Genomic DNA, 57671 nt, shown 5'->3' on the forward strand with positions numbered 1-57671 from the left:
CTGTCCACCGGAGCTCGAGAAAAGGGTCTGTTTTTAGCAGCGATCCTGATACCGTGTTGCCCGGCTCTGTTCCATAATAAATCACATTGTTTAACCCTGCAGCAGTCATCATTTCCATCAGGAACGGGTTACTTCTGTTTACGAATGCGATGCCTTCATTTGCTTTGAGATAGGCATATAATTCTGCCTTTCCTTTTTTTACCCCTTCAAACCCTCCGAAACCATCTAAATGAGCCATACCAATGTTGGAGATCAATCCATGAGTAGGTTGTGCAATCCCGCAAAGGAGTTCGATTTCTTTCTGATGATTCGCCCCCATCTCAATGACTGCAATTTCAATATCGGGTTTGATGGAAAGCAGGGAGAGTGGAACGCCGATGTGGTTATTCAGGTTTCCTTTGGTGGCAAAAGTTTTATATTTCTCAGAAAGGACCGCATTGATCAGTTCTTTTGTTGTTGTTTTTCCGTTACTGCCTGTTAAACCGATTACAGGGATGTTCAATTTGGAGCGGTGGTGTCTGGCCAGATCTTGCAGGGCCGTCAATACGTCCGGTACAAGGATACAGTGGTCATCACTTAAATAATCAGGATTGTCAATGATCGCATAAGCAGCTCCACTGGCTAAAGCATTTGCTGCAAAGGAGTTTGCATCAAAATTCTCGCCCTTTAAGGCGAAGAAAAGACAGTCTTTAGTAATGCTCCTTGTATCGGTGCATATCGTCGGGTAATTTAAGAAATGTTGATACAGGGAATCGATGGTTGACATGTGTATAAATCTAAATGATATGGTAAAATTACACTATGAAAGAGAAACAAAAAATATTCTTTAGTATTTTGGAGTCTTAATTCCTGATTATGAAGTATTTTTTGCTCTCTTTTATCTGCTTGTTTCTTGTTGGAAAGTCTGCTGAAGCTCAAATTAAGTCGCCTGACGACTTCCTGGGGTATAGTTTGGGAAGTCGTTTTACGCCTCATTACAAAGTATTAGAATACTTTAAATATATCGGAGGGGCCAATAAAAACGTCAGAATTCAGAAATACGGCAAGACTTACGAGGGGCGGGAGCTTTTAGTGGCGATTATCTCTGCCAAGGAGAACCTGGATAATCTTGATGCGATCAGGAAGCACAGTGTGAGCATGAGTAATGCGGAAAAAGGGATTTCGAAATCAAAGCAGCCTGCAATACTCTGGTTGAGTTATAATGTGCATGGAAATGAAGCCAGTTCTACAGAGACGGCGTTAAAAATGCTGTTTACATTGACTGATAGTAAAGCCGCAAATATTCAGAACTGGTTAAAAAATACGGTAGTGATTATTGATCCCTGCTTAAATCCGGATGGGAGAGATCGTTATGTAAATTTCTTTAGTGCTGCAACGGGTTTTCAGCCCAATTCAAATCCTATGTCAAGGGAGCATATTGAACCCTGGCCAGGTGGCCGCTCAAATCACTATTATTTTGACCTGAACAGGGATTGGGCCTGGCAGTCTCAGGTTGAAACCCAACAGCGTTTGGTACTGTACCACGAATGGATGCCTCAGGTGCATGTTGATTTTCATGAACAAAGTTATAATGAGCCTTATTATTTTGCACCTGCAGCAGAACCGATTCATCAGGACATCACGCCCTGGCAACGTAGTTTTCAGGTCACTGTAGGCAAGAACAATGCAAAGTATTTTGATCAGAATGGCTGGCAGTATTTTACCAAAGAACAGTTTGATTTATTATATCCTTCCTATGGAGATACTTATCCACTGTATAATGGTGCAATAGGGATGACTTATGAGCAAGGGGGAATTGGCGCCGGCTTGTCGGTTGTTACCCTTGATAAAGATACGCTGACCCTAAAAGACCGGATAGACCATCATTTTACAAGTGGTATGGCAACACTGGAAGCAGTTTCACTGCATGCTGATCAGCTTGTTGATGAGTTTAAAAAATATTTTGAAAATGGAGTAGCGTCTCCTCCGGGGCCTTATAAAACCTATGTAATTAAGGCTCAGAATAAAAGCAGACTGAAGCGTCTGGTTAGTCTTTTGAAGAAGAACGACATAGAATATGCTTTTGGGCTTGATCGGTCTTTAAACGGATATAGTTTTGAGACGCAAAAGACCGAAAGTTTCAAAGTAGAGCGAAATGATCTGGTGGTTAACCTTCAGCAGGCGAAAGCTGTGCTTGCGAATGTTTTGCTGGAACCGCAGACCTCTGTGAGTGATTCAAATACTTATGATATCACAGCATGGGCATTGCCTTATGCTTATGGGCTACCAGCTTATGGAACCTCCGAATCTGTAAGGGGTAAATATCAGACTATGGAAGAGGTAAAGGATGTTTTTCCGATAGTTACGAAACCTTATGCCTGGATTTTTCCATGGAATGCTATTGAAGATGCACAGGTTTTGATTGCCCTGCAAAAAGAAAACATAAAGGTCAGGATTGCAGAGGAAGCGTTTACATTAGGGACACGTAACTTTTCTGTAGGCTCGTTGCTGGTTTACAGAACGGAGAATGAAAAAGGAATACCTGATTTACAAGCTAAAATTTCTGGAATAGAGCGGAGGTTAAAGATGGCCTTTTACCCGGCTTCAGGTGGTTTTGTAGATAAGGGGAAAGATTTTGGATCATCCTCTTACAGGGTTCTGAATACACCAAAGGTAGCGGTTGTTGCAGGGCCTGAAAGCTCTTCTCAGGGTGTAGGCGAGATCTGGCACTTTTTTGAACAGGAGCTAAATTATCCTGTTAGTTTAATTGGTGCTAAGAATATGAATAATCTTGATATCAATAAGATCAACGTTTTAATCTTACCAGATGGGTCTTATGGAGATGAAGTGGCTGGTAATCTGGAAGATTGGTTAAAGCTTGGAGGAAAGTTGATTCTTTTTGAAGATGCCATTCTAAATGTGAATGAGGCAAAACCCTTTGAAATCAAAAGGAAGGAATTTCCGAAAGAAGATCAGATGGGTAGCCATGCAGGAGCATATGCAAACAGGAAGTCCGGAGATTTATCTGAAGCGATTCCGGGAGCGATCTTTAAAGTTCATTTAGATCATTCCCATCCACTTTCTGCTGGGTTGGGGACTCATTATTATGCACTGAAAACTGATGATAAGATTTATGAAAATCTGACTAAAGGATGGAGTGTAGGTGTTTTAAAAACAGATAGTTACACTGCAGGAGTAGCGGGAAAAAAGGTGCTGAAAAAACTAAGTTCAGGAATGGTGTTCGGTGTGCAATCCATTGGGAAAGGTGCGGTGGTTTACCTGGGAAGTGATGTTCTTTTCCGCTCCTTTTGGGAAAATGGCAAACAATTGTTTTTGAATGCTGTTTTTCTTGTTGATTAATATAATTTCATCATTACTTCATAATATCGCTGTTTATTCTATAATTTTAGTAGTATTTATTTATTCAGAATTGTTACAAAAGTCAGGATTTTTATATAAAGTTCTGACTTTTGCTGTTACAACACTTTTATTCCGAACAATCGGACGGTCTGTTTTTTTTGTTCGAAATTATATTTTGCTGAGGAGATTTTTTCAGGATTTTGACGAAGAATTTTGTTGTCACGGTAGTGTCATCAGAAGTGCCATTGCTGCAAAAAGTTATGCTGGCATATCAAAAATGCTATATTTGGGCTTTAATTAACCTAAATTTTATAATTTTTTATGAAAAAACTTGTACAAAGTTTGTTCATTTTTATGCTTCTTGCTGTCTCAGCAGTCGCACAAGAGAGGACGATCAGTGGAACAGTTACGGACAAGGGTGATGGTCAGCCACTTCCCGGAGTAACTGTCAGGATTAAGGGTGCACAAGGGGGCACACAAACAAGCGCAGACGGAAAATTTTCCTTAAAATTAACTTCGGCTGCAACGGGATTGGAATTCTCTTATCTCGGTTATGTAACTCAAACAGTTCCAGCTACTTCTAGCGTAATCAATGTTTCGTTGGTTACAGATTCAAAACTACTTAGTGAAGTGGTTGTGACAGGAATGGGGGTCTCACGTGAGAAAAAAGGATTGGGATATAATGTTCAAACCTTAAAAAGCGATGATTTAACAAAAGCATCTAACCCAAGTTTGGCAGGATCTTTACAAGGCAAGTTGTCTGGTGTAGAGATTAAACCTTCAAGTGGTATGCCAGGTGCATCTTCTCAAATCACAATTCGTGGAGCAAGATCATTTACGGGAAATAACGCGCCATTATATGTAATCGACGGAATGCCTATTGCTTCGAATGCCGACTTCTCTACAGGAAACAGTGTTACCGGAGCTGATATTGCTAATCGTTCAGTGGATTTAGATCCAAATGAGATCGAAAGTATGACCGTATTAAAAGGTCAGGCAGCCTCTGCATTGTATGGTATCCGTGCTTCAAATGGTGTAATTTTAATTACTACTAAAAGTGGTAAAGGATTGGCTAAGGGTAAACCAGTCGTTTCCTTCAATACTAACTTTGCAATTGATAAAATCTCGCGTAAGGCAGATTTGCAGAATACATGGGCACAGGGAACCGAAGGTGTATTTGCACCAACAACCTCTATGTCATGGGGTCCTAGGGTAGAAGATCTTCCGAATGATCCTGCATATGGCGGAAATACCCAAAGCAAAGATAATATATATACTACAAAAGGGTTACACCCAGGGAAGTATTATGTGCCTCAATTGGAAAGTGCAGGTTTAGATCCATGGGCAACACCAACAAAATATGATAACCGTGGTGATTTCTTCGAGTTGGGAAAGACATTCAGTAACTCTGTTAACATTAGTCAGGCTACAGATAATGGAACTTTTTCTATTGGTTTAGGAAATTCACATCAGACAGGTATCATTTCTTCTACTGCTATGGATCGTTATAATGCAAAAGTTTCTGCAGAGACGAACCTAAATAAAGCATGGAAAATGGGCTTTACAGGAAACTACATTCAATCTGATATTGATAAAGCTTCTTCCGGAAACGATGCCTTGCTTGGTACAGTTTATTCTGCTCCGATCAACTATAATCTGAAAGGAATCCCTACGCATACACCTATTGATCCTTATAGCCAGATCAACTATAGGTCTTTAACCTTTAATAACCCTTATTGGGCGATGGAGAACAACCGCTTCAACGAACGTACAAACCGGTTCTTTGGAAATGGTTATACCACATTCACTCCGGAAGTAAATTGGGGAAGAGATTCAAAATTCTTTGTTAAATACCAATTAGGTGTTGACTCTTATTCTTCTAACTATCAGGATATTTTTGAATTTGGAAATACAGGAAAGGCAGGAAGTATCAAAAACTATGGTACAACCGTTGCTAACTATAACTCATTGTTGACCGCTAACTACGATGTTAAACTTTCTGATGATTTTAGTTTAACCGCATTAATTGGTAACGAGGTTAACCATGAGAATTTAAAAAAATATGATGAAACTGGTCTCAATTTCAATTATGGTGGTTGGAAACATATCGACAACACTAAAACAAAAATTGCAACAGAATCTAAATTTCAATATAGGACTGTCGGTTTCTTCTCTAGTATAAACCTGGCTTATAAAAGCTTATTGTACCTGAACGTAACCGGTAGAAATGACATTGTTTCCAGCATGCCTAGAGGTAACCGTTCTTTCTTTTACCCATCAGCATCTTTGGGCTTTGTGGTAACAGAATTGGAAGGGCTTAAACAAAATAATACCCTTAATTTCTTAAAATTAAGAGCTTCTTATGCCGAAGTTGGGCAGGCTGGTGTTTATTTGAACAATTATTTTAAAACACCAAATTATGATGGTGGATTCTGGCAAAACCCTCCTGTGATCTATCCGGTTGATGGAGCAACTGCTTATACGCCTTATGGAACATTGTATAACAAAGATCTTAAGCCACAGAATACCGTGTCCAAAGAAGTAGGGTTTGAAGCGAGAATGCTTAATAATTTGATCAGTATTGATTATACGTTCTCCAGACAGGATGTAAAAGATCAAATCTTCCCGGTTCCTTTGGCTGGTTCTTCCGGGTCAGTTGAGATCCTTATGAATGGTGGAAAAATCCATACAAATGCTCATGAGGTTGCATTGAATATCAATCCGATCAAGAAAGAAGACTGGAATTTAAACTTTGGGTTTAACTTCACCAAGATCGACAACTATGTGGACGAATTAGCACCTGGCGTAGGAAGTATTTTCCTTGGAGGTTTCACAACACCACAAGTCCGTGCAGGTATCAATGATAAGTTCCCTGTGATTTACGGTGGTACATTTAAAAGAGACGCAAATGGAAGGATCCTTGTTGATGAGAATAAGGAGACATCTCCAGGTGAGGCAAATGCAAATTACGGTATGCCATTAAGTGGTGAACCAGGTGTAATTGGAAGTGTTTCTCCTAAATTCCTTTTAGGTGGTAATATGGCATTGCGTTACAAACGTTTTTCTTTGAGTACAACTTTTGAATGGAAAAATGGCGGATCGATTTACTCTGGAAGTAATGGATTAATGAATACTTATGGAATGGGTAAAGTTACAGAAGACCGTACTACTCCATTTATCTATCCTGGTGTTAAAGCTGACGGTTCAGCAAACGATATTGTAAGAGGTGGAGCAAGTGATTCCTATGCTTACGAAAATCTATACGCGAATGTGCTAGGTAATATTGATGAGGCATTTATTTATGATGCGTCATTTGTGAAAATGAGAGAATTGGTGTTTAACTATAAGATACCTCAATTCCACAAAGTAAACTTAAGTGTTTCTGCTTTTGCCCGTAACATTTTAATTTGGTCTAAGCTACCAAATTTTGATCCGGAATCTTCTCAGGGAAATACCAATATGGGTGGTGCGTTTGAACGGTTTTCGGTTCCACAAACCTCTACATTTGGTATGGGCTTAAACCTTACATTTTAATTATAAATAATATGATCTTAGAAAATATAAAAAAAACAGGGTTGGCGTTACTTTTAACGACAGTTGTGTTTTCCTCTTGTTCAGAAGATGTAATGGACAGAATTAATGAGGATAGAAATAATCCTTTGACTTCACCTGCTCGTTTTATTATTACGGATGCAATTGCATCAAGTGCATTTAAAGTTGCAGGAAGTGATTATGCATTCTATGCGTCTGTGTATATGGAAAACCATGTTGGAATCTATGGGCAGATGTACAATGCTGAAATCAGGACGGCTGAGCCTTACTTGTCTACTACTTATGATAATGCCTGGTCGGCTGCTTATACCAATCTGCGAAATTTGAAAGTAGCAATTGATAAATGTTCTCCGGGTGGTATTGAGGATGGAAATTTCCAGGCATTAGGTATTGCTCAGGTATTATCTGCATATAACCTTGCCATTCAAACTGATTTAATGGGAGATATTCCATGGACAGAGGCTATTCAGCCAGCAATTATTCTTCAACCGAAAATTGATAAACAGGAAGCGATTTATGCTGACGTGATGAAATTTTTAGATGATGCGATTGTTAACTTAGGTAAAAATAGCGCGTATGCTTCTCTTGAAGGTCAGGACTTATTATATAAGGGTAACAATAAGGCGTGGGTTAAAATGGCTCATGGGTTAAAAGCACGTTATAAAATGCGCCTTTCTTTCAGAAGTGCAAAATATCAGGAAGTAATTAATGAAGTGGACTTATCTTTTGCTGAAGCAAGTGAGCAAGCTTCATTTAAATTTAATGGCGGCACCTCTAATAATCCTTTCTATAGTTTTGCTAACGACCGTGATTATTTTGGTGCAAGTACAAGCTTACATGAAAAGCTTGTGGCCAGAACCGATCCTCGTGATGCATTGTTCTTTACTTCTTATCCAGTTGCGCCAAATAAGCCGGCAAAGCCGCTTATTTTTGCACCCAACGGAGGTCCAAGACAACAACAAGAATATTATGGTATCTCAGGATTGTTGTCTGCAAGTGCGCCAACTCATCTTTTAAGTTATCATGAACTATTATTCCTTAAAGCGGAAGCTTATTCCAGATTAGGGGATAAATTTAATGCAGAAAAGGCGCTAAAAGCGGCTATAGCTGCAGCTTTTGTGAAAGTGGGTTTAACCGAGGAAGCAGCAGGCACTTATTATGCTGATAAAGTTGAGGGGCTCTTTAATGCAAATCCAACTAAAGAAATCATGGCTCAAAAGTATCTTGCTTTCTTTGAAGATGAGGCTGTAGAAAGCTATAATGATTACCGCAGGTTAAAAGCAATGGGTAATGGAGATTATATTCCCTTGTCTAATACGAAGAGTTTTCCTTTGCGCTTTACCTATGGTAGCAGTGATGTTACTACTAACGATTACGTTAAGGCAGCATACGGTGATGGTCAGTATGTGAAAACAGAAAACGTATGGTGGGCCGGTGGCACACGATAGTTTGTTCTTAAAATAACAAGTCCCTTTAATTCTGGGCTAAAAAGAGCAGCGAAACTAAGATTTCCTGCTCTTTTTTTGTGCTTTCAAGGTGGCGCCGATGCTAGATGTTCTCCTTCCGGATCAGATTCACTATTGGGATTTGTGGTCTTCAGGGGCGATCAAAGCTGCTCGGGAGGAAGTCAAATGGTGACTGGAGGTATTGTACCATTCAAAAATATTTTTGCTTTTATTTCCAGGAAATAAATGTTTATTTCAAGGCAGTCCATTGATAAAGATAGGGTTGTGGAATTGGTTTGGTGTTTAATTCCTCTTGTCGGTTTAATTGCACCTCTAGGGTTCGCCAAGGTATTCAGTGCCATTGAACCGAAATTTTGTACATCCAGGTTAAAGATCTGATTTATTGTCCTGGCTCAATTTCTTGTTTGTAACAATTGCGGGACAATCTGGTGTATGCCTCAATTAATTGAACTGATAATCAATACACTTAGTTCCAAATTAGAAAATCTTAAAAATGTTAAATTTCGCTCTTAGGTTCACTTTATTGTTTTTCTAAAACTCTTATTTAGTATAATTAGGGCCCTCTTTTTGTGTCATTTTATTGTCATTTTAGTGATAACATGTAACATGCCCATGTGTAAGCACAATTTTGTTTTTCTATCTTCAATTATTATTAACTAACCTAAATTTTATTTTTTATGAAAAAACTTTTACAAAGTTTGTTCATTTTACTGTGCATTGCAGGCTCTGCAATGGCTCAGGATCGAACAATTACTGGTACAGTTACAGATCAGGAAGATGGCAGACCTCTGCCAGGTGTAACGGTACGAATTAAAGGTGCCAAAGGAGGTACTCAGACAGGTGGGAATGGAAGCTATTCCTTAAAGGTGGCTTCTTCAGGAACCGCACTTGAATTCAGTTACCTGGGATATGTTTCTCAAACCAAAACCATTACCTCAGATGTTGTAAATGTTAGCCTTGCTGCGGATAGCAAATCTCTTACTGAAGTTGTAGTAACAGGACTTGGGGTAGCAACAGATAAAAGGAAAGCTGCGATTGCTATTGAATCTATATCTTCCAAAAATATGTTGGCTGTACCTTCCGCATCTATCGATAAAGCTTTGATTGGTAAAGTTGCAGGAGCGCAGATTTCTTCTACTTCTGGTCAGCCGGGTCAACAGGCTTCCATTTTATTAAGAGGTATCAACACTCTTGGGAGTACTCAACCAATGATTTTGGTAGATGGAATGGAAGTGAATGCTTCTGGTAGCACCAATGGGTCGGGTACTAACATGTCGTCAAGGCTGTCAGACTTAGATTTATCAAATGTGGACCGCGTCGAAGTAATTCAGGGTGCCGCCGCCGCTACTTTGTATGGTGCACAAGGTGCAAACGGTGTTATCCAGATTTTTACTAAAAGAGGTGTGAAAAATGGAGAAACTAGAATAACTGTTAATTCCAGGGTAAATATTGACAATGTATTGAAAGGTAAATTTGAATTGGCTAAAAATCATTATTTTGAAACCGATGCTGAGGGATACATTTTAAATGGAGATGGCAAGCGTATGTCTATGGATGCGAATGGTGGATGGGATAGTCCTCAAGGTCCGGCGGATCTTTCGAAGGCGTTGATTAATAAACCTTATAAGGAAAAAACCTATGATCACTTTGATCAGCTTTTTAAATCAAATGTGCCTACCTTTAACAATACGGTTAACGTATCTGGAGGAGCAGGTAAATTCGACTATGCCGTGAACCTTTCCAATTTAAAACAAAAAAGTATTATTAACGGGGACCTTACTCGGACCAATCTTGGACTGAATGTTGGAGCTGAATTATTTAAGAATTTTACAATGAGATCAACGACACAATTGATCTATTCTAATAATACTTCTGGTGGAATCACGGGCCAAAATAATGTTAATAGTGGACTTGGAAGTGCCTTAACTTCAAGAGCATGGTGGGACCTTAAATTTAAGGACCCGCTAGGAAATTCCGTTGCAAATCCAGAGGGTGAAAACTCCATAAATCCATTTTATTCCTTCCAGTTTAGGAACTATGGAACAAAAGTCACCCGTATCGTTCAAGGAATTGATTTGAACTACAAATTCCCAAAATTTGTTGAAGTAAATTATAAATACGGTATTGATACCTATAAAAATGAGTTCCAGAATAACATCCTTTATCAGCTGAACAATGCATTTCCTGAAAGTGGGCTAACTCCTTTCGACGGTCAAATTACTTTGGATCGCGATAGAGAAACACTTAAAAACTCGTTATTATCTGTTTATTTTAAGACAGATTTTCAACAGGATTTTAATTCTTCTTTACCAATACAGACCTCCACTCAGGTTTCTTATGATTACAGACATAGGTACAGAGAGAACGTTACAACAGAAGGAACCGGCTTTCCGGGCTTTCCTCCTTTCACTCCGGGATTGGCAAATACCAAAACCTATGAAACAAGTGTAAATGAATTTATCACATTTGGTTATTTAATTAATCAAAGAATCGATTATGGAAACCTATTTGGTGTTTCAGGGGGTGTTAGGGTTGATTATTCTTCTGCTTTTGGGGCAGGAAATAAAGCATTTGTTTTTCCTAGGGCAGATGCTTATGTGAGATTCGATGATATCATTAAAAGTGAAAAAATCTATGAACTTAAACTTAGGGGAGCTTATGGTGAAGCGGGAACCCAACCAGGTGAGTATGATAGGCAAGTTACACTAAATCAGGGTAATATTGGTTCAAACGGTTATCTTGGCACTAAAATAAGAAGCCGAAATCCAAACCTTAAGGTTGAACGTTCTCAAGAAACGGAGGTTGGGATTGATGCTGGTTTTATGCTTGGAAAAAACAAGTGGTTTGAACGCTTAAAGATTAATACTACCTATTGGAATAGAAAGAGTACTGACGTAATCCGGGCACTTGATATCGCCCCTTCTTCAGGTGCAAGTGAACTTTTAGACAACTTACTAAGCTTGAAGTCTTCTGGATTTCAAATCGCAATAGACGCTGACGTCTATACCAGTGATAATTTTAGCTGGCAGTTTGGAACAAGGTTTGGTGCGAGCAAGTCGCTGGTTGATAAAATTTCCAATGGAAAAGATGTCACCATAGGTGGCAGTGGCTCTGGCCAGTTCGTCCTGAGGGAGGGAGAGTCTATTGGTGCATTTTTTGGAAAGACACCTTTGTCAAGCGTTGATCAGCTAAATCCATCGGGGGGAAGGTATATTCCTGAAGCAAATGCTGGGAATTATGTTTTGGTGAATGGAATGGTTGTTGATAAAACAAGTAAAGCGGTGCAGTTTACCAGTAATCAGACAAATATTGGCGATCCAAATCCTGATTTTACAGTTTCTTTTACTAATAATTTTACAATTAAAAAGGATCTTTCAGTTTCGTTCCAATTGGACTGGACTCATGGAAATCAAATCTATAATCAAACAAAACAATGGTTGTTCCGTGATTTAATTGCTGGTGAGCAAGACAAAGCGGTTACTATTGGATCCGAAACAGGTGCTTTTGCGAATTATTACAACTCTCTTTATAATACGAATAATACGAACTCTTATTTCGTCGAGGACGGTTCTTTTGTTAGGTTAAGGGATGTAACCATAGCTTACAATTTTGGGTCGTTGATCAAAAATAAGTTTATCAGATCCGCTCAATTGTCAGTATCAGGTCGGAATTTATTCACAATTACTGATTATACAGGAACGGATCCGGAAGCTGCTGCAAATTTCAATAATCCTTTGAACAGAGGATTGGACTTGCATGCTTTTCCAAACTTCAGGACATTCCAGGTTGGGTTATCATTAGGGTTTTAACTAGTTTTAAAAGAAAGAATTATGAAAAGAATAAAATATATGTTGCCAGTATTTCTTTTGATGCTGTTAACGATTTCCTCTTGTAAAAAGGAAATTTTGGATTTGAAAAATCCAAATGAGCCGGGGCTTGTCTCTTTAGAGACAGAAGAAGGTATGAAGCGCGCCGCCTTAGGTGTGTACAGCAAATTTGGATTAGACTATTGGTGGTTGACACTTGGCTATCATGATATAATGGGAGATACTTATTTTATATCGGCCGGTAATTTTTCCTGGAGATGGGCAAATCAGACTGCTAAGATTACTTTATCTAACGGAACAGTGTTAACACCTCCACAGGGGGGGCTTCAAGGAGTTGAGTTGAAAGCCCGGAATGATCGTTCATTCGGCGACGATAATGCTTTCAGTAATGAGTGGGAGTCTTGTTATGCGGTAAATAACCAGGCAAATTTATTACTGGAAGCAGTCAAATCCCCTGCCCTAAAAATTACTAATGATGCAGAAATGAAGAAAAAAGTACTTTCTGCCTGGGCTTATTGGTGGAAAGGATTCGCTTATTCAAGATTGGGTTCTATGTATATCTCTGGTTTGATCACTGATGAATCAGGAAAAACAAATGGAAACTTTGTATTAAATACTGCAATAATTGCTGAAGCAAATAAAAATTTCGATTTGGCTATTGCTCAACTGCAGGGGCTTCCTTATAATCTAAGCTATGGAGCTTTCTTGCAGAAAATGATTCCCGACTTTGTAGATGAGTTTGGTACAAAAGAAACAGGATCAAAGTTAAGTCCTGAAGCATGGATTAGAAACATAAACACTTATAAGGCAAGGAATCTTCTCGTGAACAAATCTGTTGATGAAATGACCAGTGCAGATTGGACAACAATTAAAACTTTAGCGACAAATGGTATTCAGGCGAATGACGCTATTTTTACAAATAGATCAGCTGCAGCTAATGATCTTGTCTCTCAAAACGCGTGGGCTCCCGCAAGACTCATAATTGCTGGATGGATGTTTGTATCGGAGCGTTTAGTTCAGGATTTCAAAACGGGCGATGACAGAAGAGCTAGAAATGTGATCACTTATCCTTCGGGTACAGTTGTAAACAGGTCAGGACGAGGTTTTCAATACGGAACGCGATGGGCATTTAGGTCAATTGAAACAGGAGGTGACTATGCTTCCAATACAGCTGGGCTGGCTGTAATCCCAATAGCATGTTCTTATGAAGAAAATGAATTGATGCTTGCAGAGGCAAATATCAAACTCGGACAGGTCGATTTAGGCTTGGGGTCTGTTGATAAAGTTCGAGCATTTCAGCGAGCCGCTTTACCCGCAGTGGCAAATACTGGTTTGAACCCAACTCAGGCTTATGAAGAGTTGAGAAGAGAAAGAAGGATTGGCTTAATTAATAAAAACGTTTCTTTCTACGATGCACGTAGATGGGGCGTAATTAAAGCTGGCGGGGGCCGGACAGGGGCTGTAATCGTTGGACCGAATGGTGTAATAGATAATAATGCAAAAATAGAATATAATTATTTAAACTATTGGGATGTTCCTAAAAATGAGTTGGATTTTAATACACCAAGTAATCCATCTGTTCCGGTAGCGGCTAATTAGTTTATGACATAAATCAGCTGGTTTTTAAAAGAGGGAAATGCCCTTGAGTTAACTTAGTTGTTAAAGAAGTCCCAGGTACGTAATGTGCCTGGGATTTTTTTGTGCTCGGTCGTAAGCCGCTGTTAGTTAGCGCTATAATATCTTTGTAATCAAAAACAAATCGCTTTCAAATAAATTTTTATTGATTATTGTGTTTTAAGTATAAAATGACAATAAAATGATTTTTTGTGTAAATTCTATGAAATTGTTACATAACTTAGGATAACTATTAACTAACCTAAATTTATTATTTTATGAAAAAACTTCTACAAAGTTTGTTCATTCTGGTATTTATTGCAGGAGCTGCAATGGCACAAGAAAGAACAATTACTGGAAAAGTTACAGCGAAAGAAGATGGAAATCCTCTTCCTGGTGTGACCGTTAAAATCAAGAACCTTCGGTCCGGAACGCAGACCGCGTCTGATGGAAGGTTTTCCCTGCAGGTGCCTGCAGGAAGTACTACACTTGAATTTTCTTATCTGGGGTATGTTGCCAAAGCAGTAAACATTGGTGCTTCCTCCGTTTTAAACGTAGTCCTGGAAGCAGATAATGAAGTGCTTTCAGAAGTAGTCGTGACCGCATTAGGAATTAAAAGAGAAGCAAAAGCTTTGGGTTATTCTACAACGACAGTTAAAGCGGACGAATTGACCGCCGGCCGTTCAGGAAACATTGTGAATTCACTTGCCGGTAAGGTCGCCGGGGTGAAGATTTTGTCTTCAGGAGGTGCTGTGGGAGCTCCTGCTAACATCAACATCCGCCAGGCAACAACATTTACAGGGTCAAACCAGCCTATTTTTGTTGTAGATGGTATTCCTATTGATAACCAGAGTAACACTGGGGGTAGTATGTCTGTAAATACAGGTTCTACGATGTCCAACAGGGCAATTGATTTAAATCAGGATGATATAGAGTCTGTTACCATTTTGAAAGGACCTTCTGCTGCAATGCTATACGGTTCAAGAGCTGCTGCCGGAGCTGTTCTTGTGACCACCAAAAAAGGAGCAAAAGGACAGGCAGGAAGGGTGGAAGTCTCTTCTAATTACAACATTATCAATAACAACAGATATGCTGATTATCAAAATACTTATGCACAGGGTAATGCTGGTAATTATAATGCCTTCTCTAATAACTCATGGGGACCTAAAATTGTAGGACAGGAAGTCACGAATTACCTCGGAAACAAGGAAATCCTTACTGCTTATCCGGACAATGTTAAAGATCTTTTTAAGCAAGGGTATAGCTTACAGAATAACCTTACTTTTTCTGGAGGTACTGATAAAAACACCTACTATATTTCTTATGGTAACTTCGGAGAAAAAGGGTACCTGGATAACAACAGTTTGTATAAAAACAACTTCACGTTCAATGGATCATCAGAATTAAATAAAAAGCTGGTAGCTTCAGTTTCTGCGCAATATATTCATTCTAATTCAACGAATACTCAGGTAGCGAATCAAAGGGCGAACCCTTTATTCGATGCGATTGCCTGGCCTAGAAATTATAACCCGGCAAATTATCCGTTTGAAAGACCTGACGGATCGAATTTTACACCGCCTTCTCAGGTTCCTAATCCAAATTATACCTATTGGAATTCTGCTGGTACTGATAATCCACTTTGGAGCATTAAGAACAATCCCTTTAAACAGGAAATCAACAGGGTTATTGCAAACTTAGCATTTGATTACAAAATTCTGGATTGGTTATCTGCCAGCTATAAAATTGGCGTAGATAACTGGACCAATGTGTCAAAACTCATCAATGCTAAGGGGACCAATAATAACCAATCTGCAAACAGAGCAGGATCAATTATAGACAATACCACCAATAGGACGGAAATCAGTTCTTATTTGAACTTGACTGCGACCAGGAAATTGAGCGAGGATTTCGGTTTACGTGTATTATTAGGTAACGAGGTCAACTACCGAAACCTGAACCAAAACCAGGTTAGAGGTAATGGAATCCAGGATCCTAAAAACTTCAATATTGCGAATACTTTAACTTATATCCCGTTTAACAGCATCAGCGAGCAATCATTAATCGGGTTTTATGCAGATATTAGTTTAGATTATAAGCAATTTGCTTATTTAACATTTACTGGTAGAAATGACATTTCTTCCACCTTTGCTCAAGGAAAGAATTCATATTTCTACCCTTCTGTAAGTGGTAGTTTGGTATTGACAGAAGCGTTCCCTTCTCTTAGAGAGGGAGGAATTCTAAGTTATGCCAAAGTCAATGGTAATATAGCTAAAATCGGACGCGAAGCGTCACTATATAATACTGCAACTTATTTTGGAACAGCGGGTCCTTCTGATGGTTTTGGTCCGAATATGATTTTCCCTTTTAATAATGTAGCCGGCCAAACGTATAATGACGGAGCTGGTAATGCAGATATTGGTCCTGAGTTTACAACAAACAGAGAGTTGGGCTTACAGGCGAAATTTCTAAAAAACAGAATCAGTTTGGATTTCACATATTATAGTACTTTAAGTACAGATGTTATCTTTAGTGTGCCTAAAGCTCCATCAAGTGGATTCGGGTCTATACTTTCCAACGCTGGTAAATTAAAAACCAGTGGTGTGGAGTTCTTGTTATCGGGTATCCCAGTACAAACCAAAAACTTCTCATGGGATATTGCTGTGAACTGGACTAGAGGAAGAAGTAAGGTCATTCAATTGGCTCCGGGTGTACCATTTATTGGAAACGGAGGATTTACAAATCCTCAGGGCCGAATTGTTGAGGGGCTACAATTTGGAACTTTATTTGGACAGGTATTTAATAAGATCAATGGAAAAGACGTAGTGGATGCGAATGGACGATTAACGGGGTTCAATACGCAACTGCAAGTGATTGGTGATCCAAATCCACAATGGACAGCGGGTATTACAAATACGATAAACTATAAAGGTTTCTCATTGTCTGCCCTATTAGACATCAGATATGGTGGTGACGTATATTCACGGACAGTAACAGATTTAAGACGTTTTGGTGCAGTTGAGGAAACCGGAAATCGCGACAGGTTGTATGTACACAATGCTGTGAATGCCAATGGTACTCCAAATACCACATTAATTACTGCAGAACAGTATTATGCTGATTTGTTCTCTGCTTCAGCTCAGGAGTATGCTGTTTTTGATGCTTCATGGATCAGACTGAGAGAGGTAGCCCTTTCTTATAAAATTCCGGGCACAGTGTTCAGAGGAGCGCCATTTATTAAAGGAATTAATGTAGGGCTTAACGGTCGGAATATATTTATGTATGCACCTAATGTTCCACATATTGATCCGGAAAATAACTTGCTTGGAGTAAGTAATGGCCAGGGTATTGAATACAACGGACAGCCACAAACAAGAAGCTTCGGTGCTTCTCTTAGAGTTACATTTTAATACTGTTTTAACGAAAATAATATGAAAAAATATATAAGTAAAGCGGTGGTGCTGGCCCTGGTGGGTTGTGTTGCACTGAGCTCATGCAAGAAATTTACAGATATTAATACCGACCCAAATCAACTTCTTGATGCAGACCCTACTGTTGTTTTGCCAGCGGCAATGGGGCGTATCGGCTTTAATATGGGGTCAGATATACATAGATTTACTTCTTTGTATGTACAGCAATTTGCTGCTCAGGGAAACGCCAGTTCTCAGCCAAGGCAGTATGATTTATACAGTGTATTGGAGGGCGACATCAATAACACCTGGGCGGCCACATTTTCTGGCACGCTTCCCGATTTGCAAAAAGTAATCGCAAAAACTGATGGCCAAAGCCCGTTTTATGCGGGTATTGCTAAGATTCTTAAAGGATATGTATATGCAGTTCATGTTGATGCCTATGGCGATTTGCCTTATACGGAAGCAACAAATTATGAGAATAACTGGACTCCAAAGTTTGATGGTTCATCTTTGATTTATGATAAGGTTTTTGCGTTGCTGGATGAGGGAATTGCAAATGTTAAGGCAACCTCCTCTCTTCAGGTGCCAGCCGCTGATGACTTGATATATGGAGGTAATATGCAAAAATGGGAACGCTTTGCAAATGCGCTGAAATTGAGAATGTATATTCATTATTTTAGTACTAATGCTTCTGCAGCAGATATGGCAAAAGCGAAAGCTGGCATAGAAGCAATAATTTCGGGTAATAAATTGTTGAGTAATAATGGAGATAATTTTCAATTCCGTTTTCTTACCCTTGCGAACCAAACAAACCCTATTCATCAGTTTGAAGGCTCAAGAGCGAATCAGTTCTTCCCTAGTAAGACGCTTGTTGACTTAATGACGGGTAAAAAAGATGGTAGAAGAGCGGCTTACTTTACTGCAACATCTACGACAGCTACTGATACTGTTTATAAGGGGGCTACAAATGGTGATCCGGTGGAAAGTACTGCATTTTCAAGAATGCACACTTACATTCGTGGAAAGGTGGCTGCTCCAAATTATAATGGTGAAGCCCCGATTCGTATGCTGACATTTGCTGAACAGAATTTAATCTTAGCAGAATACTATGCCAGAGCACAAGGAGGAAATAATTTAGGTACTGCGCAGACTTATTTCACAGCTGCAATAAATGCTTCTTTTGACGCAGCAAAAGAGTTTTCTGATGTAACAACAGAGGGCTTCAGGGTTGCTTCTAATCTGGCTGCTTATAAAAGGGCAAATGGAGAATTAGTCGCTGCGACTGCTCTTCGGCAAATTATTGAAGAGAAATTTGTATCCAATTATGGTGTTGCTGTTGAGCCTTGGTCAGATTGGAGAAGGACTGGCTTTCCAGTGCTAATCCCAGTTTCTCCTGCCACACAATTGCCAAGGATATTACCGTACTCTTTCACAGAAAGAAGTTATAATCCAAATGTTCCGGCAAGAGCCTCGGTTTATGATAAAGCTGTTTTCTGGGATAAATAATTCACCAATTAAAAATTAAGAAATGAAAAAAATAACATATATCCTGCTCGCTTTAACAATGGTTATTGCATCTTGTAAGAAAGATCCAAGGCAGCCAGAGGTACTCACAGCGCCTGCAACATTAATATTTAATGACAATATAGATTTGGTCTCAGGAAGTTATCCGAGTAAAGCACCTCAGACTAACCCTCCAACGATACCAGCACCGGATAAAGGTACAGGGGCTGTCAAGATTAAAGTTACCAGTAGTGATAACGTAAAGCAGTTAAAGTTCACGACAAGATTATCCGGCATTGATTATCCTCAGGGAACAGTGACTGTTCCAGCCGGAGGTGTATATAGTTTCGAGAGACTGGTGAAAGATTTACGTGGCACTACTGATGCGCCACTTCCTGCGGGAACTTCCAGTAGTGTTGGGGTTACTTTGATTGTAGAAGGAATCCTCGCTGATGGTACATCCGTGAGAAGGTTTTTTACCATAACAGTGACGAATTAAAAGACTGTCTGTTAACTAAAAAAAAGGGTTGTGTCATTGAAAAATGAGGCAACCCTTTCTTTTTGAGTTTAATTTCTTAAAAATTTCTGCTCCCTTCCGGGAATTGAGCTGTTTTTTATGTATCAAAATTGATATAGCTAATGGAGGCTGAGTTTTGTCTGATCTCCAGGGTGATTATGTGTTCTTTTTTTTGTTGTTTGTGTCTTATTATGAGTGAGTTGTGCTGTTTTGCGACTAACGATTATTAATCAGAAATAAAGGGAAATCGGCTGCTTATTTCGATATCTCAACCGGAATATTTCATTTGTTTAACGATTAATGATGAAATATTTAATATTTTTTCAAAGTATTGGAAATGTTATATATCTTAGGTTAATTATTAGCTAACCTAAATTTTACGTTTTTATGAAAAAACTTGTACAAAGTTTGTTCATTCTATTGCTTATTGCGACAAGTGCAATTGCTCAGGAAAGAACAATTACCGGGACGGTTACCGATGGAAGTGATGGAAAACCGCTTCCGGGAGTAACAATTCGATTAAAGGGGGCCAAAGGTGGCGCCCAGTCAGGCTCAGATGGCCGGTTTACTTTAAAGGCACCTGCAGGAGTAAGTGCGTTGGAATTTTCTTATTTGGGATATGTTTCTCAGTATAAGAACATCGGTTCCTCAAATGTTGTAAATGTTGCCTTAGAATCAGACTCTAAAGCACTGACAGAAGTGGTGGTAACGGGTTACGGTACAACCAAGAAAAAGGACTTTACAGGATCGGCTGCATCGATCAAAGGAGATGATCTGAAAGACAGACCTGTTCAAAGTTTTGTTCAGGGGATGACAGGTCAGGCTGCTGGTGTGAGTATTATCCAGCCAAACGGTTTGCTAAATAACCCTCCGGTAATCCGGGTGAGGGGGGTAAGTTCGATCTCATTGAGCTCTTTCCCACTGGTGGTTGTAGACGGAATTCCTTTCCCGACTTCAGATGTATCAAATAACTCCACAACGAATAACCCTTTAGGGGATATTAATCCTAATGACATCGAATCTATTGACGTACTTAAGGATGCGGCATCGACGGCTTTATATGGTTCAAGAGCAGCAGCTGGGGTATTGGTGATTACCACTAAAAAAGGTAAAACCGGAGATGCACGTGTCAACTATGATGGATGGTTTGGTGTAAATAATGCGGTTCGTTTACCAGAGCTGTTGAATGCCCAGCAATTCATTGATGTTAAGAACGAGGCACTAAAGAATGCTTTGGCGCTAAATCCAAATGCGGTAGGTGCATCTCAAAGAGATGCACAGGGAAGAGGTTTCTTTCCTTCTTACAATCCTGATGGATCTATGGTAGATACAAAATGGTATGATGAAGTCTACAGAACGGCCTATTCCCAGAACCACGGGGTAACGGTTAGTGGCGGAACAGAGAAAACAACTTATTATCTGTCCGGTGGTCTGTCTGATCAGAACGGCTTTCTTAAGAACAATACTTTTAAAAGGTATTCAGGTCGTGTAAATCTTGGACACCAGGCTACAAAGTGGATGAAATTATCGCTAAATATGAGCTATAATAACACCCTGAATCAGTCGCCGAATAGTGGATCTTCTCCTGGAGCAGCATTTAACTCCTCAGGTTTAGGTCGTCTGGCAATTGCCGTAGCTCCGAATCTTTCGCCAAGAAATCCTGATGGCAGCTTCAATATCACAAAGAATACAGTGGGTAATAATGCGAATCTTGTTCCAAGTACTTTCGCTAATCCAGCCGTTTTAGCGCAATTGGATAAAAACAGATCTGAGACCAATCGTTTTCTGACCAATATGGGGGCAGATTTCAAACTTATGGAAGGGTTAAATTTCAGAACCAATTTTTCATGGGACAGAAGTAATTCAGAAAACGCACAATTCCTAAACCCGGTTCAAGGGGATGGTTATGGCCCTGGAGGGCGTGCGGTGAATCAAAATGTCAGGACAAATAACTGGAACTGGATCAACACCTTACAGTACAATAAATCATTTGACGGGGTGCATAACCTGAATCTGACTGTGGGCTCTGATGTTCAAAAAACACGGACTGAAGCCTGGGGTGCAATGCGCTCAGGCTTAGGTGATCCAACCTTCTTTACTCAGTTTCAGGGAACTTATGTATCGAATACACCTTCAGGAAATAGAATTGAGCAGATTTCGTACGAAGCTTATCTTGCCAGTGCAAGCTATAATTATGCAGGAAAATATTTTATCAGCGGTAACTTCCGTAGAGATGGAAATTCAGGATTAGCTGATGGAATGAAATGGGGTAATTTTGGTGGAGCATCTGTTGGATGGTCAATCTCTCAGGAAGATTTCTTCAAAAATTCAGGATTATCAAATACAGTGAGCAATCTGCGTCTGCGCGGAAGCTGGGGTAAGGTTGGAAATGGAAATGTTGGACCATATAATGAGTTTACCACTTATAGTCCTGGTATTTATGGCTCCACTCCTTTTGCCTGGTTTTATAATAAAGCTGGTAACAGAAATCTGAGCTGGGAAACGAGTACACAGACTGATATTGGTCTGAATTTGGGTTTATGGAATGACAGGCTGACTTTTGAGGCTGATTATTTTTATAAAAACATTGATAACCTGATCCTTGATGTTCCTCAGGCGCCTTCTAAAGGTATCCCTGAAGACCTGATTGCTGGTGGAAGTATTCTTGCCAACGTTGGCTCTATGTATAACAGAGGGTTTGAGTTTGGTATTGGAGGTCTTCCGATTAAGACGGATAAATTCAGCTGGAAAGTAAATCTGAATTTAACATTGATTAAAAACCGGGTAACTGAATTAGATCCTACGGTAAAACAACTGATTGGAACAACAGGAGGATTAGAGTCTGCTAGTATTACAAAAGTTGGTGAGTCAATCGGTAGCATTTATGCAGTTAGAACAAACGGAGTAAATCCTGCCAATGGCAGAAGAATATTTGTCAACTCTGCCGGACGTGAGGTTCAATACCAACATTTTGGTGGTAACATGGCCTGGACTTACCTCGATGGAACAGCAGCACCAAGCCCTGCAAGTGATGCTCAGGTGATTGGTGGTACCTTGCCAAAATGGTATGGAGGGTTTAACAATACGTTTACTTACGGAAATTTTGATCTGAACCTGATGTTTACTTTCTCCGGAGGTAACTATATCTATAATGGTTCCCGTGCAGGTCTTTTGGATCAGCGTTGGAACAATTCCACTGAAATTCTGAAAGCATGGAATACTAATGGCCAGAATACAGAAATCCCAAGAACGGTTTATGGTGATAACGTTTCGAATGGATCTTCTTTTGCCATCAGTGCGAATGCAGAAAAAGGCGATTTCTTAAGACTTCAAACGGCAACAATTGGGTATAAGCTTCCTGCGACACTTTTTAACAAAATTGGAATCAACAGCTTAAGGGTTTATGCTTCAGTAAATAATGCATTTTTGATTACCAATTATTCAGGTGTGGATCCAGAGATCTCCACGAATGGTAATTCAACCCTTTCAAGTGGTGTTGAGCGTAACAGCATTCCTCAAGGTAGAGCATTTACGTTTGGCCTTAGTTTAGGATTATAATATTTAACCGTATCATTCATGAAAATTTTTCATATAAACAACTATAAATTGAAGATAGCTACAGTGGCTATTCTTGCAATTCCTTTGATCGGAAGTATCTCTTCCTGCAAAAAGGATTTTTTAACTGCTGCACCAGAGCTTAGTCTTCCTGAGGCGGATGCTTTTGCAAATCCCACAAGGATTCTGGCGCAGGTAAACGGATTGTATTTGTCCATCAAACAAGGATCATTTCTTGGGGGCAGGTATCCGGTTTACAATGATATCAGAGCTGAAGAGTTCTTTAACCGTACAGGAAACGGAGTAACCGGAACTTCGGTTTACAATGGAACGAATGTTCCTTCAGACACCTATATTGCCAGATTCTGGTCACAAGGCTATCTGACCATAAACAGGGTAAATCTTTTTCTTGACGGATTAGCTGCTCATCCTGGAGTACTAACTGATGATGTGAGTGCTAATTATGCTGGAGAAGCAAAACTAATCAGGGCATTAAGTTATTTTTCTTTAGTGCAGATTTTTGCGAAGCCTTATGTTTTTGATAAAGGTCTCTCCAGAGGGATGCCATTACGCCTGAAGCCAGAAACATCTTTGGCTGGTAACAGCATGAAGAGCAGCTCTGTCGCTGCTATTTATGCTCAGATTCTAAAAGACCTCAATGAGGCTGAACTGGCTTTGCCAAATACAAATGGCGATAATGTTACCCGCGCACATAAGAATACGGCTATTGCGCTAAAAACAAGAGTTTACCTCGCCATGGCTAACTACGCAAAGGTAATTGAAGAAGCGAATAAAATTGTTTCTCCTGTTGCACCATTTAAGACTACAGATGCGGCAAGAACCACACATGAATTGCAGGCGGATGTTGCAGCTGTTTTCAGGGCTCCCGGTCTGACTACCGAATCAATTATGTCCTTTCCGATGGCCGAAACAAACGCTCCGGGGACTCAGAATGCGATTGGATTTTATTTCAATGCACCAGCTGGTCTTGAATATTATCTGAATCAATCTGGTGCAGGTATTTATGTGGATCCGACATGGCCTGCAAAAGATAACAGAAAAGCAAAACTAACGGCTGACCTTAAGCTTTCCGCAACAAATACCATACGTCTGATTACTAAATTTTCCGGTGCTGATCCGTCTCTTGACAATGTTCCGGTAATCAGATATGCAGAGGTTTTGCTAAACCTTGCTGAGGCTGAAGCTTTACAGGCTGGAGGAAACCTTGTGCGTTCCAGAGCATTACTAGACGCTGTGCGCCACCGCTCTGATGCAACATACGATTTCGGAGTTCTGGCAACTTCTGCTGATCTTGTTGCAACGATCCTCAAAGAAAGAAGAATAGAGTTTCTGGCCGAAGGCTTAAGATATAACGATCTGGCCAGAAAAGCAGCTCCAATTCCATCATTTGGTGCTGGCTCTTCTATTCCGGTAGATGATCAACGTTATACCTTCCCTATTCCACTTCAGGAAACAACCACAAATCCTGAAGTAAATACCATGTAGAGGTTAAATAATGATCAAAACGAAAAGGCCGGGTTTTATGAAACCCGGCCTTTTCGTTTTGATTTGTTTCCTGAGAAAGCATTTAGATACCGTTATAATAATTAACGATTTTTATCAATTGCTGATCTGATTTTGCTTTTAGGTCCTGATCGGTTATAAACTGATTGAGTTCCTTTTGCTTGTCGCCAAGTGCTTTGAGTAACGCATTTTTATCAGCCTTTAGTTTGATCATTTCCCCATTGTGAAAGAGGTAATATTGCTGACTGTCTGTGAGTACTTCCTGCTTTTTTGCTTCGCCATATTGAGTACTCTCCACAATACTTTTATTGTGTTTTTTTAGCAAGATCGTTTTTCCATCTGCCAGAACCTGATAATAGCTTTTATCGTTATGTGTTCCAACGGCCGGAAAGCCATTTCTAAAAATAGAAATAGCAGTTGGTGTTTTTGGACTGATCAGCTGGAACTCCTGAATGGGGAATCTAAATGCCAATGCTTTTTCCTGTTTTTTGAAAATAGGATAATCGTCCAGTACATCATATTTCAACTCCATATCGTTGTAATATTTCTTGTCTTTCTGTAGCACATGCCCTTTTGTCCAATTTTCATAAAGGTATCTGCTTCCTTTGATGTTGGAATTGCTTTTCGTTTCAATGGGAATCCCATTGATATCGGCAGTCACTGCAATCTGTGCCTGTGTCTGGAAAATAAATAAGGTAAGTATACCTGTAATGAAGAGCTTTTTTTTCATAAACTAAAATACTGATATGAATTTGAATTTCAAAAGCTTAATTATCAGGAATTTGATTTCTTTACTATAAAAATTTTAATGATACTTTTTTCTGGTCAACAGACAGCTTCGCTGCTTTCCCGACGATTAAAGATCGGTTATCGTCAATATGGCCCACAGGAAAGTTAAAGCAAACCGGATAGTTGTACTCTTTTACAATTTCCATGATGATTTCTTCAGGACTCCATCCAAAAGGAGTATCTTCTGGTGTAATCCCGTTAAAAGTACCTATAATCAGTCCTTTCAGGCGGGATAATTTACCACTACGTTTGAGCATCCGCATCAGCCTGTCAATGGCATATTCATGTTCACCGACGTCTTCCAGAAACAGAATTTTATCCGTGTAGTCTACTGCAGATTCTGACCCTTCTGTCATCACCATCAACGTTAGGTTTCCTCCGATCAGAATTCCTTCAGCATCACCCGTTCTGTTTTTAAATTCACTTTTATATTCGTAGGAAAGCGACTCTCCAAATAAGGCTTTTCTTAATGATTCCAGGGACTCAGGAGTGGCATCATCGAAAGTTTTAGGCATCTGTCCATGGATACTTTGGGTATCCAGCACCGCAAAAAGATGAGAAAGCAGGATCGTGATGTCGCTAAAACCGATGACCCATTTAGGATCTTCTTTAAAGCGGGTAAAATCAAGTTCGTCAATAATTCTAATGGTCCCGTATCCTCCGCGGGAGGCAAAAATAGCGCGAATGTCCGGATCATCTAAAAAGGTTTGAAGGTCTTTTGTCCGCTCTGCGTCTGTTCCTGCAAATTGATGGTGTTCCGCATAAAGGTTTTCTCCCCTGATTACTTCCAGCCCCCATTGCTCCAAAATGGAAATGGCACTATTGATATCACCTGGTAATTTCTTGGCTGGGGAAACGATTGCAATTTTGTCTCCTTTTTTTAAATGAGCTGGCTGTTTAATCATGGGTAAAACACTTATATTTGACAAAATAATAAAAATAGTTTTGGATAATAGTAAAATAAAGAGATATACGGTTACGGCCGCTTTGCCTTATACCAACGGACCGGTGCATATTGGACACTTAGCAGGTGTTTATTTGCCTGCGGATACCTACGTAAGGTACCTGCGTTCGAATAAAAGAGATGTGAAATTTATCTGTGGATCTGATGAAAATGGAGTTCCCATTACCCTTAAAGCTAAAAAGGAGGGGGTAACACCACAGGTTGTCGTTGATAAGTACCATAAAATCATCGGTGATTCTTTTAAAGAATTTGGTGTTTCCTTTGATATTTATCACCGGACCTCCTCTTTAATGCATCACCAGACTGCCTCCGACTTTTTTGAAAACCTCTATGATAAAGGGGTGTTTACGGAAGAGGTTACTGAGCAATATTATGATGAGAAAGCACAAACATTTCTTGCTGACAGGTACATTACCGGAACCTGTCCGAAATGTGGGAATGAAAATGCATATGGGGATCAATGTGAGAATTGTGGAAGTACTTTAAATGCAACAGATCTGATTAATCCTAAGTCTACACTTTCAGGTGAACAGCCTGTAAGGAAAGAAACCAAAAACTGGTTTTTACCTTTGGATAAGTATGAAGGGCAGCTTCGGGAATATATTGAAAGTCATAAGGAATGGAGACCGAACGTTTACGGACAATGTCAGTCCTGGTTGAATGCGGGATTACAGCCACGTGCGATGACAAGGGATCTGGATTGGGGGGTAAAAGTCCCTGTTAAAGATGCCGAGGGTAAAGTGCTATACGTTTGGTTCGATGCGCCTATCGGTTACATTTCTGCAACGAAAGAATTGTTTGAATATGCGCGTCTGGATGTCTGGAATCCTAAGGCTGAAGAATATTATATCAATAAAACAGGGTTAACAAAAGGAAACTGGGAAGACTACTGGAAAGATGAAGAGACAAAACTGGTACACTTCATTGGTAAAGACAACATCGTTTTTCATTGTGTGATCTTCCCTGCCATGTTAATGGCTCATGGCGGTTATACCTTAGCAGATAATGTGCCGGCCAATGAATTCCTGAACCTGGAAGGTCAGAAGATTTCTACGTCTAAAAACTGGGCGGTCTGGTTAAATGAATACCTGCTGGAGTTTAAGGATAAACAGGATGTATTACGTTATGTTTTAACAGCTACAGCCCCTGAAACTAAGGACAATGACTTTACCTGGAAAGATTTTCAGGCCAGAAATAATAATGAATTGGTTGCCATATTAGGGAACTTTATTAATCGGGTTACGGTTTTAACGCATAAATATTTTGGAGGCAAGGTTCCTATGCGTATGGAGGTTACTCCGGTTGATCAGGAGGTCCTGGATGAGCTTGCAGCCTTCCCGGCAAGAATTAGTGCATCGATAGAAAATTATCGTTTTAGAGAAGCGCTGTCGGAGGTGATGAACGTTGCGCGTCTGGGAAATAAATATCTGGCAGAAACGGAGCCCTGGAAGGTGATTAAAACAGATGAGGACAGGGTTCGGACGATCTTAAATATCAGCTTGCAGATTGCAGCGAATATTGAGGTGTTGATTGAGCCATTCCTGCCTTTTACTGCTGATAAATTGATGAAAATGCTCAATTATGGCGGTCATCAATGGGCAGATGCAGGACGGGCAGATCTGCTTCATCGTGGTCATCAGTTGAATGAGCCGCAACTATTATTCGAAAAGATTGAGGATGAAGAAGTACAGGCTCAGATTGACAAGCTGAACCAAAGCAAAGCAGACAATACCGCAAGTAATGCAGTTGTAGCCTCTGCTAAAGAAGATATTCAGTTCGAACAGTTTGGTGCAATTGATATTCGTGTGGCGACGATTATAGCTGCTGAAAAGGTGGAGAAAACAAAGAAGTTATTAAAATTAACGCTTGATACCGGAATAGATCAAAGAACTGTCGTATCTGGTATTGCTGAGTATTTTAAGCCGGAAGAGATTGTGGGTCAGCAGGTAAGCGTGGTTGTGAACCTTGCGCCAAGAGAAATTAAAGGAATTTTATCACAAGGAATGATATTAATGTCTGAAAATTCAGAAGGAAAACTTACTTTTGTGGCTCCTATACAAAACCATGGTAATGGCAGCGTCATTAAATAGGTACTGGTCCCGTAGTTCAACGGATAGAATAGAAGTTTCCTAAACTTTAGATATGAGTTCGATTCTCGTCGGGACCACAACAAAAAAGCCATTCGAAAGAGTGGCTTTTTTGCATTATACATGATCAACTGCCCTGCCTATTATGTGGACTTCATATTTAGGGTAGGATGTTTACGTGTAGGAATTTGCATCTCTTTTTGAGAAAAAAAACAGTTGATCTTGTTTATAGATTGGTTTAAATTTTGTAAATTTATTCTTATGAAAAACAAAAACACTCTGATATTCGGGATGTTCTTTCTCGTTATGTTTCTATTCTCATGTAAAAAAGATAAATCAAAAGGTCCGGAAGTTAAACTTAAGGATAGAGTTTATATAGGTAGTAGCGATGGTAATTTCTATGCATTGAATGCCACTAATGGAAATTTGATTTGGAAGTATCCAGCTAAAGATTTCTCTTATTCTAATCCGATTGTTGTAGGCGAAACGGTTTATGCAGGGTCAATAGATGGGAATATGTATGCATTTGATGCTATCAATGGAGGTGTCAAATGGAAATTCTTTACTTCTACAGTTGGTATTGAGTCCAGTCCAGCAGTTGCTGATGGCATAATCTATTTTGGAAGTAATGATGGCTTTTTTTATGCTTTAAATGCCACGACCGGAGAACTTAAATGGAAAATGAAAACATCAAAAAATGTCAGTTCCAGTCCAGTTGTTGCGAATAATGTGGTTTATTTTGGGAGTTCAAGTGGCATCATGTATGCAGTAGCTGCTCGGACGGGAAATTTAATTTGGAGCTACCAAACTGGGGATGTTATTGCTCAGTCCAGTCCAGCTTTAAGTAATGGTGTAATCTTTATCGGGAGTCGTGATAATCATTTATATGCTTTAAACGCGAACAATGGTAGTTTAAAGTGGAAATACTCTACAAATGGAATATCTATGGAGCAGGCTAGTCCTGTCGTAAATAATGGGATGGTATTTGTTGGAAGCTGGTATGGGGCAGGTGATTCTAGTATCGCTGGATCTTTGCTTGCTCTTGATGAGGTTACGGGTAAATTAAAGTGGGAGAACCTTAAGGGGATCGGAATTGGCGGTCGTCTTTTTGTTTTAAACGGATTATTGTATGTATCTGCTGATGACGGATATTTTCATGCATTCAATGCCCTAACAGGAGTGGAATTATGGTCTAAGAATATACTTCCAAATGGTTCTGGGGCGGCTGGTGCTGATGGATTGGTATTTGTAGGTGCTGGGGGGTATAAGAATATTTATGCTTTTGATGCAAGAACAGGAGACATTAAATGGAAGAATTCAGATATGTCTGGAATCTCTACCTCCACTCCATGTCTGATTGATTCTCGGGGTATTATTGTCCATCGTTAAATAGGAAAATCTTATTGAGTAGTAATGTCCTTGGTGGAAAATCTGATGAGGTTATAGGGGTAAATAAAAGGGAAACTTAATTTGATTAAACCTGACGAGCTGTGGCTTGTTTTGACGCCAATTGATCCCAGAAGACCAGTGTTTTTTCTATTGTCGGGACCACAACAAAAAAGCCAACTTTAAAGTTGGCTTTTTTGTTTAAAAAGGTTGAGTAAGCTGATGATTAAAAAGTAAAACCAACACCTACTGACAATACTCTGTTTTTTACTTTAACATCAGATTCCTGGCTAATGCTACTCAAGCCCAAACCATAACCTGCATGAATGTTAAAGCCATTACTTAATTGATAACCTCCTAAAAAGTTTACTCCGAAGTCTCCACGTTTGTGGCTGCCGTCTTTTCCAAATTCAACATCTTCGGATGTTGATACTTTTAGTTTTTGTCCATCTTGTGTTACAGTTCCTTCTGTTTTATTTTTACCTGAAATTGCATAACCATAATATGGTCCTGCACCTATGAAGACTTTGCCATCTCCAACAGGGAAGTTCGCCAGAACATTTACTGGAACCTCAATATACCAGACATTGGATTTTACAGTTCCTTCTATTTTTGCTCCACTTTCAGTCTGACTATCGCTTGTTTTAAAGCCTTTGCCTAAAAAAGTGATACCTGGTTGAATAGAGAATATCTCTCCAACTGGTATGTCTGCTGTACCACCTACATAGAAAGAGGTATTCATTTTAATATCAGTTTCTGTTTTTTCAGAAATCGATACTGTAGGGAAAGCTACTCCGGCTTTAACACCGAATCTAACCTGGTTGTCTTGTGCGGAAGCAGTCAGGGCTGCACTTGCAATTGTTAATGATAGTAATAGTTTTTTCATATACGCTAAATTTTTGCCCAAATATATGTAAAAATGTTTGTCGTATTATCTCTTGGTGTTATTTATTTTAAAATAAGGTATTGTTTGTTGCTTTGTTTATAGCTAAGCGTAATTTTTGTAGTGCTAATAGGATTTAATGATAAGATTTTTTGTGGGTTAGCTAAATAAAAACGGTCCTGAACAAGAAAAAATGTTTCTTTCTTCTAAGTAGAACAGAGATGCATCTGTTTTTTATATTAAAAGTATAAATTGCAAATAAATTAGCATCATGGAATATATCCTTGGAATAGACATCGGAACAGGAAGTACAAAAGCGGTTGCACTTAACCTGAATTATGAGCCTATAGATTCAGTTCAGGAATATTACTCCTCTGATTCACCAAAACCAGGTTATAGTGAACAAGATCCCGAAGTGATTTGGACTGCTTTTAAGGACTGTGTCAGGAAGATGACGAGCCGGATGGGCTGCGATCCCCAGGTTATTGGTCTGAGTAGCGCAATGCACAGTTTAATCAGTGTGGATGAAAATGGTGTTCCTCTGGCACCAATGATGACCTGGGCGGATTCCAGAAGTTCTTTAGTGGCCACAAGAATAAGATCCTCTGATGCAGGAATGAAAATTTATAGGACGACAGGAACACCGATTCATGCCATGTCCCCCCTTTGTAAGATGGTATGGCTGGCTGAGCATGAGCCGGAGTTGTTCGATCATACCTATAAGTTCATTTCGATTAAGGAGTATATCTGGTATCAATTGTTTAAAGAATTTAAAATAGACCACTCTATTGCTTCCTGTACAGGATTATTTGATGTAGAGCAATTGGTTTGGAGTACAGATGCCCTGCTCATGGCAAAAATCTCTGCCGGGCATCTGTCTGTACCTGTCAGTACCAGTTATAGCAGGAAGAATGCTGCCGGCGTGATGTATGTGATCGGTGCCAGTGACGGTTGTCTGGCAAATCTTGGCAGTGATGCCAATGAACCCGGAGTTGCAGCGCTCACTATTGGTACAAGTGGTGCCCTTCGGATTTCTGGAAAAAAACCAATCTTCAATGAGCAAACGATGAATTTCAGCTACTTGCTGGATGAGCGGACTTATATTTGCGGAGGTCCGGTAAACAATGGAGGAATAGCGCTTCAGTGGTTTCTTAAAAATTCTCTGGCTAAAGAAGAATTGTCTGCCGGGGATTATGTTTCATTCTTTGAAAAGGTAAAGGCTGCCACAGCGGGAAGTAAGGGCCTGATTTTTCTTCCTTACCTTACCGGAGAACGTGCACCGATATGGGACTCAGAAAGCTGTGGTACTTTTTTTGGCCTTCGGCTTTTTCATCGGCAGGAGCATTTTTCCCGTGCTGTTCTTGAAGGTATTTGTTATGCATTGAATGATGTCCTCCTTGCAGTAGCGCCTTATGCTGAAGAGATCAGACAAATCAATGTGAGTGGTGGATTTGTGCATTCCAGAATATGGATGGAAATCTTAGCAGATATTACCGGAAAAGAAATCGTGTTGCTTCAAACAGAGGATGCTTCAGCCATTGGCGCCGCTTATCTGGCAGTAAAAGCTGCGGGTCTGAGTGAAGGCTACCCCTCATCTACAAAAAAGAGGGAAACGATTCAACCAAATCCGGAGCATCATGAGACCTACAGAAAGATCTTTGAGATCTATCAGCAATTATACCCGAATCTCAGGGAGCATATGCATCAGCTCCGGCATCTGAATCTTTAATGATTAGAATTTCATTTTTTCTTACTGATTTTTCTCTTTACAGGTCTATCTTTTCAGACAACTGACTGTTCGGAATGACAGTGGAGAATGCTTATGATGGATGTTTTATTTAAAACAGTTCTAAATAGAAGTAGGGGAAAACCTGGAGTTATGATAATTCTATATAGTAAGGGCGCATCAGGCCGCTTGCAAGAGAAAGGAACGACAAAGATATGGCATAATTATACTCCCCCTAATACTATAATAAAGAACCTGGCAGTTCGTACCTGCCAGGTTTACCCTCAACTAAATGAGGATTTCTCCTAAATCGATTATTATCTAAAAGCAATGCAAATTAAAACATTTTTTGTTACAGGCATTCTCTGTGCCTTTATATTTTTCGCGCGGGCTCAGGCTCAGTCTCACCGCATTACCGGCCGGCTGGTAGATGAAAAGGAGAAACCTGTAGGATATGCAGGGATTTATCTACTTAAATCTCAGGACTCCCTGAAGGTGACCACAGCGATGACTGATTCTCTGGGATACTTCCAACTGAATGAAGTCCCTAAAGGGAGCTACAAAGTCAGGATCACCTATGTAGGTTATTTAAACTATACCAGTCATTTGTTAGATTTAGGAGGGCCACATCAGGTTCTTTCATTGGGAAACATTAAGTTGCTGGAAGACCGTCGCGTTCTTCGAACAGTAGAAATTGCAGCGTCCAGACCCTTAATTGAGCAAGGCCTCGACCGAATGGTGATGAACATAGAAAACAGCATTTTGAGTCAGGGGAGTACAGCCCTGGAATTATTGTCAAAAGCTCCGGGCGTGACTGTTGATGACAAAGGCGAAATCAGCCTGAAAGGCAGGCCCGGGACCACGGTAATGATCAATGGAAAGCCGACTTACTTGTCGGGAAGCCAATTGGCCAACCTGCTTCGTGGCACCTCTTCAAATACAGTATCACGAATTGAAATCATGGCAAACCCATCGTCACGCTATGATGCTGCCGGAAAAGGGGGCATCATCAACATTCTGTTAAAGAAAAATGTGAAAACAGGCTTAAATGGAAATATTTCTGCCAATGGGGGAGCAGGGAGAGGAGCGCGCCTTGGAGCTGGAGGCGATCTGAACTACCGGACAGAAAAACTAAACCTCTTTGGAAGTTATAATTACTTTTTTCAGAATTTAAAAGGGTATACGAGCGTAGAACGCACATTCTTTTCCGACCAGTCGGCTGCGCAAATCCCTTCCCGGATTTCCAGGCAGGAGACAGTAGAAACCGCGAAACTCCGTTCTCAGAATTTCCGCGCCGGACTGGACCTGTTCCTCAATGAAAAAAATACACTTGGATTTCTGATCAATGGTGGGGTAGGGAAATATCCTACACTGCAAACGACAGGAAATGGGCTGTACCACGGGAATGGTAAGGGGCTTTTATGGGATGCGCGAACGCTTACAGAAGGAAAAGAACGTTGGGAGGATATGCTTTATAATATAAACTACCTGCATCGTTTTGATGATAAAGGACATGAACTCACGCTGGACATGGATTATGTGAGTCATTTTTCTAAAATGGATCAACAACTGGACACAAGGTACATGGATCCTTCAGGAGCAGCGCTCCGGGCTCCAGGTTCCAGACGTGGTGATCTGCCCTCCAATAATGATATTTATGTAGCTAAACTGGATTATGCTTTACCTTTAGGAAGTACAGGTAAATTAGAAACCGGCTGGAAAGGGAGTTATGTACAAACGGAAAACAACCTTAAGTATGATACTTTAAAGAATGAAACTTATCTGCCGGATGCCGGAACCAGCAACCATTTCAAGTACAAAGAACAGATACAGGCAGGGTATGTTAACCTGAAGCAGGCTTTTGGGAAGTTTAGCTTTCAAATAGGCCTTCGTGGGGAATATACGCATACCAAAGGTCATCAGATTACGACCGATTCTTTGGTAACCAGATCATATTTTAAAGTATTTCCGAGCATCTTCCTGAATCAGGAGCTGACTGAAAATCATAAACTACAGATCGGTTACAGTAAAAGAATTGAACGTCCTAGTTATTGGGACCTGAATCCATTTAGGGTTTATGTAGATCCCTTTAGTTATGAAGAAGGAAATCCTTACCTACACCCTGCAATCGTGAATTCCTTTGAATTCGGATATAGCTTCAGGTCAAAATATCATGCCAATTTAAGCTATAGCCGCAGCGATAACGTGATCAGTAACATTGTCGGTGGTTCAGGGGAACAGAACATGACCTTTTTGAAACCTGAAAACCTGGCCACTTTTGTCAATTATGGTTTAAGTATCACTGGTTCAACGAATTTTACCTCCTGGTGGACCGGGACTCAGTTTGCCAACCTGTTTCGCAATGAATTTAAGGCAGATGACAATGGGAGACAGACGGTATTAAAAGAAACGAGTTTCAGGTTTGACACTCAAAACTCTTTTAAAGTAGCTGAGAGCTGGAAAATTGAACTCAATGGGCTATACCGCTCAAAAGAACTGTCTGGTGTATTTACCACCAGGGGCTATTATATGATTTCTGCCGGTGCGAAAAAGGAGCTGATGAAAGGCAAGGCAAGTGTAAACCTGATGGTGAACGACATTTTTAAAAGTGCCGAATATAAATATTCGGCCAATTATGGGGGAATTAAAACTTATAGTTATGAACGCCCCGATAGTCGTTCTGTGATTCTTTCCTTCTCTTATCGTTTTGGTTCAGGCCCTTCTGCCGAAAAGGTACGTAGTACAGGAAGTCAGGAACTTAAAGACAGGATAAAATAAGATGACAGGAGGGTTAATTGATGAAGGAGTAGGAATGCTTCTTCTCGCCCTCCAATCTTTGTTTTTCCAGCAGGCCACAACGGTGGAACCTGTTGAGACAGAGTTGAACTGTAGCTATACTGATTTTTACGCCTTCTCTTTTTAGCGTCATCCAAAGCTCTTCCGTATTGATCAGCACCTGTTCGGTATAAAGAAATTCCAGTAATAACCGGTCAAAAGGTGTCAAATATGATCCTTTGGCATTTTCTGCCCTTAAAAATACCTCTTGTAATTTATCGGAATTGCAGTGATTTTGCTCAATGACTATCCCTTCCCCCTGTAAATTTAGTCGTTCGTTCTTCATATTCATATCAGCTCTTATATACAATTATCATGAAGGCTTCTTTTCCCCTATGTTATTTAGAATAAATTTAAATAATTGAGCTGAATGAAAAATAATGCAAGTTGAATATTGTTCTGAATAATAAAAAAACAGAAACAGAGGGGCGGTGGGTCGTTTTAAGAAAGAGAAAGGTACGGTTGACTACAGCAAGTCAAAGTCATGTTTAAGATTCATGACCAAAGCCGGAGGCATATCCATAAGAGCCTGGTTTTCTATGACCAGCAGTTTGTCTTCTTTAAGTGGATAATAGGCAAGAAGGTATTTTTGTCCTTTTTTCAGAAGGATCTTCCGGCTGCTCTGATGTCCATCGGTTGCCGTGTATAATACCTCCGTATATTTATCCTGAGCAGAAGTATTGCTGATCAGGATATTACCTGACAGCTGGATATTGATGTCATTATCCACCAGACTTTGCATTTTAACTTTGCTGTTTGTGCCCAGCTTCATTAAAATCCCATCAAATTCTTTCTCCAGCAATGGGTAAGAATCATCGGATTGAAAAACCATTTGTTGATTGGGTGGGGCAGCTTCATTTCTGAAAAATATTAAGCAGCTGCAAATCAATAGCAAACTTGCCGCAACAGCGATCCATATCGTTTGCATTTTGTATTTACGAAAACGGTCTTGTCTTTGGTTTTGTTCCTGAATCTGCTGCCAGATCCGGGTATTTGAGCCTTCTTCAATACTAACCTCCGATAGGCAATCTTCTTCATTATCCACCCCCTCAAGCCACTGCTGATAGGTTGCCCACTCCTCTTTCGAAGCATCACCTGATAAGCATTTTTTTAGTGTTTCGGGGTTCATAATTATAAATTATCATAATAAGGGCTTGTCCCCTATTTGTTTACGTCATTTAACTGATTGGATATTGTTCCAGCCCTTTTCGTATGAATTTTAAGGCTTTAGTGAGTTGGTTTTCCACTGTCTTCTCAGAAATCAATAGGTTAGAAGCAATCTCCCGATTGTTCAAACCTTCATTACGACTGAGCTCATATACAGCTTTACAACGTTGGGGAAGAAGATTAACCAGTTTATCGATCTCTGCCCTCAGAAAAGTATATAATATTTGTTCTTCGGTATGAGAGTCCGTACTATTCTGCCTATTGAGTAATTCATCCATTTTCTTTGTCTTCCGGATTTCATCACTATAACTTCTTGCAATGCGGAAACGAACCGCACGAACAAGGTAGTTCTCTACGGTTTCTTCCTCCAGAAGAATTTTATCTTTTCGTTGCCAGATGGAGGTAAAAACATCCTGCACAAGTCCTTCTGCCCGATAAACATCCCCAAGATATTTATAGGCCAATTGATACAATTTCTTCCAATAGCTTTCATAGAGATGAAAGAATGAAGCTTCATCAATTTTGATCTGTCCTTTTGAATGAGATGTAGGTTGTTCTGACACGATTTACGTTGATTAAGGAGGCAAAGTTAACATAATTTAGAATGATTAAAGATTAGGAGGAAAAGAATAGCATGAAAATGTGATCTGATACCGGTCGTTTTGTCCGATATCGAACGTTTTTTATTTGACGAAAATATGTATGTGTTTGTTTTTCAGTTGATTGTGTGTGGCATATCCTTTGGATATCCCAATCAAAATATTACAATGGACAAAAATATCGAACAACAGGTTTTATCAGGAAAGAGAAAGAAAAGTATGCGCTATATTTTTTCAGGATTGGTTCTGTTGATCATGATCATTTTTGTCATACGGTATAGCCTGAGCTCCAGCCTCAGACAATCTGAAATTACAACGGGAGTTGTCAGTCGGGGAAATATTGAAAACACCATTAATGCTTCCGGAGAAGTATTGCCCGAATTCGAGGAGGTGATCAGTAGTCCTATTGCTGCTTCGGTCCAGAAGGTATTGTTGGATGCGGGGAGTAAGATTCAGGCTGGACAGTCGATTTTGATGTTGGATAAATCAGCTGCTCAAATGGAATATGAAAAACTGAAGTTTCAATTGGAAGCCAAGCAAAATGACATTCGTAAAATAAAGCTGGAGCTGGATAAAAGTTTTTATGATATAAAATCGAACAATAACATTAAGCAGTTGCGGATCAATAGCCTTAAGGCTTCAGTCGAAAATGCGAATAGGCTGTTAAAGGCCGGTGGAGGTACCCGGGAAGATGTCGAACAGGCCGAACTGAACCTTAAGGTTGCTCAACTGGAAAAACAACAACTGGAGAATGAGATCATCAGCAAACAGCAAAGTATGCGGCTTCAGATGAAAGAAGTAGATCTGGCAGCAAGTATCCAGCAAAATGATCTGGAAGTTCTTGACCGCAAACTTAAACAAGCGAACATCCAGGCCAGCCGGAATGGAGTGGTGACCTGGGTAAATAAAAATATTGGAGCTGCAGTTCAGCCAGGAGAAGTATTGGCCAGGATTGCAGATCTGTCTGGATTTAAGGTGAAAGGAACAATTTCAGATCATAATATTGACCTCCTCAGGGCAGGGATGGTTGCAATTATACGCATCGGAGAGACACAGGTTAGAGGAAAAGTGATCAACATTTATCCATCTGTTCAAAATGCAACAGTATCATTTGATATCAAGCCAGATGACAGTAACCATAAACTTTTCAGGCCTAACTTAAAAGCAGATGTTTTCCTGGTTACTGATCAGCATGAACAAGTGTTAAGGGTAGACAATGGGCCCGCTTTTCAGGGGACACCTTCCCAGTATATTTATGTGCTGAAGGATGGCCTTGCCAGCCGGAAGCTGGTACAGATTGGATTGAGCAATTTTGATTATGTTGAGCTGAAGGACCAGGTGAAGGAAGGTGATGTGATCATTACCTCAGATATGAAAGAGTTTAAGAACAGCAGCCAGATTACCATTAAAAAATAAGGCAAAGATGAGCAACTATTATACCTTCCTTGTGATGCTTTTCGCTTGTCTGTTTAACCAGGCCATTGCGCAGTCAGATACACTCAGGCTTAATTTAACTGAAGTGGTGGCCATGGCGAAAGAGAAGTCTATCGCCGCTAAACAGGCTGCTACCTTAAAAGAAACACGCTATTGGGAATGGATGACTTACAGATCTAATTATCAGCCTCAGCTTTCTTTAAAAGGAACCTTGCCAGGATATAGCAAATCGTCTATTGCGGTTCAGCAACCAGACGGAACGATTGATTTCCGCCAGGTCCGCAACAACAATTCTTCATTAGACCTTTCTTTCAGTCAGCAAATTACACAGACAGGAGGGACCATCTTTGGAACAACTTCCTTGCAACGCTTTGATGATTTTGACCGGAATACTACGATTTATAACGGGGTTCCTTATGGCATTGGATATGCACAGCCTCTATTTCAGTTTAATACCCTGAAATGGGACCGCAGAATTGCGCCATTAAAGTATAATGAGAGCCAGCAAGCCTATATTGAATCAATGGAGCAGATTTCTATTAATGCCAGCAATTATTTCTTTGAGTTGTTATTGGCACAAGTTGACCTGCAAATCGCTGAAACGAACCGCAGGAATACCGCTGCGATCCAGCAAATTGCGAATACCAAATTTGAGATGGGTAAAGTCTCGAAAAATGAGATCCTTCAGTTGCAGCTGGAAGCCTTAAAGGCAGAGAAAGCGGTAGGAATTGCAAAGCGGGATATGGAGGTCGCTACTTATAACCTTAAAAGTTATACGGGGCTGCAAAGCAGTGATCAGATCAGGCTTTCTTTACCAGCAGCCAGCATCGCCATGAAAGTTGTTGCTGAGAAAGCATTGGCTGAAGCTTTTCAAAACCGTTCGGATGCGATCGCTTTTGGCAGACGTTTGGAAGAAGCCAGACGGGATGTGGCAAAAGCCAAAGGGGATAATGGGCTGAATGCTTCTTTAAATGCCAAACTTGGCTTCTCAAAAAGCGGAAGGAACATCAGTAGTGTGTACCAGAGTCCAAAAGATCAGCAATTACTGGAGCTTACACTGGAAATTCCGATTCTGGATTGGGGCAGGCAGAAGTCAAGGAAGAAAACGGCATTGGCAAATCAGCAGTTTACCCAGTATTCCGTAGAGCAGGACAAACAAAACTTTACACAAAAGATCATTACAGAGGTCAATTTGTTCGAGATGATGAAAGATCAGATTGCCTTAAATGCTAAAGCAGAGCAGATCGCTTCGGAGAAATATCTGATTGCAAAAGAACGATACGTTCTTGGAAACCTCAGCATAACAGATCTGAGTATTGCCTTCCAGGAAAACGATCAGGCGAAACGGGATTATATCAATTCTTTACGTGATTTTTGGGCTGCATATTACCAGTTGCGCTACCTGTCGCTTTACGATTTTGAGAAAAATGAGAAGATAAAAATATAACATACATAGGATATGATACAATTAAAAAACATTGAGAAGGTTTACCGTACAGATACGGTAGAAACACAGGCATTAAATAACATTAGTCTCCAGGTAGAGAAGGGAGAGTTTTTATCCATCATGGGGCCTTCAGGATGTGGTAAAAGTACTTTGCTCAATTTAATGGGGCTTTTAGATGCTCCCTCTAAGGGAGAAGTACTGATCGCAAGTCAGCAGACCCTTCAGTTAAATGACCGGAAGCTGGCTCATTTCAGGAATAGTAAAATCGGGTTTATTTTCCAGAGCTACCATTTGATCAATGACCTTCAGGTGCTGGACAATGTGGAGCTCCCACTGCTGTACAGGAACTCAAGCGCCAAAGAGCGAAAAATATTAGCACTGGAAGCATTGGAAAAAGTTGGATTGAGCAATAGGGTGAAGCATTTTCCAACACAATTGTCGGGCGGACAAAAACAAAGGGTGGCTATTGCCAGAGCAATTGTAGGTAAGCCGGAAATCATTCTTGCAGATGAACCTACGGGAAATCTGGACAGTGCCATGGGAAATGAGATCATGAACATTTTGCTGGAATTGAACCGGGTGGATGGAACAACAATCGTTATGGTTACCCATGATCCGAATATGGCTCAGAAGACCCACCGTTTGCTGCGTTTATTTGATGGATCACAAGTTCAATAAAGGATATATATGTTAAAGAATTACTTTAAAATCGCTATTGCGGTACTGAAGAGAAGAAAATTCTTCACCTTCATCAGTTTATTCGGGATTAGCTTGACGCTAACTATTCTTATTGTGCTGAGTGCTTTTCTGGATGTGATGCTGAGTCCAGCCTATCCGGATGTGAAGCGCTCCAGGGAATTGTTTATTAGTCGGGTGGTGTTAAAATCTGATAAGGGAAATTATACTTCTCAAAGTCCCTCCAGCCTATACTTTATCAAAAACTTTGTGTCTACAATGAAGCGCCCTGAGAAAATAGCTGTTCATACCGGGAGGAATACGACTAATGCCTATCAGAATAATAAAAAAATGGAAGTTGAACTGATGTACACCAATGTTCCTTTCTGGGAAGTTTACGAATTTGATTTTATAGAGGGAAAACCATTTAACGGACAGGATTTAGAAAATGTGGCTCAGGTCGCTGTAATTTCTGAGGATACCCGAGCTAAGTATTTTGGGGAGAGCAGCTCTGCTTTGGGAAGATATGTAGAAGCGAATAATATAAAATATCGGGTAATTGGGGTGGTGAAAAATGTACCGGCAACCATGATATATGCCAATTCAGATGTTTATCTTCCTTATACACTGGATAAAGCAAATCTTGATGGAACCTCTATCATGGGGGATTACCTGGTCACCCTACTGGCAAAATCTACGGCGGATTTGCCTTTGATCAAAGAAGAGTATCAACAGCTGCTAAAGAAAGTCCCACATCCGGAGAAAAATCAGGAGCTCCTTTTGAGCAAGACAAATAGCTATCTGGAGAGCTTTACAGAGCAGGTCTTCGGTAATGTAGGGGACTCCGGAAAAACGCGTTTTTTCCTGATGATTGGTGTTTTCGTATTTCTCTTTATGTTGCTCCCAACCATTAACCTTGTCAACATCAATGTAAGTAGAATCATGGAGCGGTCTTCGGAAATTGGGGTCAGAAAAGCGTTTGGTGCTTCCAGCAGGACTTTAGTCGGACAGTTTATCGTGGAAAACATGATTCTGACGGTATTGGGTGGTGTCTTAGGAATCCTTTTGTCCTTTGTCATCATTTCCATATTGAATGCCAGTGGGCTGATTGCTCATATGAATTTAGTCATCAACCTAACCGTATTGGGTTATAGCCTGCTCGCCTGTTTGGTGTTCGGTTTGATGTCTGGGGTTTATCCCGCCTGGAGAATGTCTAAACTAAACGTTGTTACCGCGTTAAAAGCCAATAATTAAAATATAAAGATATGCTTAAGCATTTATTCAAATTGATCTGGAACAAAAAGAAGGAGAATTTCCTGTTAATTTCAGAGATCCTGATTTCCTTTATGGTCATCTTCGCTGTGTTTACCCTATTGGTGCATAATTATCGGAATTACAAGATTCCAAGAGGCTTTGACTATGAGCAGGTGTGGTCGGTAAGTCTGGGCGAACTGAGCGGGAGCAAAGACAAGGATTCTGTCATGTTGATGCATAAGAACTTAAGGAACACACTAAAAAGTCTTCCTTTGATAAAAGACCTGACGCTGAGTTCGTCTAACGTGCCATTTTCAAATAGCATGTACCGTACGACAGTCAGTTATAAGGGAAAAGAAGCTCACACGGATATTTTTCATGGAGAAATTTCCTATGAGGAGGTCCTGCGTGTGCAGCTTCTTTCGGGAAGGTGGTTTTCTGAAGATGATAATGCTGCTGCAAAAAGAAACATCGTTATCAATGAACTAACGCAGGAGCGGTTGTTTGGATCAGGCGCCGCTTTAGGAAAGATCATTTCGATGGGTGGAGAAGACTTAAAGGTGATTGGGGTAGCAAAGGACTTTAAAGATCAGGGCGATTTTAAAGCTCCCACTCCAGCTATTTTTCTCCGCATTGATACTTCTAATATACGAGATGCCAGTACGATACTGATCAGGGTAGGAGCAGGTGCAGATGCCACATTTGAAGGGAAAGTCTATAAACTGATCGCTTCTACTGTAAAAAGTTCCAATCTGGAAATCAAGCATTTGTCGGACCTCAGGAAGAATAAAAACAAAGAAACCACTATTCCCATGATGATCTTTTTTATTGTTGCCGGATTTCTGATTTTTAATGTGGCACTCGGAATATTTGGTGTGTTGTGGTATAACATTAATAAAAGACGGGGCGAAATTGGGTTAAGAAGGGCGATTGGGGCAACAGCATCTTCGGTTTCAGGGCAATTGGTGGGTGAAGCAATGGTTCTGGCTACTTTTTCTCTGATCATTGGTTCCTTTTTCGCCATTCAGTTTCCATTGCTTAACGTTTTTGATCTTCCTGCATCTGTTTACCTGACCGCACAATTTCTTGCCACCGTATTTATTTATTTGCTGGTGGTGGTGTGTGCTTTTTATCCAGGGAAACAAGCTGCGGCAATTTATCCTGCTGTTGTATTACATGAAGAATAAAGATACTTTTGAAATGCCCTTAATACCATAACAGATGATCCTGATAATTGATGATGACATAGCCGTCCGTACTTCCCTGATGCTTTTGCTGGAACAGAAAAAATATGATGTTTTTGCAGTGGCTACAGCGATGGAAGGCCTTGATTTTCTCAGAAAAGAAAATGTGACATTGATCATCCTTGATCTTAATTTTTCTATTGATACTTCCGGAAAAGAAGGAATGCAACTCTTGCAACAGATCAGAATGAAAGATCCTCAGGTTCCTGTGATTCTGATTACAGGTTGGGCGAGTATAGAGCTTGCAGTGCAGGGAATGAAGCTGGGTGCAAATGACTTTATCAATAAGCCCTGGAATAATGAACATTTGTTACAATCAGTAAAAACCCTGATTACGCTAAAAGATCAGAAGCCTGGTCAGTCCAGCCGGAAACAACTGGATAAGGAGTATGAATTTCAGTCGATCATTGCAGAGGATAAAGGCATGCTGGAATTGCTGGAGATTGCCGGCCGGGTATCAAAGACTGATGCTTCAGTATTGATTACCGGAGAAAGCGGAACGGGAAAGGAATTGATCGCAGAGGCTATTCATCAAAATAGCCTGCGTAGAAACCGGCCCTTCATCAAAGTTAATCTTGGCGGAATTTCCACTTCTTTGTTTGAAAGTGAGATGTTCGGTCATGTAAGGGGAGCCTTTACTGATGCCCGGACTGATCGTACCGGTCGTTTTGAGATGGCAAATAAAGGAACCATCTTTTTAGATGAGATCGGAGACCTGGATGCCGGGAGTCAGGTCAAACTATTAAGGGTATTACAAGACCGGAGTTATGAGGTTTTAGGGAGCAGCAGGACAAAAACTGTGGATGTACGGGTAATCTGTGCAACCAATAAGAATCTTGCTGAAATGGTGGCTAAGGGAACTTTCAGGGAGGACCTGCTTTATCGGATCAATTTGATTACGCTAAAACTGCCGGCATTAAGAGAGCGGGGTAAAGATATTCCTTTACTGGTCGATTTTATGATCAGCAACCTGAGAGGGCTCTATAACCGTCCTAAATTAGAAGTAACACCCGAAGCCATGAAATGGCTAAAGCATTTACCTCTGCCAGGTAACATCCGGCAGTTAAAAAATATGGTAGAGCGGTCAGTTCTGGTCAGCAGAACAGATATATTAGATATCAACGATTTTGCTACCCATGTAGAAAAACAACCTTTTAGTGATTCAAAATTGCCGGAGGTAGGTGCAATGACGCTGGAAGAAACAGAAATATTAATGATTAAGCGTGCACTCCAGTTCCATAATAACCGCATCTCTAAGGCTGCCTTAGCGTTGGGAATTACCAGGAGTGCCTTGTACCGACGCCTGGATAAGTATAACATTCCCTACGATGAAACTTCGGACTAAATACCTTTTATTCGTATGCATATTACATGCAACCGCACTATTCTTAAGCTTTCTTGTTTTTGAAAAGAACAAGGTCTTTTTCCTCCTGTCGGAAGCCTTCATTTTGGGCTCTATTCTGATCTCCTGGCAATTGTACAATCAGATGATCCGTCCTCTGAATTTGTTGGTGCAAGGTGCTGATGCGATCAGAGACAGGGATTTCACCATTAAATTTATAAAAAGCGGAACCTCCGAAATGGACGAACTGATTGAGGTGTATAACCAAATGATTGAGCAATTGAGAAAAGAGAGAACATTGCAACAGGAGCAACACTTTTTTCTTGACAAGTTAATTTTCAGTTCTCCGGTGGGAATCATTATTCTGGATCATGATCAGCGGATTCAGCAGGTCAACCCAGCTGCAAAAAAGATTTTGAAGGCTATTCCATTTGAGGGTTGGTTGTTGAAAGATATCGACCATCCGATTATTGATGAAGTGCGTACACTCATGAAGGGTAAATCGAAATCAGGCACTCTTAGCGGTGGAGCAGAGACCTATAAGATTCAGGTTTCTGAATTTTTAGACCGCGGCTTCCCCAGGCACTTTGTCATTATTCAGGAATTGACAACCGAACTATTGGAAGCCGAGAAACAAGCCTATGGTAAAGTGATCAGAATGATGGCTCATGAGGTCAACAATACGATAGGGCCTGTAAATTCGATTCTGGATTCAGCCCTGTCCATAGAGTCCGGTCGTGAGGAAAGCAGCCGGCTTGCAAATGCATTGCAGGTGGCTATAGACCGAAATAATAACCTCAATATCTTTATGCGGAATCTGGCAGATGTCGTCCGCTTGCCGGAGCCGAATAAACAATACATCAACCTTCATGACCTGATTTATGCAGTTACAACCCTGTTATCCGAGACGGCAAAAGCGAAAAACACGAAGTTTGAGTTCCTTCTGGATAAGAATCCTCTAGTGATCTTTGCCGATCAGCTACAGATGGAGCAGGTGTTGATCAATATCGTGAAAAACTCAATTGAAGCAATTGGCCCCAAAAAACCTGGGTTGATCAGCTTTCTAACAGAAAACACTCCAGGAAGACTGATGGTAAGGGATAACGGCCAGGGAATTTCAGCAGAAACAGAGCATCAGCTGTTTAGCCCGTTTTTTAGTACTAAGGTTGATGGTCAGGGGATCGGATTGACCCTGATTAAAGATGTGCTGATGAAACATGAATTTCAGTTTGCACTTTCAACAAGCCGGATTGGAATCACAGAATTCTCCATAATTGTTTAATCTCTACTGGCCCGAGATCAAAATGAGTTCCGGTTCTTAGTATCTGAACCGGTAGTTTTACCAACTTTTCCGTTCTATAGGAAACGCTAAACTCAGGCAGCCTTAAGCCCCTGAAAATATATTTTCAAATTCTTTGGTAAAAAAGCAATTCTTGCTGCACTTGTAGTCATTAACCAATATAATCGCTGGAATGAAATACGATGCCTATGCCATTGAAGACTTTTTAACTGAAGAAAGCTTTGTTAATTATTGCCTCGGAACGCCGCAGGAAGATGTTTTATTCTGGAAAAAAATCATAAAAGAGCAACCTGAGCTGAAAGAGCGGATTGATAAAGCAAGGACACTTTTCTTTTTGCTCGCGGTAAAAGTTGATCCTGTTGAAAAACAAAAAGAATTAAATAAGCTTAAACTGGTGATCGAGGGGATGCAAAATATAGCTGAACCCACAACAGAACTGCCTCAGAGAAATTTCATTGGTAGAACCTCCTGGATCTCTATTGCCGCAGCGATTCTCCTCTGCATTGGGGTGTATGCCTTATTCAATAAAAAAGAATATGGAAAGGAGATCCAGCCTTATGCTGCTGGTGCTAAAAGTATCCTCCTGAAAACCGCTTACAATGAAAGAAAGACCTTAACGCTGAGCGATGGGACTACAGTAACGGTTAACGGATCTACAGAACTTAAACTGGATGACCATTATAATCAGGAAAAGAGGGTGCTTTGGTTAAATGGAGAAGCTTATTTTGAAGTTGCCGGGAATAAAGATAAACCTTTCATCGTCGTTTCCGGTACCACTACCACCACTGCTCTGGGAACTTCATTTAAGATCAATAATTATAACAACAGAGCACACACCCTCGTGATGCTCAATTCCGGTAAAGTCAGCGTTGGGGAGCTGGTTGGTCAGAAAGTCGTAGACCACGTACAACTCAGCCCGGGAGAAAAGGTGGAAGTTACACCAGATAAATTTGCCAAATCTACCTTCAATCTGGAAGAGATTGACAACTGGAAAAACCGTAAACTGGTTTTTTCTACTGCCTCATTAAAAGAGATCAAATCGATACTAAAAGAAATCTATGGCATAGAGGTGCGCAGCAAAAACCAACCTAAAAAACCAATCTCATTTACTGGAACATTCGTCAACGAAGGACTCAGTGAAGTGCTTAATGCAATCGGCTTTTCCAACCATTTTACTTATACCATAAAAGATGATATAGTGACCCTCGATTTCGACAAGAAATAACAAACAGAATAACCAAACCAAACTAACCAAACCAATATGAAAAAACCCTTACCCTCCTATTATTTTTTTTATGGGCTTCTGTTAAAAACCTGTTTATCCTGTATCCTGATTCTTTCCTTATCAGGATATGCCCAGTCAAAGGATAAGCTATATTCCTTTAACTGGAAAAACACCACAGTCCTCAATGCTTTTAAGCAGATTGAAGGTGAAGCAGGAGTTCATTTTTCTTATAATCCTTTAGACTTAAATATCAATACACGTATTGACCTTAAGATCGAAAAACAAAAGATTGATGAGGTGCTGAATGCCATTGCTAAAAAAGTGAGCATAAAATATCAGATCAACGGGCAGACAATTATGATCCAGTCTTATCAGCCCAGTGTTCCGGTTTCCACTGTTTTTACGTTAACAGGAAAGGTAACCGATGAGAAAAAAACAGGTATCCCGGGTGTTGTTGTGGTCAATACCAGGAACAACAAGACTGTGGCAACCAATGCTGACGGATTGTTTTCTATTCCTGCAGATCAGGGAGATGTAATCCGTTTCAGAATGCTCGGCTTTCAGGAGACTGCAATTGTTGCCAGTGAGCAGCAGAAAAATATAACTATCGTTTTAAAGGAAGCTACCACAGAACTACAGGAAGCAGTGGTGACGGCCTTAGGTATTAAAAGAGAGCAAAAATCTTTGGGATATGCCGTGTCTGAAGTAGATGGAAAGGGGCTTAAAAAAGCCAGAGAGATCAACGTGATCAACTCTTTAGCCGGTAAAGTTCCCGGGCTGATCATTACCGGAACAGCAGGAGGCCCTGCGGGTTCCTCCCGTGTTATTATTCGTGGGAGCACAACTGTGACGGGTAATAACCAACCACTGTATGTGGTGGATGGGGTTCCTATCGATAATTCCAATTATGGGGGCACCGGCTCCGGACAATATGCCGGAGGGCAGGATTTAGGTGATGCCATATCTGCCATCAATCCGGACGATGTCGATAAAATCAGTGTCCTTAAAGGGGCTTCAGCTTCAGCACTATATGGGGCGAGAGCAGCTAACGGAGTAATCCTGATCACGACTAAGAAAGGAATCGGATCTAAAGACCTGGGAATAGAATTTAACAATACCTCTACTATTGAAAGTCAGCTGACCAGCTACGACGGATACCAGTCGCTATACGGTCAGGGAACCAAGCAGCAATTGAATACACTTGCGATACAGGATTACAATACCCTAACCAAAAACTTTGGTGCCCGGATTGATCCCGACTTAACGGTGATCACCGGAACGGGAGAGCGCAGACCCTATGCTTATGTGAAAAATAATATTGATGGTTTTTTCAGAACGGGTTCAACGTTCACCAATACGCTTTCATTTACCAATGCTTCTGAGGTTTCTTCTTTCCGTTTCTCTGCGTCTAACCTGACGAATAAGGACATTATTCCGGCAAGTGGAATGCACCGGAACTCCTTTACCTTCAACGGGAGTTCGAAGTTTGGTTCTAAGATCACTCTGGAAGCCAGGGCTTTTTATATGAATGAAAAAGTGAACAACAGGCCTTCACTGGCTGATGATCCTGCAAATATTGGAAATAGCTTCCTTTCTCTTGCAAATACAGTGGATCAGGCGCGGTTTAAAAACGAATACAAAAATGCTGATGGAAGTTATCTGGACTGGAACAATGGAAATCAGTACCGCCTGAATCCTTATTGGGTCATCAACGAAATGAAAAACAAAACGACAAAAGATCGTTTAATGGGTACATTGCAACTCAATTACAGTATTCTAAGCTGGTTAAACCTACAGGGAAGAGCCTCCGCCGATCAGACGGATCTTGACTTCGAAAAGTATAGTCCCAGAACCACGCCGGGAGCACTTACAGGAACACTGGATCAGACCAAAAGAAAACTGAAAACCATAGAGGCCGACCTCTTGCTTTCTGCCGAAAGACAGGTTACACCTTCTTTAAACTTGTCCGCGCGTCTGGGAAGCAGTATTACCAGGAGCAGGGCTGATGGGAATATCCTGCAGTTTACAAATCAAACGGTGTTGGACGTAGTGAGTCCAACGAGTTATACCTCACAGTCTGTACAGCCTACAGCGTATAGAAAGTCTTTTAATTCCGTGTATGGTATCCTGGCCGCAGGTTATAAAGGTTATCTATATGTGGATGCAACACTCCGGCAAGATGCGTATTCTACTCTTGCCATAGGAAAAAACAGTAAGCTCTATCCTTCATTGAGTGGAAGTTTTGTCTTTACTGAAGCGCTCAAGATGGATAAAAAGATTTTATCATTTGGTAAGATCAGGGCATCCATTGCACAGGTGGCATCAGATACCGATCCTTACCTGACGGATGCTTATTTTGCAACCAGCCCATTGCCGTTTAAAGGGCAAACAATCGGAGGAATTTCAACGAGTATTAAACCGAATGAAGACCTGAAGCCAACAACTACCCGGTCTTATGAATTCGGAACAGAACTCAAGTTTTTTGGACAGAGATTAGGACTTGACCTCACTTATTACAATTCAAAATCAAAAGATCAATTGAATATTGTGCCTGTCCCGCCTTCTTCAGGGTATAAAAATGAGATTAGAAATGCTGGTGTGATCACCAATGAAGGAATAGAAATTGCCCTGAGCGGCACGCCAATCAGTAGCAAAGACTTTACCTGGGACCTGAATTTCAGCTTTGCAAGGAATGTGAACAAAGTAGAATCTCTGGCTCCGGGAACCCCTTTTCTAAGTCTTTCTGATGCACGTTGGATGGGGGTATCCGTAGTTGCACAGCCTGGAGCTTCTTATGGTGCTATTCTGGCCTTTGATTATCAAAAAGATCCTCAGGGAAATATTATCCTTAACCCGATAGACCTTCAACCGATGTTGAGTCCTACCAGACAAATTGTTGGAAAAGGCGTCTTTGACTGGACAGGAGGATTGAGCAGCACATTCAGGTACAAAAACTTTAGTTTAGGAACCATCTTCGACCTGAAGTTTGGTGCCGACCTGTTGTCGCTGACCAACTATTCTGCTGCAGGTGCAGGAAGCCTGAAATCAACATTGGGGGGAAGAGCGGAATGGATCAAATCAGAAGAGGATCGTCAGGCAGCGGGAAAAACCATTCAGGAATGGACCGCATCAGGTATGGTCAGAGGGCTTGTTCCGGTAGGAGTTGTCCAAACCGGAACCAATGCAGATGGAAGTCCGGTATATACCCAAAATACCAAAGCTGTAGATCCTTCGCTCTACTGGGGAAGAATACTTGATGTTTCGAACTCTGTAGCCAGACCTTTTATCTATGATGCTTCTTATGTCAAAATCAGGGAAATCACATTGAATTACCGCCTGCCTTCAACTTTGACTTCCAGATGGGGAGTGAAAGATGTGCAGGTAGGTCTGGTGAGCAGAAATCCATTCATCCTTTACAAAAATGTACCCAATGTGGATCCCGATTCCAATTACAATAATGGAAACGGACAGGGGATAGAATATGGCTCTCTTCCTGGCAGACGAAGCTTTGGTCTTAATTTAAATTTTAGATTTTAACAGGTAAGTATTTAGATAAGATGATAATGAAAAAGATGTTAAAGACATACCTCCTCAACTTATTAACGATTGCTTTGGTATTCAGCTCTTGCAAAAAGTTTGGGGATACAAATATTGACCCAACCAGGTCATCTAACCTGGACCCCTCAGTGCAACTCTCTTTAATCCAGCTGCGGTTTTCCGGAGATCTGAACGTCAATGAGAGAACAACCTTTATGATGACGATGCCATTGGTTCAACACATCTCAGGACCCTACAGCAACCGCTGGGGAGGAATTTATTTCAGGGATCCCAATATCATGGGGGTGCTTTGGGAGGATTCTTACGGAAGTGACCTGGTGAATGCAGTAGACGCAGTAAAAAGAACCACCAACATCCCTGATAAAACAAACCTGAATGCCATTTGCCGCATTATGAAGGTGTATAATTTTGCAAGAATGACAGACTTATATGGTGATCTTCCTTATAGCGAGGCAGGCCTTGGAATTAAAGCAAAATTTGATACTCAGGAAGAAATATACAATAGCTTTTTTCAGGATTTAAAAGCAGCCAGAGCCCAGCTTGATGGATCGAAAGATGTAGTGAAAGGGGATCTGTTTTATGGAGGAGATATCAATGCCTGGAAGAAATTTGCCAGCTCTCTGCATTTACGCCTGGCAATGCGCCTGGTGAAACGTGACCCGGCAAAAGCACAGGCAGAAGCTCAGCAAGCATTTAATGAGGGGGTATTTACCAGCAATGGTGACGTTTGTAAGCTGGATCATGAAGATATCCAGAATCCTTATGAGGATGGAAAAGGAAATATCCGTGGAAATGGGGTCTCTGCTTCTTTCTTTAATGGGGGAGGTATTCCCGGACGTTTCACGACTCCTTTTCTTGATCAGTTGCGGGTAACGAACGATCCGAGAATGAAATACATGGTGAAGTATTACGTGGATATTCCTGGTGGGAATCCGTTAAGCCGAATCGACCTGACGGAACCTCTGGTAGAAAAAGTAGGATATGTGGGGGTGAACCCAGGAAGCTATATCTGGGATGGATATTTATCAAATGTTACTGTAGAAATCCCTGGAAAGGGACCTTATACCGCACTTAACAATGACCAGAAGGCACAACCGGCAAACTTCCTGCTTCGTTTTAATGCGCCTTTCTTACACCTGACCTATTCAGAAGTAGAGCTTTTACTGGCAGAAGCAACTGTTCGCTTTGGCCCCTCATTTGGTGGAACGGCTGCCAGCCATTATGAAAAAGGAGTGACTGCAGCTTTTCAGCAACTGAGCTTTTTCCCCGGGGGGCCAACAGTCCCTGCAAATGAGATCAGCACTTTTATCCAGGGAAATCAGCTGATTGCAGGAAGAGAAATAGAAACCATCAACAAACAAATGTGGATCACATTGTTCCTGAACGGACCTGAGGCCTATGCCAATTGGAGAAGGTCTGGTTTTCCTAACCTGATCCCTGCAGTAGGGGTTTCTGAAACAGGAGAGAGCCTGACCATTCCAAGAAGATTTGAATATCCCTTTACCGAAGAAGAACAGAATAAGGAAAACTTTCAAAAAGTGCTGCCGGCATTAGGTGGCGTAGATAGCTGGACTAAAAGAGTTTGGTGGGATAAGGAATAATGTATAAAAAGAAAATTATGAAGAATATAAAGTTGTTTTTTCAATTGATTTGTTTTTCTCTGATGCTTACCGGCTGTAGCAAAACACCTGTAAAGGCAGCAACCCCTGAGATAAAAAAAGAAGAACCTCAAAAAGAGGATCCCAATCGCTTTAAAGTAATTGGGTACCTGTTTGCAGGTGGTGATTTGCTTGCAGCGTCTGCCAAAATTGATTTGAGTAAAATTACCCACTTAAACATCGCTTTTATTAATCCGGATGCTTCCGGTGTTTTTGCTCCTGTAGCCGGATTGGCAGAACTGGTAAAGAAAGCACACCAGCATCAGGTAAAGGTAATCGCTGCCATTGCCGGTGGTAATCCTCCCCAATACCTGAAGGAAATGTTAAAATCAGACAGAAGGAAAATATTAATTGATGGATTAATGCAGTTGACCAGGACCTATAACCTGGATGGAATAGATGTAGATCTGGAGGGGGATTTTGTAAACGAAAATTATGAAGCCTTTGTGGTCGACTTATCTGCGGCGCTTAAAAAAGAAAGTAAACTGATGACTGCTGCGGTGGCCACATGGAACTCTGCTGCCTATTCTGACAAAGCGATTGTGCTATTCGACCTGATCAATATCATGTCTTATGATCAGACCGGCCCATGGAGGAAAGATAAACCAGGACCACATTCTACTTACGAGGCGGCAGAAATCGATTTTAACCACTGGAACGTATCAAGAGCCATTCCTGCAGAACGACTCATTCTGGGCCTCCCTTTTTATGCTTATGGTTTCGGTACAGATATTCCGGAAAGCCTCACTTATGGAGAAATCGTACTCCGATACCCGGGTGCGGAAAAGCTGGATATCTGGGAATTGCCGGGTAAAGGAACATTTTACTACAATGGCTGGCCTACGATAAAGAAAAAGCTTTCCTATGCTTTACAAAAAAAAGCCGGAGGAGTCATGATCTGGCAACTTTTAGGAGATGCGCAGGGTGACCTTTCTCTGCTGAACTCCATTCACAGAGCGCTAAATAATTAATCAGGATTTAAACACAAATGATGAATTCATCATTAAAGACATAACCATATGGGAAATATAAAATACTTAGTGCTTTCCCTCTTTTTGCTGGCCTGCTTAGCAGGGTGTAAAAAAGGAAAAGAAGCCGATTACGATGATAATTTTCATCCCAGAATTATAGACAACAACGGGGTGTTTACCAGTCCGAACAGGATCATTTTTCAAGGACAATCAGCGATATATTCAGGGCTGGCTTTCTCTCCTAAACCAATCGAGAAAACAAAGATCTCCTGGAAAGTGGATAATAAAGAAGTATCCACTGATACCGCTTTTACTTTTGTTCCTCAGGCTGGAGGAGAGTATGAAATTAAAGTTGAAGCGACCTATAATGGGCAGACCTCTACCCGCATCTCAAAAGTGCTGGTGAGCCCCTCCAGTTATACCCCCAAAACTTTTACGAATGTGGCAGTAGCCTACCTGACAGAAAATGGGACTGCTGCCAGCGTAGATTATGCATCGGTAACACATGTCGTTTATACCGGAGCAAGGGTAACACCTACAGGAGCAGTTGATTTTTCTAAAGGGAATCAGGCTCAGAACCTCGATGAACAAGTAGCCAGAGCCCATATCAATAAAGTACCATTGTTATTAGGGATTACAGGAACACTGTCGGGAGTAGATGGCTGGTCACTTTACAATAGCGTTGATTTTGGTTCGGTCATTAGTGATCCGGCAAAAAGAGCTACGTTGGCAACAACTGTTTCCCAATATGTGATTGACCATAAAATAGATGGAATAGATATCCTCATGACGGATCTTGGAAATGACGATGGGGCAGTAACGACAAAAAACATGCAGGCAATAGGTCCATTCTTAAGCTTGCTTCGCGCAGCTTTGCCTACACAACTGCTAACCGTTTCCGTGACAACGAACTATTTGCATTGGGATTATCCGGTAGCAGATTTCTCTAAAGCAGACTGGCTCAATGTCCATGCTTATGAAGATGGAGTTCATGTCGGTCCTGATGCGCCAAGAGGACAGCCATCCGGTTTTGATTTTATGGTGGCAGGTGCCGATATCTGGAAGAATAAAGTCCCTAAATCTAAAATAGTAATTGGAATTCCTGCATTTGGATTACGCTTCAATGAGATCAACGCAGCCGGGAATAACCTGGGATGGGGCTCCTACGATTATATGCCTTTTAAAGATATTATGGCCGCAGATCCAAATGCCTTTAACAAAGAGATGGCGGAGATCAAATTTGGTGTATATTACAATGGCATTCCATTAGTGGATAAAAAAACTGCTTACATCAAAGCGAACGGCTTTAAAGGTGCTTACCTCTATGCCGGCGACTATGATGTAAAGGGGGCAAACTCTTTAATGGCTGCCATTTATAAAACACTAAATTAAGGATGAGCACTATCCCATTAAACACTACCCCGTTAAAAGATTCAACACCGCGGCTGGTTGCCATTGATGCGTTAAGAGCAGTAGTGATGGTGCTCATGATTTTTGTGAACGACCTTTGGACCCTGACAGGGGTGCCATCCTGGCTGGAACATGCACCGGGAGATGCAAACTATATGGGACTTGCCGATGTGGTGTTCCCTGCGTTTCTATTCATCGTAGGGCTGTCTGTACCTTATGCCATCCAAAGCAGAAGGAAAAAGGGAGATACAGATCTGCAACTCTTTTTTCATATTTCCTCCAGGACAATTGCCCTTCTGGTGATGGGTTTCTTTCATGTGAACATGGAAAGTTACAGTGAAACGGCAAGCCTGAGCAAGCCGGTATGGCAGATTCTGGTGACCATAGGTTTTTTCCTGATCTGGTTGGATTATACCTCCTATAAACCTGCTTTAAGTAAAGCTTTGAAAGCAATAGGCGTACTTTTACTGGTAGGAATGGCCATTTTGTTCGAGAGCGATGAAGCTAACGGAATCCTGGCAATGAAGGTGCAGTGGTGGGGAATCTTAGGGCTCATCGGATGGGCGTATTTTATTTCCAGCTGTGTTTTTCTGTTTTCCTCCGGGAAGCTGACTTTACAGATCGGAGCCTTTGTGTTTTTCCTGTTGTTTAGTGTGGCCAATAACCTGGGATGGCTGGACTTTCTTAATGGCATACGCCCGTATATCTGGATCGCCGGTGATGGATCGATGCCCGCATTACCACTCGCAGGAATCATTACCGCATTACTTTACCGACAGTATGGAAGCAAAAACTCCAGGTTCTGGATCAGTATCCTTGTCTTCAGCGCAGTGTTATTGCTTTTTGGTTTACTGAGCAGTCCGGTTTGGGGAATCTCAAAAATCCGGGCCACACCATCCTGGACGAGCATCTGTGCCGGAATCACGGCCCTTACTTTTGCGCTGATGGTGTACCTGACGGAGATCCTGAATCAACGGAAATGGTATCTGCCCATAAAGGCTGCGGGAACAAGTACACTGACGTGTTACCTTTTACCTTATATTCACTATGCATTACTGACTTTACTGAGTATTCCTCAATTGCCGGCCTTCTTCAGGACAGGAGAGGTCGGGCTGCTGAAGTCTTTGATTTATGCCCTGATTATCGTGATGATTACCGGGCTATTGGAAAAAAGAAAGATCAGGTTAAAAATTTAATTAAAAGAAAGGCCAGATAAAAAGAAGATTTTCACGCAAAGCGCTGATGGCATTATGGAGGGTATTGTATACCGTTCTTTCCGTCAGCAGCGTTTTGTGTGCAATGTCTTTAAAAGACAGGCATTCAAAATAACGCATCAGAATAATCTCCTTCTGCCTTGGGCTTAACTTTTCGAGGGCATATTTAAGCCTCTTTTTAAGGTATTCATCTTCCTGACTGGCAATTAAGATGGATTCATAAGATTTTACGGTAAGTATCTCTTCGCTCAGCTCTTCCAATGGCAATTTATGATCCGGATCATTGTTAAATGATTTTTGATGCGTCTTATAGATGATCCGCTTATAAATGGTAAAAACATACTGCTGAATATTGCCAACATCGGTCAGTTTCTCCCGGATCGTCCAGAGTTCTATAAACAGGTTCTGGATGCTCTCTTTAATCAGTTCAGGGTCCCGGTATAAGGAGAGTCCAAAACGGTATAAATCATCATAAAAAAGGTTGAAACAGGTGTACAGGCCTTGTTTTTCCCCCTCCACTAATAGCTTCCAGTTCTTTATGATACTGCGGCGATGATCATCCATACATGAGTAATGCTTTATCTGGAAAGGGCGGTTTGAATTAGACGAAAATAAGAAAAAAAATAAGATATATTTGCCTTATGTCATCACATCATATCATTAGAGAAAAACAGGAGCCAGCGTTATATATTCATCATTTAGGTGCTTTTAATGAAGAATATCTGGGACAACTACTGGAGTGGAGCCCGACTTTAATTGTCAACGCAGCGCTTTATGAAAAATTGATCAGCCTTGGTCTGAAAGTCGATGTTGTGGTCAATGCCACAGGACAGGATTTTTTTCAGGAGAATACCAAAGTAATTCAGGCCTCAACAAATGAACTGGATGCAGTTCTTGATTACCTGATCGCGGAGAAATACCCTGCAGTCAATGTCATTGATGAAAAAAGCAACCTGAGAGAACTGGGAAGTTATATTTCCGAAATTAATATTGTGGTATTCACAGAAACGGAAAAAGCATATGCCATTAAGTCCGGGTTTAGCATTTGGAAACCTAAAGGCAGCATCTTTCACATCGAGGTGGTCTCTTATTTTGAAACAAGTAACCTGAAGCAAGATGAAAATGGTGATTTTAGTGTAATTAATGATGGCTTTGTAACGTTTAATTTTACAACACCTTATTTGTTTATCAGCGAAAAGCTATGATCCTGCTTAGAAAAGGAAAAGAAAAAGACCTCCCTGTGATTCAGGAAATTGCCAGAATTACCTGGGGCCCTGCTTATGGTGCAATTATCGGCCAGGAGCAGATCGATTATATGTTGGAAAAGATGTATAATAAAGGGGTTTTACTGGACCAGCTTCTGGAAGGTTATGTATTCCTGATCGCAGAAATCAGTGCTAAAGATGTAGGTTTCGCATCTTACTCTGTTACAGATCCTATCAATAAAATCTATAAGTTGCATAAACTTTATGTGCTGCCCGAATGCCATGGAAAGGGAGTAGGAAAATTCCTGATCAACGAGGTTCTTGATAAAATCAAGGCTGCGGGTGGATTAAGGCTGGAATTAAACGTTAACCGGGAAAATAAGGCTAAAGATTTTTATGAAAGCGCGGGCTTTACCATAAAAGAAACCGTTAACCTTGATATCGGCAACGGTTTCTTTATGAATGATTATGTGATGCAAAAGATCATCTGAGGATTAATGCCCTCTGATCGGATCTTTAGGTCTTGCAACATTTGGATATTTATAAGTCTTCATTTCTTCCTGAAGCTGTTGAACAGTGCGCTCTAGCTGAGGATCTCTTCCTTCCAACAGGTCTTTTGGTGTTTGTTCTACAAAGATGTCAGGAGCAACACCTTCATTTTCAATGATCCATTTTCCATTGGTATCATAAACTCCAAAGTTTGGAGAAGTAATACTTCCTCCGTCGATCAGACTTGGATAGCCACTGATCCCCACCAGGATGCCCATTGTAGTGCGGCCCACAAGTTTACCGAGTCCTTTATTTTTGAACATATAAGGCATCATGTCACCTCCTGAACCCGCATTCTCATTGATCAGCATGGCTTTCGGACCAAAAATTCCGTTTCCGGGCGTCGTAAAGCTCTTTCCATCTCTGATGGCCCAATAGCTGATCAGTTCGCGGCTCAACAGGTCGATTACATAATCTGCAACCCAACCGCCACCGTTGTTCC

The 57671-nt window shown here is 40.8% G+C and carries 38 protein-coding genes and 1 tRNA gene (2 of these 39 only partly in view); 30 read left to right on the forward strand and 9 right to left on the reverse strand.

The window, feature by feature from the left end:
* On the reverse strand, positions 1-766 hold the 5' portion of the coding sequence (locus tag BUC20_RS30220; RefSeq protein WP_073237452.1) for a UDP-N-acetylmuramoyl-tripeptide--D-alanyl-D-alanine ligase. It extends 536 nt beyond the left edge of the window; 766 of the gene's 1302 nt are visible here — the first part of the coding sequence; it begins with the start codon at positions 764-766; its stop codon lies off the left edge, out of view.
* An 89-nt stretch (positions 767-855) separates the two neighbouring features.
* On the opposite strand from BUC20_RS30220, the gene BUC20_RS30225 reads away from it, so the two are divergent.
* The 10 genes from BUC20_RS30225 to BUC20_RS30280 all read left to right on the forward strand — a co-directional run bounded on the left by BUC20_RS30225 (position 856) and on the right by BUC20_RS30280 (position 24289).
* Complete coding sequence (locus BUC20_RS30225; RefSeq protein ID WP_073237455.1) at positions 856-3339, forward strand: M14 metallopeptidase family protein; 2484 nt, start codon at positions 856-858, stop codon at positions 3337-3339.
* 321 nt (positions 3340-3660) lie between these two features.
* Entirely contained in the window at positions 3661-6873 is a 3213-nt protein-coding gene (locus BUC20_RS30235; RefSeq protein ID WP_073237461.1) for a SusC/RagA family TonB-linked outer membrane protein, read from the forward strand.
* An 11-nt stretch (positions 6874-6884) separates the two neighbouring features.
* Positions 6885-8339: a SusD/RagB family nutrient-binding outer membrane lipoprotein gene (locus BUC20_RS30240; protein WP_073237464.1), complete on the forward strand. Its 1455-nt coding sequence runs from the start codon at positions 6885-6887 to the stop codon at positions 8337-8339.
* 695 nt (positions 8340-9034) lie between these two features.
* Positions 9035-12166: a SusC/RagA family TonB-linked outer membrane protein gene (locus BUC20_RS30250; RefSeq protein ID WP_073237468.1), complete on the forward strand. Its 3132-nt coding sequence runs from the start codon at positions 9035-9037 to the stop codon at positions 12164-12166.
* Positions 12167-12187: 21 nt separating this feature from the next.
* Positions 12188-13783, forward strand: a complete 1596-nt coding sequence (locus BUC20_RS30255; RefSeq protein WP_073237470.1) for a RagB/SusD family nutrient uptake outer membrane protein — start codon at positions 12188-12190, stop codon at positions 13781-13783.
* A 293-nt stretch (positions 13784-14076) separates the two neighbouring features.
* Positions 14077-17205, forward strand: coding sequence for a SusC/RagA family TonB-linked outer membrane protein (locus tag BUC20_RS30260; RefSeq protein WP_073237472.1), 3129 nt, complete (start codon positions 14077-14079; stop codon positions 17203-17205).
* 21 nt (positions 17206-17226) lie between these two features.
* Positions 17227-18714, forward strand: a complete 1488-nt coding sequence (locus BUC20_RS30265) for a SusD/RagB family nutrient-binding outer membrane lipoprotein (protein WP_073237474.1) — start codon at positions 17227-17229, stop codon at positions 18712-18714.
* 22 nt (positions 18715-18736) lie between these two features.
* The gene (locus BUC20_RS30270; protein ID WP_073237476.1) at positions 18737-19210 is read left to right on the forward strand and encodes a hypothetical protein; all 474 of its coding nucleotides are present in this window, start codon (positions 18737-18739) and stop codon (positions 19208-19210) included.
* Positions 19211-19615: 405 nt separating this feature from the next.
* Entirely contained in the window at positions 19616-22786 is a 3171-nt protein-coding gene (locus BUC20_RS30275; RefSeq protein WP_073237478.1) for a SusC/RagA family TonB-linked outer membrane protein, read from the forward strand.
* Between the two features lie 18 nt (positions 22787-22804).
* Complete coding sequence (locus tag BUC20_RS30280; protein WP_073237480.1) at positions 22805-24289, forward strand: RagB/SusD family nutrient uptake outer membrane protein; 1485 nt, start codon at positions 22805-22807, stop codon at positions 24287-24289.
* Between the two features lie 82 nt (positions 24290-24371).
* Here BUC20_RS30280 and BUC20_RS30285 read toward each other — a convergent pair whose 3' ends face one another.
* The gene (locus tag BUC20_RS30285; protein ID WP_073237483.1) at positions 24372-25037 is read right to left on the reverse strand and encodes a hypothetical protein; all 666 of its coding nucleotides are present in this window, start codon (positions 25035-25037) and stop codon (positions 24372-24374) included.
* A gap of 64 nt (positions 25038-25101) precedes the next feature.
* Entirely contained in the window at positions 25102-26001 is a 900-nt protein-coding gene (locus BUC20_RS30290; protein WP_073237485.1) for a S66 peptidase family protein, read from the reverse strand.
* On the opposite strand from BUC20_RS30290, the gene metG reads away from it, so the two are divergent.
* The 3 genes from metG to BUC20_RS30305 all read left to right on the forward strand — a co-directional run bounded on the left by metG (position 26000) and on the right by BUC20_RS30305 (position 29536).
* Complete coding sequence (gene metG, locus BUC20_RS30295; RefSeq protein ID WP_073237487.1) at positions 26000-28150, forward strand: methionine--tRNA ligase; 2151 nt, start codon at positions 26000-26002, stop codon at positions 28148-28150. The two genes, BUC20_RS30290 and metG, sit on opposite strands and share 2 nt — an antisense overlap.
* 5 nt (positions 28151-28155) lie before the next feature.
* Positions 28156-28227 (forward strand) — tRNA-Arg (locus BUC20_RS30300).
* A 181-nt stretch (positions 28228-28408) separates the two neighbouring features.
* Positions 28409-29536 (forward strand): outer membrane protein assembly factor BamB, encoded by a 1128-nt coding sequence (locus BUC20_RS30305; protein WP_073237489.1) that lies wholly within the window; start codon positions 28409-28411, stop codon positions 29534-29536.
* 223 nt (positions 29537-29759) lie between these two features.
* Here BUC20_RS30305 and BUC20_RS30310 read toward each other — a convergent pair whose 3' ends face one another.
* A complete protein-coding gene (locus BUC20_RS30310) occupies positions 29760-30419 on the reverse strand; it encodes a porin family protein (protein WP_073237504.1) in 660 nt (219 codons plus the stop codon).
* 268 nt (positions 30420-30687) lie between these two features.
* Between BUC20_RS30310 and BUC20_RS30315 the strand changes: the two genes are divergently transcribed.
* Both BUC20_RS30315 and BUC20_RS30325 read left to right on the forward strand, forming a co-directional pair.
* Complete coding sequence (locus BUC20_RS30315; protein ID WP_073237507.1) at positions 30688-32145, forward strand: gluconokinase; 1458 nt, start codon at positions 30688-30690, stop codon at positions 32143-32145.
* A 327-nt stretch (positions 32146-32472) separates the two neighbouring features.
* Positions 32473-34920, forward strand: a complete 2448-nt coding sequence (locus BUC20_RS30325; protein ID WP_073237512.1) for a TonB-dependent receptor — start codon at positions 32473-32475, stop codon at positions 34918-34920.
* Positions 34921-34933: 13 nt separating this feature from the next.
* On the opposite strand, the gene BUC20_RS30330 is transcribed toward BUC20_RS30325, so the two are convergent.
* From BUC20_RS30330 to BUC20_RS30340, 3 genes are all read right to left on the reverse strand, one after another.
* Positions 34934-35269 (reverse strand): transcriptional repressor, encoded by a 336-nt coding sequence (locus BUC20_RS30330; protein WP_143166975.1) that lies wholly within the window; start codon positions 35267-35269, stop codon positions 34934-34936.
* A gap of 174 nt (positions 35270-35443) precedes the next feature.
* A complete protein-coding gene (locus BUC20_RS30335) occupies positions 35444-36106 on the reverse strand; it encodes a hypothetical protein (protein WP_073237514.1) in 663 nt (220 codons plus the stop codon).
* A gap of 49 nt (positions 36107-36155) precedes the next feature.
* A complete protein-coding gene (locus tag BUC20_RS30340) occupies positions 36156-36707 on the reverse strand; it encodes an RNA polymerase sigma-70 factor (protein WP_159441181.1) in 552 nt (183 codons plus the stop codon).
* 204 nt (positions 36708-36911) lie between these two features.
* Here BUC20_RS30340 and BUC20_RS30345 point away from each other — a divergent pair, with 204 nt between their 5' ends.
* The 13 genes from BUC20_RS30345 (at position 36912) to BUC20_RS30405 (ending at position 55457) form a co-directional block, all read left to right on the forward strand.
* A complete protein-coding gene (locus BUC20_RS30345) occupies positions 36912-38159 on the forward strand; it encodes an efflux RND transporter periplasmic adaptor subunit (RefSeq protein ID WP_073237672.1) in 1248 nt (415 codons plus the stop codon).
* Between the two features lie 7 nt (positions 38160-38166).
* Positions 38167-39624 (forward strand): TolC family protein, encoded by a 1458-nt coding sequence (locus BUC20_RS30350; RefSeq protein ID WP_073237515.1) that lies wholly within the window; start codon positions 38167-38169, stop codon positions 39622-39624.
* Between the two features lie 12 nt (positions 39625-39636).
* Complete coding sequence (locus BUC20_RS30355) at positions 39637-40302, forward strand: ABC transporter ATP-binding protein (RefSeq protein WP_073237517.1); 666 nt, start codon at positions 39637-39639, stop codon at positions 40300-40302.
* A gap of 9 nt (positions 40303-40311) precedes the next feature.
* Entirely contained in the window at positions 40312-41553 is a 1242-nt protein-coding gene (locus BUC20_RS30360; RefSeq protein WP_073237520.1) for an ABC transporter permease, read from the forward strand.
* An 11-nt stretch (positions 41554-41564) separates the two neighbouring features.
* Positions 41565-42740, forward strand: a complete 1176-nt coding sequence (locus tag BUC20_RS30365; RefSeq protein WP_073237523.1) for an ABC transporter permease — start codon at positions 41565-41567, stop codon at positions 42738-42740.
* Positions 42741-42774: 34 nt separating this feature from the next.
* Positions 42775-44142, forward strand: a complete 1368-nt coding sequence (locus tag BUC20_RS30370; RefSeq protein ID WP_073237527.1) for a sigma-54-dependent transcriptional regulator — start codon at positions 42775-42777, stop codon at positions 44140-44142.
* Positions 44126-45421 carry a sensor histidine kinase gene (locus BUC20_RS30375; RefSeq protein WP_073237530.1) on the forward strand — a complete coding sequence of 432 codons (1296 nt, stop codon included), beginning with the start codon at positions 44126-44128 and terminating at the stop codon, positions 45419-45421. Before BUC20_RS30370 ends, BUC20_RS30375 begins: the two co-directional genes overlap by 17 nt.
* 190 nt (positions 45422-45611) lie before the next feature.
* Positions 45612-46664, forward strand: a complete 1053-nt coding sequence (locus tag BUC20_RS30380; protein ID WP_073237533.1) for a FecR family protein — start codon at positions 45612-45614, stop codon at positions 46662-46664.
* Between the two features lie 36 nt (positions 46665-46700).
* Positions 46701-50201 carry a SusC/RagA family TonB-linked outer membrane protein gene (locus tag BUC20_RS30385; RefSeq protein ID WP_073237535.1) on the forward strand — a complete coding sequence of 1167 codons (3501 nt, stop codon included), beginning with the start codon at positions 46701-46703 and terminating at the stop codon, positions 50199-50201.
* A 26-nt stretch (positions 50202-50227) separates the two neighbouring features.
* Positions 50228-51823, forward strand: a complete 1596-nt coding sequence (locus BUC20_RS30390) for a SusD/RagB family nutrient-binding outer membrane lipoprotein (protein WP_073237538.1) — start codon at positions 50228-50230, stop codon at positions 51821-51823.
* Between the two features lie 17 nt (positions 51824-51840).
* Positions 51841-52851 (forward strand): glycosyl hydrolase family 18 protein, encoded by a 1011-nt coding sequence (locus BUC20_RS30395; RefSeq protein WP_159441182.1) that lies wholly within the window; start codon positions 51841-51843, stop codon positions 52849-52851.
* Positions 52852-52899: 48 nt separating this feature from the next.
* The gene (locus BUC20_RS30400) at positions 52900-54243 is read left to right on the forward strand and encodes a glycosyl hydrolase family 18 protein (protein ID WP_073237543.1); all 1344 of its coding nucleotides are present in this window, start codon (positions 52900-52902) and stop codon (positions 54241-54243) included.
* Between the two features lie 2 nt (positions 54244-54245).
* Positions 54246-55457 carry a DUF5009 domain-containing protein gene (locus BUC20_RS30405; RefSeq protein WP_073237546.1) on the forward strand — a complete coding sequence of 404 codons (1212 nt, stop codon included), beginning with the start codon at positions 54246-54248 and terminating at the stop codon, positions 55455-55457.
* Here BUC20_RS30405 and BUC20_RS30410 read toward each other — a convergent pair whose 3' ends face one another.
* Entirely contained in the window at positions 55458-56039 is a 582-nt protein-coding gene (locus tag BUC20_RS30410) for an RNA polymerase sigma factor (protein WP_073237549.1), read from the reverse strand.
* Positions 56040-56116: 77 nt separating this feature from the next.
* Here BUC20_RS30410 and BUC20_RS30415 point away from each other — a divergent pair, with 77 nt between their 5' ends.
* The gene (locus tag BUC20_RS30415) at positions 56117-56680 is read left to right on the forward strand and encodes a thiamine pyrophosphokinase (RefSeq protein WP_073237552.1); all 564 of its coding nucleotides are present in this window, start codon (positions 56117-56119) and stop codon (positions 56678-56680) included.
* Positions 56677-57171, forward strand: a complete 495-nt coding sequence (locus BUC20_RS30420) for a GNAT family N-acetyltransferase (RefSeq protein ID WP_073237553.1) — start codon at positions 56677-56679, stop codon at positions 57169-57171. Before BUC20_RS30415 ends, BUC20_RS30420 begins: the two co-directional genes overlap by 4 nt.
* 3 nt (positions 57172-57174) lie before the next feature.
* On the opposite strand, the gene BUC20_RS30425 is transcribed toward BUC20_RS30420, so the two are convergent.
* Positions 57175-57671, reverse strand: partial view of a S41 family peptidase gene (locus tag BUC20_RS30425; RefSeq protein WP_073237556.1) — the 3' end only. The gene runs 2812 nt beyond the window's last position; only the last 497 of its 3309 coding nucleotides appear in the window; its start codon lies beyond the right edge, outside the window — the gene reads right to left on this strand; it ends in the stop codon at positions 57175-57177.

It is taken from the genome of Pedobacter caeni (assembly GCF_900129215.1).
Classification (GTDB): Bacteria; Bacteroidota; Bacteroidia; order Sphingobacteriales; family Sphingobacteriaceae; genus Pedobacter; species Pedobacter caeni.

Excerpts from the sequence above, each read along its gene's own strand:
- BUC20_RS30345 (WP_073237672.1), top strand. The coding sequence starts at position 36,912 with ATGGACAAAAATATCGAACAACAGGTTTTATCAGGAAAGAGAAAGAAA.
- BUC20_RS30225 (WP_073237455.1), top strand. The coding sequence starts at position 856 with ATGAAGTATTTTTTGCTCTCTTTTATCTGCTTGTTTCTTGTTGGAAAG.
- BUC20_RS30405 (WP_073237546.1), top strand. The coding sequence starts at position 54,246 with ATGAGCACTATCCCATTAAACACTACCCCGTTAAAAGATTCAACACCG.
- BUC20_RS30350 (WP_073237515.1), top strand. The coding sequence starts at position 38,167 with ATGAGCAACTATTATACCTTCCTTGTGATGCTTTTCGCTTGTCTGTTT.
- BUC20_RS30355 (WP_073237517.1), top strand. The coding sequence starts at position 39,637 with ATGATACAATTAAAAAACATTGAGAAGGTTTACCGTACAGATACGGTA.
- metG (WP_073237487.1), top strand. The coding sequence starts at position 26,000 with ATGGGTAAAACACTTATATTTGACAAAATAATAAAAATAGTTTTGGAT.
- BUC20_RS30290 (WP_073237485.1), bottom strand. The coding sequence starts at position 26,001 with ATGATTAAACAGCCAGCTCATTTAAAAAAAGGAGACAAAATTGCAATC.
- BUC20_RS30385 (WP_073237535.1), top strand. The coding sequence starts at position 46,701 with ATGAAAAAACCCTTACCCTCCTATTATTTTTTTTATGGGCTTCTGTTA.
- BUC20_RS30395 (WP_159441182.1), top strand. The coding sequence starts at position 51,841 with ATGAAGAATATAAAGTTGTTTTTTCAATTGATTTGTTTTTCTCTGATG.
- BUC20_RS30390 (WP_073237538.1), top strand. The coding sequence starts at position 50,228 with ATGAAAAAGATGTTAAAGACATACCTCCTCAACTTATTAACGATTGCT.
- BUC20_RS30315 (WP_073237507.1), top strand. The coding sequence starts at position 30,688 with ATGGAATATATCCTTGGAATAGACATCGGAACAGGAAGTACAAAAGCG.
- BUC20_RS30240 (WP_073237464.1), top strand. The coding sequence starts at position 6,885 with ATGATCTTAGAAAATATAAAAAAAACAGGGTTGGCGTTACTTTTAACG.
- BUC20_RS30365 (WP_073237523.1), top strand. The coding sequence starts at position 41,565 with ATGCTTAAGCATTTATTCAAATTGATCTGGAACAAAAAGAAGGAGAAT.
- BUC20_RS30305 (WP_073237489.1), top strand. The coding sequence starts at position 28,409 with ATGAAAAACAAAAACACTCTGATATTCGGGATGTTCTTTCTCGTTATG.
- BUC20_RS30255 (WP_073237470.1), top strand. The coding sequence starts at position 12,188 with ATGAAAAGAATAAAATATATGTTGCCAGTATTTCTTTTGATGCTGTTA.
- BUC20_RS30275 (WP_073237478.1), top strand. The coding sequence starts at position 19,616 with ATGAAAAAACTTGTACAAAGTTTGTTCATTCTATTGCTTATTGCGACA.
- BUC20_RS30410 (WP_073237549.1), bottom strand. The coding sequence starts at position 56,039 with ATGGATGATCATCGCCGCAGTATCATAAAGAACTGGAAGCTATTAGTG.
- BUC20_RS30400 (WP_073237543.1), top strand. The coding sequence starts at position 52,900 with ATGGGAAATATAAAATACTTAGTGCTTTCCCTCTTTTTGCTGGCCTGC.
- BUC20_RS30375 (WP_073237530.1), top strand. The coding sequence starts at position 44,126 with ATGAAACTTCGGACTAAATACCTTTTATTCGTATGCATATTACATGCA.
- BUC20_RS30415 (WP_073237552.1), top strand. The coding sequence starts at position 56,117 with ATGTCATCACATCATATCATTAGAGAAAAACAGGAGCCAGCGTTATAT.
- BUC20_RS30285 (WP_073237483.1), bottom strand. The coding sequence starts at position 25,037 with ATGAAAAAAAAGCTCTTCATTACAGGTATACTTACCTTATTTATTTTC.
- BUC20_RS30250 (WP_073237468.1), top strand. The coding sequence starts at position 9,035 with ATGAAAAAACTTTTACAAAGTTTGTTCATTTTACTGTGCATTGCAGGC.
- BUC20_RS30360 (WP_073237520.1), top strand. The coding sequence starts at position 40,312 with ATGTTAAAGAATTACTTTAAAATCGCTATTGCGGTACTGAAGAGAAGA.
- BUC20_RS30310 (WP_073237504.1), bottom strand. The coding sequence starts at position 30,419 with ATGAAAAAACTATTACTATCATTAACAATTGCAAGTGCAGCCCTGACT.
- BUC20_RS30260 (WP_073237472.1), top strand. The coding sequence starts at position 14,077 with ATGAAAAAACTTCTACAAAGTTTGTTCATTCTGGTATTTATTGCAGGA.
- BUC20_RS30235 (WP_073237461.1), top strand. The coding sequence starts at position 3,661 with ATGAAAAAACTTGTACAAAGTTTGTTCATTTTTATGCTTCTTGCTGTC.
- BUC20_RS30330 (WP_143166975.1), bottom strand. The coding sequence starts at position 35,269 with ATGAATATGAAGAACGAACGACTAAATTTACAGGGGGAAGGGATAGTC.
- BUC20_RS30335 (WP_073237514.1), bottom strand. The coding sequence starts at position 36,106 with ATGAACCCCGAAACACTAAAAAAATGCTTATCAGGTGATGCTTCGAAA.
- BUC20_RS30370 (WP_073237527.1), top strand. The coding sequence starts at position 42,775 with ATGATCCTGATAATTGATGATGACATAGCCGTCCGTACTTCCCTGATG.
- BUC20_RS30265 (WP_073237474.1), top strand. The coding sequence starts at position 17,227 with ATGAAAAAATATATAAGTAAAGCGGTGGTGCTGGCCCTGGTGGGTTGT.
- BUC20_RS30380 (WP_073237533.1), top strand. The coding sequence starts at position 45,612 with ATGAAATACGATGCCTATGCCATTGAAGACTTTTTAACTGAAGAAAGC.
- BUC20_RS30280 (WP_073237480.1), top strand. The coding sequence starts at position 22,805 with ATGAAAATTTTTCATATAAACAACTATAAATTGAAGATAGCTACAGTG.
- BUC20_RS30325 (WP_073237512.1), top strand. The coding sequence starts at position 32,473 with ATGCAAATTAAAACATTTTTTGTTACAGGCATTCTCTGTGCCTTTATA.
- BUC20_RS30270 (WP_073237476.1), top strand. The coding sequence starts at position 18,737 with ATGAAAAAAATAACATATATCCTGCTCGCTTTAACAATGGTTATTGCA.
- BUC20_RS30420 (WP_073237553.1), top strand. The coding sequence starts at position 56,677 with ATGATCCTGCTTAGAAAAGGAAAAGAAAAAGACCTCCCTGTGATTCAG.